Genomic DNA, 57,671 nt, shown 5'->3' with positions numbered 1-57,671 from the left:
CGGACCAGCGGCCGGATGGTGAAGCCTCGGGCCAGGGCCGAGCGCAGGACCCCTTCGGCCTCCAGACGCAGCAGTGCCTCGCGGATCGGGGTGCGGGAGACGTCGAGGGCGCGGCTGAGGCTGGCCTCGGTGAGCGCGGCGCCCGGCGGGTACTCCCCGGAGGAGATGAGCTCGACGAGCCTGGCGTGGACGGCGTCGCGCAGGGGTTCGGCGCGGGCGATGGGTTCCTGGAGACCGGGTGGGCGCGAGGTCCGCGTCGGTTCGGGCTTGCGCACAGGCACCGAAGAATCGTATACGATGTGCGGGTGTCGAGTCGTCTTCAGGTCGAGTCCGTCGAGCGGGCCGCCGCGCTGATCGACCCGGTCTTCCGCAACACGCCGCAGTTCACCGACTCGTCGCTGTCGCGGCGGATCGGACGCGAGCTGATCGTGAAGCTGGAGACGTGCAACCCGATCCGGTCGTTCAAGGGCCGGGGCGCGGACTACTTCCTGCGCGCGGTGGACCCGGACCGGGAGGTGGTGTGCGCCTCGGCCGGCAACTTCGGCCAGGCCATCGCCTACGCGGCCCGCGCGCGGGCCATCGGCGTGACGGTGTTCTGCGCGCACAACGCCAACCCGGTCAAGGTCGCCCGGATGCGGGAGCTCGGCGCGACCGTGCGGTCGGCCGGGGCGGACTTCGACGCGGCGAAGTCGGCCGCCCGCGCCCACGCCGCCGAGCACGCCGGGCGACTGTTCGTGGAGGACGGTGCCGAGCCGAGGATCGCCGAGGGCGCCGGCACCATCGCCGTGGAGCTCGCGGCGGCCGGGCCGGCGGTGGTGCTGGTGCCGGTCGGCAACGGCGCCCTGGTCAACGGCATCGGCTGCTGGACCCGCGCCCACGCGCCCTCGACCAGGATCGTCGGCGTGTGCGCGACCGGCGCACCGGCGATGGCCCGCAGTTGGCGCGACGGCACCCCGGTCGCCACCGCGACGGCCGAGACCATCGCCGACGGTGTCGCGGTGCGGGTGCCCGTACCGGAGGCGGTGGAGGCCATGCGCGACTACGTCGACGACGTGGTGCTCGTCGGCGAGGACGATCTCCGTGCGGCGCTGCGGATCGCCCGGGACACGCTGGGTCTGATCCTGGAACCCGCCGGGGCACTGGGGATCGCGGCGGCGATGCGCTATGACGGTGACCGTGGCCTCGCGACCGCGACGATCGTGACCGGCAGCAACTTCTCCGAGGAGCTGCTCGCGGAGCTGGTGTCCGCGTGAACGCGTCGAGGCCGCGCCGGTCACGTCGTTGGGCGTGACCGGCGCACCGTGAGGGAAGTCAGTTGTAGGACACGGAGAAGTTGTTCGTCACGAAGTCCATCCCCCCGCTGGACGAGGTGATCTCGTACCCGAACTGCACGTAGCCCACGGTGACGTCACCGAACCAGCCCCGCCCCCGGATCCAGTCGAGCACCGCCTTGACGTCGACCGTCCCCGACGAGGCGTTCCCCTGCCGCAGGAACGAGAACACCTCGAAGGACCCGTTCATCCCCCGGTACACGTCCCACCCGTGCCCACCGACGGAGACACTGGTCTGGTAGGAGCCGATGGGCCCGACCGGCCCGGTCCGGTTGACCCACAACATGATCTCGTAGGCGTTGTTGTTGGCCCAGATGTCGTAGGTGCTCGCATAGGCGCCGCCGCCGGGAACCCGCGTACTGAAGCTGCTGGACAGTGAGTTCAGCGAACTGAGCTGCCGGTTCACGTAGCGGGTGGCGTTGGGGTAGGACTTGACCCCGCCGGTGTTGGGGTGGTTGGCGTGGCGAGACCCCGCCTATCCCCAACCAGGATGCAACCGACCGCGAACACCGCCAGCATCCGGATGTCCCAACTCGTCAAGCACATCAGCGGCCCGCAACCACACCCCCCGGGCCTCGTCAACCTCCCCCACAGCCCCCAGGGAATCCCCAAGATGGGTCAGCGTGGTGGCCTCGAAATATCTCTCGCCCGACTCCCGCCACAGTTCCAAGGCCTTTCCGAAGCACCGAACGGCTTCCCCGTACTCCCCCAGATGATGATGCGCGAACCCGACACTGTCCCAGGCATGGGCCTGCCAGTACACATTTCCGGAAGCCTGCTGCAGCCCCAGTGCGCGCCGACAGTTGACCAACGCGCTCGCATGGTCCCCCAACTGGATCTGGTACCACCCGATGTTGTTCAGCGCGTTCGCCTGCCCTGACACAAGCCCAGCCACCGAGAACCTCTCGAACGCCCCCTGGGCGAACCCCAACGCCTCCGCGTACTCGCCCTGCTGCTCGGCCAGAATCCCCAGGTTCAGCACCGTCCGGGCGGCCCCCACCTGGTCTCCCAGCTCGTCGTACAACGCCAGCGCCACCCGCAGGTGCTCCCCCGCCTCCGGATACTGCTTGCGCCGCAGGCACGCCACCGCCCAGTTCCGGCGCGCCCGCGCCTGGGCGTCCCGGTGCCCCAACCGCACCCCGGCCGCCACCGCGATCTCCTGAACCCGCCCCTGTTCGGCCCACGCCCCGATCCGGTCGAGGTAGGTCGTCATCGACCAGGCGAGCTGCCAGGCGTGCGTGTCGAACCCGCCGGCCGCCAGTTCGATCCCGTCGAGCAGCACCTGGTGTTCGGCGCTGAGCCACGCCCAGGCCTGCTCCCGCCCCCCGAACGACGGCACCGACACCCCCTCGGCGATGGGCGGCAGGGTGATGGCGTCCCGGTGGGGGTAGAGGACCAGGTCCGCGTGGTGCACGGCCTGCAGGTAATGGTCGAGCATCCGGCCAAGGGCGGCGTCGCGGTCGACGGATTCCTCCCCCAACTCCGCGGCATAGGCCCGGAGCAGGTCGTGCATGACGAACCGCCCGGGGGACGGTTCGGACACGAGATTCGCGTGGGACAGCACCGCCAACTGTCGTTGTGTTTCGGCCAGGGTCTGACCGGACAGGCTGGCGGCGGCGTGCACACCGAAACCGCCGCCGGGATGTAGTCCGAGAAGACGAAAGAGTCGCGCCGGTCCGGCGTCCAGTTTTCGACATGACCAGGAGAACACGAATCGCAGATCCATCGCCGGGTCGGCTCCGGCGAAACCGTCCAGCCGGGCGTTGTCGAGTTCCTCGGCCAGATGTTCCAGCGGAAAGGCCGGAAAGGTCTGGGCTCTGGCGGCCACGACGGCCAGTGCCAGGGGAAGACCGGCTGAGGCGCTGACGATCCGTGCTACCGCGTCCGGTTCCTGGGCGACCCGACGGGTTCCCAGCCGCAGTGACAGCAGGTCCCACGCCTCCGGCCCGGACAGCAGGTCCAGGGCGATCGGACGGGCCCCTTCGACCGCCACCAACCCCGTGAGGCGCTGGCGGCTGGTGACGAGAACGAGACAACCGGGCGAGCCGGGCAGCAACGGCCGAACCTGGTCGGCGTCCCGCGCGTTGTCCAACAGAACCAGGATCCGGCGGCCGATCAACAGGCTGCGGTAGAGACCAGTCTGGGCCGCGAGTCCGGTGGGGATGCGCTCGACCGGAACACCGAGTGTCTCCAGGAACCCGCGCAGCGCGTCGACGGGATCGACCTGGGCGGGCACCGAGTCGAAACCCCGAAGGTTCACGTAGAGCTGCCCGTCCGGGAACTGGTCGGCGACCCGGTGGGCCCAGTGAACGGCGAAGGTCGTCTTCCCCACGCCGGCGGTGCCGCTCACGGCGGCGATGACGATCCCGGTGGCGGTCCCCGTGGTGATCAGGTCGGTGAGCCCGGCCAGCTGCTCCAGCCGGCCGGCGAAATGTGGTGTGGGCGCGGGAAGTTGGTGCGGCACGACCCCCGTGTCCGGGTCCTGGTGGCGGGTGCTTGCCTGCCGGCGGCGAACCTCGTTCTGGGCGGCGACGGTGAGTCGGTCGGTGGTGCGTTGGGCGTCGATGGACGACAGCAGCTCCCAGTGGGCGGTGTCCCACCGGGCCAGGTCGGCCAGGTCGTCGGGGACCGGGTGGCCGGTGTGTTCGGCGTGGGCAAGGCACGCGCGGACGAACGCGACGACGAAGTCCCACTCGGGCAACGACTTCGCGTTGAGTTTGTCGCTGACGGTGGATCGGGCCAGCGGCTGGCCGATCGTCGCCGAGGTCGAGGTGATCTGGTTGAGCGACGGCGCCCCCGCGCACCCGCGCAACCGGTGGAGTTCGCCGACGAACGCGTCCAGCGCCCGCCGGGAGTCCTGCGTCATGCGGTACCCCCTGCTGTCCGGGTTCCGGAAGGCGCCGGACAGCCATGTGGCATTCCTAGCATGGCCGCATGATTTCCAGGAACAGCACGGCTTCCAGCCGGCGTGACCTGCTTCGGGGGATGGTCGCGTGCGGTGTGGCAACGGCACTGCCGGTCGGGTTGGCCTCGACGGCCTCAGCGGCGGTGTCCTCGGAGAAAATGACTTCGGAGAAGGGGGCGGCGGCCGCGGTGCCGTCACTGGCCGGTTTTCATCTCGGTGGTGACGGTCGGCTGTACGCGGCGGGGCCGAGCACGCTCGGCCGGGCCGGTGCGGCGGTGATCGGGGCGCCGGGCGGTGGGGTGGCCACGGTACGCCGCTCCGACGGGCTCGTCGCGGTGTTCACGGTCGGCACCCACGGTGGTCTGGTCGCGGGGTTCACCAGCGCCGCCGGGTCGGGCCTGAGTTTCGTGTGGCACCCGCAGGGTGGGGTGGCGCCGCCGGGTGGCCGGATCGCGGCGGTGGAGGGGCTGACCGGCACGCACGTGTTCCTCACGGGCGTGAACGGCGCGGTCTACCACGCCATGTACTCGCGGTCGGGTGCGTTGGGGTTGCCGCTGGCGCCGGTGACGCCGACGGGTTCGGTGCCGCAGACGACGTCGCTGGCCGCGTTCGCGGTGGGTGACCGGTTCGGGGTGGTGTTCGTCGGCGGGGACCGGGCGGTGCGGGTCGCGGTGGGCCGGATCGGGTCGGGGCCGGCGGGGCCGATCCCGATCTGGACGACGACCGCGGCGACCCAGCCGAATGTGGCGCCGCTGGGGTCGCCGGTGGCGGCCGCGTCGGGGACCGGGGGTGCGGCGACGTTCTTCACCGGTGTCGACGGGCGGGTGTGGCGGATCCCGGTGGCCGGGGTGACGCCGCAGCAGCCGGTGGCGTTGTCCGGGCCGGGGACGGTGCCGGTGGGGGCGCAGCTGGCGGCGACGATGGCACCGACCGGTGAGTTCGTGGTGACCTACGCGGGCGCGGACGGGGCGATCCGGGCGGCGACCGACGCGTTCACCCCGCTGCCGGATCCGTGGGTGATCGCCCCGCCGGGCGCGCACGCCCCTGGCGGCCCGCTGGGGTTGACCTACGGCGGCGACGACTACCTCTACCTCGGCTGGTGTGGGCTCGACCGCTGGTTCTGGTTGATCTGGTGGTGGTTGCACCGCAGGTTCCCGCCGCCGCCTCCCCCACCTCCGGACCCGTATCACGACCTGTTCGGAATCCCGTCGGTGTTGCCCATGCGCACGAACTTCGCGGTGGGCGTGACGCTGACCCAACCCCAGTAAAGGAGACAGATCATGCGTTTTCGTGTTCTCGTTCCGCTGGTTGTCGCCGTCGCCGGACTGACCGTCGCGGGTGCGCCGGCGCAGGCCGAGGAGGGCTCCGCGCCGGGTGGCGCCGTGGAGGGCAAGGTCAGTCACTGCATCGGGAACGTGACGACCCCGAAGGCCGAGGTGCGGTGTTTCGACAGCTTCACCGAGGCGATCTCGACGGCGACCGGCGGGCGGGTCGCCGACGCCCCCGCCGACGCGGGGAAGGCGGCCACGAACAAGGCTTTCGAGGCCGAGCTGAGATCGTTGTCGAAGGCGGCCGCCGAGCCGGGTGTCCAGGTGCAGAACGTCCTGGAGATCGACTACGACTACCACTTCTTCGGCACCGACACGTTCACCTGGTGGGTGGAGAACGACAGCTGCTGGGGCAACCCGATCGGCGCGGTCAAGTGGCAGGTGTGGAACCTGGACGACTACGGCTGGAACGACCGGATCAACGCCTACGGCAACCACAACTTCTGCTACTCGGCGCATTTCGAGCACGCCGGCTTCCAGGGATTGGCGATGGGCTGGGACACCGGTAGCGGTGGAATGGGCTCGCTGGACGGAGAGGCCAGCTCGATCCAGTGGTCCTGATTCGTTGACGTCGGCCTGCGGTGGCCTTGTGCGGTGGCCTTCGGGCCGCCGCACAAGGCTTTTCTGATCGAAGCGGCGATGCCGTCGGGTGTGGCCGGTTACTGTCTTTCGGCATGCGGTTCGTCACGACTGTGGGGATCATTCCCGGCCTGATCGCGTACGCGTTCGTCGACGACGCCGTCACGGCGGCGATCCTGATCTGGGTGAGCGCGGCGGCCACACTCAGTGGCGCGTTCGCCGACCAGAACGAGATCATGCCGCGGCTGCGCAGCTCGTCCTGGTACTACCAGGACGAGAACGGCATGGACACCGAACTGCGGCCCGACGCGGTGTCGCTGTTCCGGGGGGCGTGGGTGGTCGCGGCGGTGCTGCTCGGCATCCTCGGCTATGTCGAGGTGGCGTGAACGCCCGTCGGGCGGGAGGTGCGGGCACCCCCAGCGCCCGCAACCCCACCGCCGAGCTGCCCTGGGGCAAGGATGGTGGTGGGGCGTGGTTGGGACGTGGTCAAAACGTCGCTGTCGCGCTGTGTCGTTGATCAGTTCCGTTGGGTCAGTGCCCGGTGGAGGGCGTGGGGGGTGAGTGGGGTGGCGGTGATCCGGTCGGCGATCTCCGGGAGGGCGGCGGCGACGGCGTTGCCGATGGCGGCCGGGGAGCTGATGGTGCCGGATTCGCCGACTCCTTTGGTGCCGCCGGGGGTCAGTGACGGTGTCCGCTGGTGGACGATGGTGATGTCGGGGGCTTCGCGGGCGGTGGGCAGGTCGTAGCCGGCGGCGGGTTGGCCTTCGGGGGTGTAGACGACCTGTTCGTAGAGGGCCATGCCGATGCCCTGGACGACCGCGCCGCGGATCTGGCCCTCGACGATCGCCGGGTTGACCAGGACACCGGCGTCGTTGACGACCCAGTAGCCCTCGATCTCGACGTCGCCGGTGTCGGGGTCGACGGCGACCGCGGCGGCGTGGGCGGCCGAGGAGTACAGGTAGGCGGGCGGGTCGTAGGTGGCCTGTTCCTCCAGGCCGGGGGTGGTGCCCTCGGGCAGGTCCCAGCCGCGCCAGGCGGCGGCGGCGAGGTCGGCGAGGCTGACCTCGGCGCCGGGCACGCCGTGCACGCGCACGACGCCGTCGGTGATCTCCAGGTCGGCGGTGGCGACCTCGAGGCGGTGGGCGGCGATGGTGAGCAGTTTGTCGCGCAGGGCGGTCGCGGCGTGGATGAGGGCGCCGCCGCCGACGGGCAGGGAGCGGCTGGCGATGGAGCCGATGGGTGAGTAGGGGGTGCTGGCGGTGTCGCCGAGGACGACCCGCACCTGGTCGAGGGGGACGCCGAGTTCGTCGGCGGCCAGTTGCGCGAGGGTGGTCTCCAGGCCCTGTCCCATCCCGGCGAGTCCGGTGTGGACGATGACGGAGGCGTCGGGTTCCATGCGGACGACGGCTTTCTCGAAGCCTCCGGTGCCCAGCCCTTCGGCTTTCATGGCCATGGAGGGGCCCATGCCGGTCATCTCGACGTGGCAGGCGTACCCGGTGCCGCGCCGCCGGCCGTCGACCCGGCTGTCGCTCTGGCTGGTGACCTGGCTGGTGACCTGGTCGCGCAGGGTGCGCAGGCCGGTGGCGTAGTCGCCGGTGTCGTACTCGGGTCCCATGGCCGTGCGGTAGGGCAGGTCGTGGGGGTCGAGCATGTTGCGCAGCCGCAGGTCGACGGGGTCGATGCCGAGGCGGCGGGCGGCCTCGTCGATGAGCCGTTCGCGGGTCCAGGTGATTTCCGGTTGGCCGTAGCCGCGGTAGGAGCCGGTGGGGGCGGTGGTGGTGACGACCGCGCGGACCCGCGCGCCGACGGCGTCGAACCGGTAGGGGCCGGTGGCCATCATCGCCGACACGGCCAGCGGCCCGGCGCCGACGTTGGAGGGGTGGGCGCCGAGGTCGCCGATGATGTCGCAGTACAGGGCGACGAACCGGCCGTCGCGGTCGAGGGTGAGGCGGCCGTGGTGGGCTGCGTCGCGGGCGTGCAGGGTGGCGGCCAGGTGGTCGCCGGGGGCCTCGTCCCAGCGGACCGGGCGCCGCAGCCGCAGCGCGGCGAGGCAGACCAGGACGTCGTCGGGGTAAGCGTGTTCCTTGGCGCCGAACCCGCCGCCGACGTCGCAGCCCACGACCCGCACCGCGCTCACGGCCAGTCCCAGCGCCGCCGCCAGTTGGTCTCGGACGGCGTGCGGTGCCTGGGAGGCGGTCCGCACGGTGAGGGTCTGGCCGTCGTAGTCGGCCACGACGCCGCGCGGTTCGATAGGCCGGGGTGCGACCCGCGCGAGCCGAAACGTCAGGTCGACGACGTGTTCGGCGTCGGCGGTGGCCGCGTCGGCGTCCCCCAGGGGGAAGTCGATCCCCACGTTGGTGCCCCAGTCGGGGTACAGCAGCGGGGCGTCGGTGTCCATCGCCGCTTCCACCCCGACCACCGGCCGCAACGGCTCGATGTTCACCCCGACCAGCGCCCCGGCGTCGTTCGCGGCGGCGGCGGTCTCGGCGACCACCACGGCCACCGGCTGCCCGACGTAACGCACGGTGTCGTCCAACGCCCGATAGTGGGTCGGCCGGTCGGGTCCGAGTCCGGAGCACGGCAGTTCGACCGTGCGCGCGTGCTCGACGGTGATGATGTCCAGCACCGCGTCCAGGGCCCGCGCGTCGTCGAGGTCGTAGCCGACGATCCGCCCGTGCGCGACGGTGCTGCGCACCACCACGGCGTGCGCGGCGTCGGCGACGCGGGTTCCCCCGACGAACCGCCCCCGCCCGGCGATCAGCCGCGCGTCCTCCCGCCGCGGGGCCGGCGCCCCGACGTACCTGCGTTTCCCGGTCGACATGTTCTCGGTCGGCATCAGCGTTTCCACCCCACGTCCGTCGGGATCGTCCACCTCCAGTAGACGCCGACAGACCCCTCGTTGGCGACTTCACGTCCGTGGGGTGTCCGTGCGGTGTCGCTGGTCGGTGGGTGAGAGGCCGTAGGCGGCGCGGAAGGCGCGGGTGAACACCGAATGCCGGGAGAAGCCCCACCGTTGGGCGATGGCATGCACGGGCAGGGTGTGGTCGGTGAGGTCGTGGCGGGCGCGTTCGAGGCGTTGGCGGCGGACCCAGGCCATGACCGACAGGCCGTCGAGGTCGAACAGGTGGTGCAGGTGGCGCAGCGAGATGTGGTGGGCGGCGGCGATGGTGGCGGGGTCGAGGTCGGGGTCGCGCAGGTGCTGTTCGATGAAGGCCCGCACGCGCAGGGTCAGGACGCGGCGGGTGTCGGCGGGTGGGGGCTGGTCGGTGTCGAGGGTGTGGGCGATCAGCGCCGACACCAGGTCGGTGGCCACCGCGCCCAGGCGGGGGCCTTCGGCGGCGCGGCAGGTGCCGGACTCGCGGGCCAGGCGGGTGAGGTAGCCGGCGAGCAGCGCGCCGATGCCGGTGCGCCCGGACAGGGGGTGTCCGATGAGCTGGTCGGCCTTGTCCCGGGGCAGCAGGGCGGCGGGGAGGTCGAGGGACAGTTTCGCGAACGCGCGTTGGCCGCCGTCGACGTGGACGGTGTGCGGGTGTGAGGAGCTGCGCAGGACGAGGTCGTAGCGTCGGTAGGTGAACTCGCCGTCGCCGCTGGACAGGTGTGCGGTGCCGTGCAGGACGAGGGTGAGGTTGTAGCTGTCGGGGTCGGATTCCCGGATGAGGGCCGGTGTTCTGCGCAGAACACCGGTCTGGAACAGTCCGTGGATGACGGCGATGTCACCGAGGCGCAGTTTGGTGATCCGGGCGCGGTAGTCGGGGTCGTGGACGCTGGCGACGGCGACCGGGGCGACGGTTGTTCTGTTCCATTCCCGCCAGCTGTCGAACCTGTCCTCGGTCGGTAACTCCTCGGATCGGAAAACTGGTTCCATCATGGGGGCTCCCGCGATATCCGGTGGTCGCGGGGCAGCCTCCCAGAACGCGGTTACCGAACGGCTAATCCACGGCTAATCGTGGCGAGGCGGCCGTGTTCGCCTCGCCACGACCAGGCCGTGGCGGCTAGTCGACCCCGGAGCAGTCGACCGGGCCGTCCACGTTGTAGTTGCGCACCTGCACGACGGTGCGCGGGCCGATCTGCGAGCCGTCCAGCGTCTGGTAGACGCCGAGGCTGAAGCAGTGTTTCTCGGCCATGTTCCAGGGTTGGCCGTCGCTGGCGTCCTTCGAGTTGCAGCTGTTGCCGCTGCCGTTGCCGTCGGACAGGTAGTACTCGTGGACGTCGGGGTCCTTGGTCTGGTTCCAGACCGACACCCGCACCCCGAGGTCGTTGGCGTACACGTCGCACACGGTCATGCGGTCACCGTCGGGGTAGAAATCCGCGTAGCCGACACCGCAGCCGGCTGGCACGCACACCCGTATTCCGGCGGCGTTGGGCGTCACCGACACCAGTGCGGACCGCGCGGCGGTTTCCGCCGGTGCACTGGTTTCCGCCTGGGCGGGGGACATCATGGACAGGGAGAAAGCGGACGCCAGTAACGTGAGTATCAGCGCGATTCTTTTCATGTTTTCCTCTCATGCCGTGCCGTACCGCGAGTCTGCCGGGATGTTCACGGTGCCGCCTTGACACCGGACGCACGTTTCCTTGACATTCCGTCCGCCGCGCCGACACCTGCCCTGACCTGGGGCCATAGCTCATGAGCGGGGAAAACTCAACCTGTTCCCGGGCCGCGGCAGGACGCATGATGATCGGATCTGTCGCCGTCACGTAGGAGGGCTCTGTATGTCGGCCATGTCTCGACGCACCGTCATGTCCACCGGTGCCGCACTGGCTGGTGGGGTGATGACCGGCGGGTTGGCGGCCGGCACCGCCCAGGCCGCGCCGCCGCCCGGCGGGCGGGCCAGGGCGCGTGAGCTGGGGGTGGCGCCCGGTGACCTGCCCACCGGTGACCACAACGCCATCACCGACGTGGCGGGGGTGCGGGTCGGGCAGGTGACGCTGGTCGAGGGCGACCGGGTGCGGACCGGGGTCACCGCGATCGTGCCCCACCCGGACAACGTGTTCCAGGACAAGGTCGCCGGCGGGGTGTTCATCGGCAACGCCTTCGGCAAGCTGGCCGGGTCGACGCAGGTCAGCGAGCTGGGCACGATCGAGGCGCCGATCGTGCTGACCAACACGCTCAGCGTGGCACGCGGGGTGGACGGGACGGTCGCGTGGACGTTGGCGCAGGCCGGCAACGGGTCGGTGCAGTCGGTCAACGCCGTGGTCGGGGAGACCAACGACGGCGCGCTCAACGACATCCGCGGCCGGCACGTCACCGAGGACCACGTGATCGCCGCGATCGAGGCGGCGCGGGGCGGCGTGGTGGCGGAGGGTTCGGTCGGCGCGGGCACCGGCACGACCTGTTTCGGCTGGAAGGGCGGCATCGGGACCTCGTCGCGGGTGGTCGGCGACTTCACCGTCGGGGTGCTCGTGCAGACGAACTACGGCGGCTCGTTACGGGTCGACGGGGTGCCGGTCGGTGAGGAGCTGTCGCCGCCGTCGATGGCCGACACCTCCGGTGACGGGTCGTGCATGCTCGTCGTCGCCACCGACGCGCCGCTGACCTCCCGCAACCTGGAGCGCCTTGCCGCGCGGGCGGTGTTCGCGATGGCCCGGACCGGGTCGTCCTACAGCAACGGCAGCGGCGACTTCGCGATCGCGTTCTCCACGTCCCCACACGTGCGGGAGGCGCCGGGGTCGGCGGTCCAGGACGCCAAGTACGTGCCCAACGCCGGAATGTCGGGGTTGTTCCTCGGTGCGCTGGACGCGACCGAGGAGGCCATCTACAACTCGATGTTCATGGCCACCACCGTCACCGGCAACGGCGGCACCACCCGGCACGCGATCCCGCTGGACCGGGTCCGCAAGCTCCTGCGCAAGTACGGCCGAGGCTGAGCCGGCTCAGCCGCCTCGGCCGGTGGTGTGGACGGCGACACCGTCGTCGGTGAGGAACACGGCGTACTGGTCGTTCATGCCGATCATCCGGCCGGGGAGGTCGTCGGACACGCGGGTGCCGTTGCGGCGAGTTGGGCGGCGAAGTGATCGTGGGCCGGGGTCAGGGTGTTCGCGGCGTCGCGCAGCACGTCGGCGTCGGCGGTGATGCTGACAACCAGTGTGGCCCGGTTGACAGACCGTTACCGGCGGCGGTTGTCCAGGGCGAAGGCGCCGGGTCCGATGACGGCGATGAGCAGGAACGTCCAGCAGAACAGCGCCGCCAGCTCGCCGTTGTTGCTGATGGGGAACAGCGCCTGCGGCTGGTGCACGGTGAAGTAGGCGAAGGCCATCGCGCCGGAGCACAGCAGGGCGGCGGGGCGGGTGAACAGGCCGAGTGCGATGGCGGTGCCGGCGACGAGTTCGATGATGTGGGCCCACCAGTTCGGCCAGGCGCCGACCGGGGTGGCGACCGTGCCGAACAGGCCGAAGACGCCTCCCAACCCGTGGCAGACGAACAGGAACGCGACGACGACGCGGGTGGCGCCGATGACCCGGTCCTGGAATCCGGGTGCGCCCGTGGCGGCGGCGATGGTGGCCCTGGCACGGTCGGTGATGGCCATCGGTGCTCTCCGTGGAGTAGTCGGTCGTGTACGGGGAGTTCCACCCTACGTGGTCCAGACCACTGGTCAATAGGTCTAGACCATATCGTTCGGGGAGGGGTGTTCCCGATATGGCACCCCGGGGCGGGTGTTCAATGGGGGCATGACCGATCCGCTGGCGCGACGACGCCGGGAGACGGTGGAGTTGGTGGCGGCGCTGACGCGGCGACTCGACAGCATCCTGGAGTCCGCCGCCTACACGACCAACGACGACGAGCACGACCCGGAAGGCGTGACCGTCGCCTTCGAGCGCGCCCAGGTCGCGGGACTGCTGGAGCAGGCACGAACCGAACTACGCGAACTGGACGCCGCCGAGCGGCGGCTGGCGGCCGGCACCTACGGACTGTGCGCACGCTGCGGCGACCCCATCGGCCAGGGACGCCTCGAAGCGCTGCCGGCGGCCACGACCTGCATTCGGTGCGCTCGCTGAGACCTTCACTGAGACGTTCGCCGGGACGTTACCCGCCGGGCCGGTGGTGTTCGACCGGCAAAGGTCGTATGTTTCCTCCGCTCTGATGGGCTCGTGACCCTTGCCGATCATGGAGGAAGCCATGCGCATGTCCCGTGTTGCCCGGGCGCTGACCATCGGGTTCGCGGTGTCCGCCGCCCTCACCGTCGCCCCGCCGGGCGCCACGGCCGAACGGGGACAGAACCCGAACACCGGACGCTGCTGCGACGTGGTGGTGACCGACCAGGCCCGCGACCAGATCACCGTGCTCGACACCCGCGGCGACTGGAACGACCCGCGCGCGGTCCGCTGGTCCTGGCGGCCGACCGCCGACCAGGGATTCGCCGACCTGCTCGACAACTGGGGCCTGCCCGACGAGGCGAAACTGCGCACCTACCGCCACCGGCGCTACCTGCTGACCACCGACTCCTACGGGCTGGCCGCGATGGTCCCCTACCCGTCGGGCACCGGCTCCTACTGGGCCGGCGACGTCGGCCGCTCGGCCAACCCCCACAGCATCGAGGTCCTGCCCGACGGCAACGTGGCCGTCGCGGCCAGCACCGGCGGCTGGGTGCGGGTCTACACCGCCTCACAGGGCCCCCGGTCCACCGACCACACCGAGTTCGCGTTCCCCGGGGCCCACGCGGTGTACTGGGACACCGGCCGCGCACTGCTGTGGACGGTCGGCGACCACGAGGTCGTCGGGCTGACCGTCGGGGGCACGGCGGCGGCGCCGACACTCACCCCCAGCGTGCGGCACGCGCTGCCCACCCCGTGGGGCCACGACCTGCAGCCGGTCGCCGGCCGTGACCGACTGTGGGTGAGCACCGGCAGCCGCGTCTACCAACTCGACCCGCGCACCGGCGTGTTCCACGACGACTACCGCGGCGCCGAGTCCATCGACGTCACAGGCATCAAATCGGTGACCACCAACCCCACCACGGGCCAGACACTGACCACCGCGCCGGAACCGGGAACGGGCTGCACCTGGTGCACGGCCACGGTCCGCCTGCACCTGCCCACCGACTCCCACACCCTGCCCGACGCGCAGATCTACAAGGCCCGCTGGTGGGTCGACCCCCGCTAGCGGCTCAGGCGACGGCGGTTCCCTCCACCTCGACGAGCAGGTCGGGAACCGCCAGCCGGGACACGCCCAGCATCGTCGTCGGCGGGGTCGCGCCGGCGGCACCCAGCCGGCCCGCCAGCACCCCGTAGTGCTCCAGCAGACCGTCGACGTCGGTGGCGTAGACGGTCAGGCGCACCAGGTTGGCCAGCGTCATACCGGCCTCGGCGAGAACCGACTCCAGGTTGTCCAGGCTCAACGCCAACTGCGCGGCCAGGTCACCGGCGTGGCGAGGCGTGCCGTCACCGGCCATCGCGCTCTGGCCGGCGCAGAACAGGGTTCGGGTGTGGCCGGCGACGACCTCACCCTGGTGGTAGCCCAGGGCCGCCGACCAGGCCCAGGGGTTGACCGGCGTGCGCTCGACCGTGCGTTGCATGTGTGCTCCGTTTCCGATGGGGCGCCCGTCGGCGCCGTCAGGAACCCACCTTTCCGGCAATACACGACATCCACTGTCAGGTATTCTGCGGCGGTGCGTGCCGACCGGTTGGTGTCGTTGGTGCTGCTGCTGCGCCAACGCGGACAACTCAGCGCCGCCGCACTCGCCCGCGAACTGGAGGTGTCCACGCGCACGGTGCTGCGCGACATCGAGGCACTGTCGGCCGCCGGGGTCCCCGTCTACGCCGAACGCGGCCGCCGAGGCGGTTTCGCGTTGCTGCCCGGTTTCCGCACCGAACTCACCGGGCTCAACCACGACGAGGCGCTGGCCCTGCTGGTCGCCGGCCTGGGCCGCGCCGAGCAGGTGCTCGGCCTCGGATCCGCGCTCGCCTCCGCCCTGCGCAAGGTCCTCGACGCGCTGCCCGACGACCACCGGGCGCTGGCCAGTGACGGCGCACGACGCCTGCTGGTCGACCCGGACACCGACCTGCTGTCCCACCCGCTGGTCACCGAGGACGTCCCGGACACCACGCTGGTCGCGGTGCGCCGCGCGGTGCTGACCGGGCGGCGGCTGCGCCTCCACTACGCGGCCACCGGCCAACCACCCCGCTGGCGCACGGTCGACCCGATCGGCCTGGTGACCGTGCGCGACCGCGCCTACCTGCTGGCCATCCGCGACGGCCAGGACCGCACCTACCGACTCTCCCGCATCGCGGAGGTCACCGAACTCGCCGAGCCCGCGCGGCGACCCGACCACGTCGACCTGGACCGGCTGTGGCGGGAGCGGTGCGCGCGGTTCCTCGCCGGCAGCGACCAACTCACGGTGGTGGCGCGGGTGAGCCCGTGGCGGCGGGAGGCGTTGGTGGACACGGCACTGGCCGTGCGCGCCGAGAAACCCGCCCCGGACACTGCCCCGGACACTGAGGACTGGACGCGGGTGGAGGTCACCTTCCAGGACGCGCGGCACGCCGAGTGGGCGCTGTGGCAGGCCGGCACGGGCGCGGAGGTCCTGGCGCCGGAATCGTTGCGCACCACGCTGCGTGAGCGGGCCGAGGCGTTCGCCGCCCGCTACTCGACGCCGTCCTGACGCCGTCCTGACACCGACGCCGCCGCAGGTGGGACCGACAGTGGGTGCGGCCCCCGGAACAGCCACCCGGTCGGCGTAATTGACGTAATGCGAGACCAATCCTGCGGAATTCACTCTTTCCGGTGATCGCGAAATTCGTCGTAGGCGCCCCGGTCGACGTCTGGCATAGTACAAGCGCATTTACCGACACAACGGTGTGCGAAATCCGGAGAAACAATAGCGAAAGGCCGGAAATACCATGCGCGCGGAAGCGACCAACCGGGTCCACCTCGTCTTCACCCTGTTCGACGCCGACGGCTCCGGCCAACTCGGCGCCAACGACTTCGACCTCATGGCCCACCGCGTCATCGACGCCGCCGACACCTCCAGCGACGCCGCCAAGGAAGCCATGCTCGCCGCGTTCCGCCGCTACTGGACCACCCTCGCCGCCGAACTCGACACCAACGGCGACAACATGATCACCCTCGAAGAATTCTCGGCGTGCGTACTCTCCCCCGAACGCTTCGACGACACCATCGAGGACTTCGCACTCTCCCTCGCCGCCCTCGGCGACCCCGACGGCGACGGCCTCATCGAACGCCCCGTGTTCATCGCCCTCATGCTCGCCATCGGATTCGACCGCGCCAACATCGAAGCACTGTTCGACGCGTTCGAACCCAACGACGACGACGAGATCACCGTCACCACCTGGGTCCAGGGAATCAAGGACTACTACCGCCCCGACAAGGCCGGCATCGCCGGCGACCACCTCGTCGGACAACCCGGGGCCTGACCAGATGGCCAACACCGTCACAGTGGGGCTCGCGATCGGCCACGGCACCGGACCCGAACTGGCCGCCGTGTTCGACCGCGTCCTCACCCACCTCGGCGACACCCACGGCGTCACCTTCCACATCGTGCGCTCGCCCAGGACCTACCACACCTACCGGTCCTTACGCCACGCCGGCCTCGACCAGATCCGCGCCACCACCCGCGACGACGCCGACCACTACGAACAGTACTGCCGCGAACTGGCCGACCGCAGCGTCACAGCGGTGTTCCGCACCGCCATCAACGCCCAATCCCTCTACCTGGTCCGCCAACGACTCCGCGCGGTCAAAACCGACCTGCTCACCACCCACGACACCACCCTGCTGCTGATCCGCGACGAGGCCCAGGGCTTCTACACCGGCCACAACAGCCACGCCCCCGGCGAAATCACCCGCACCATGCGCTTCAGCCGCGACACCACCGAACAGGTCATCGGCTACGCCCTCGCCCGCGCCCACCGGGAATGGCCCGACACCGGACCCCACCAGATCCTCATGGCCTACAAGTTCCACCTGCTCGACGGCGCCCTCGACGACTGGGTCACCGACCTCACCCGCCGCACCGGCACCCCGATCCGCCTGTGCCAACCCGACACCGTCAACCGCGACCTGATCGAACACGGCCTGCCCGGCCGCACCCTACTCATCGCCGGCAACGAATGGGCCGACATCATGCACGTCGTGCTCCTCGACCGCTTCGGCGGCCAACGCCAGGAAAACCACCACACCGAAAACACCTACCTACACCCCGACGTCCTCGGCCTCATCGAATACCAAACCGTCCACGGCTCGGCCGACGACCTCACCGGCCACAACACCGTCAACCCCACCGCCACCGTGCGCGCCGCCGCCGCCATCGCCCAACACCACGGCGGCTGCGCCGGAGCCATCGACACCGTCGAACAAGCCCTCCACACCGCCCACAGCGACACCACCACCGCCACCACCACCGACCTCGTCGACACCCTCCTCGACCACCTCCACCCCCACACCACGTCGGCGGCCGGACGGTGACCGTCCAACCAGGAACCGTGCTGATCGTCGTCGACCTGCAGAACGACTTCTGCACCGCGACCCGCCACCAACACAACCCCGACACCCTGCACGCCGTCACCACCAACACCGCCCGCGCCATCGACACCGCCCGCACCCACGGCACCGAAGTCGTGTTCGTCCGATTCATCGGCGACCTCGAACACCAACCACCGAGCTGGCGACACCGCGACGCCACCCGAGGCCGCCCACCCAAGTGCCGCGAAGGAACCTGGGGCGCCCAGTTCCACACCGTCACCCCCGCCCCCGGCGAACGCGTCTTCACCAAGAAAGCCTGCTTCGACGCGTTCCTCCACACCGACCTGCACCACCACCTCACCCGCCGAGCCGCCCACCACCTCGTGTTCGCCGGCCTCTACACCGACGTCTGCGTCGACACCACCGCCCGCACCGCCTTCCAAAAGGGCTACCACATCACCATCCTCACCGACTGCACCACCGCCCTCCACCTCGCCGACGACGACATCCTGCGATTCCAACGCGCCCTCTACGGCGCCCGCACCACCACCCACGACCACCCCCACACCTGGACCCGGTTCACCCCCGACAACACGGAGCCACCATCACCGACACCCCACACGGCGTCGGCCTGACAGCCCTCCTCGTCGCCGCCGCCCGCGCCATCGAAACCCACCGCACCGACAGCCTCGCCCAGGACCACCACGCCGAACACTTCGTCCGCGCCGCCCACCCCTGCCGCACCTGGCCCCTCCACCCCCACGACATCCCCGGCGGCGACACCAACCCCCTGTGGGGACGCCTCGCCCGCTACTTCGGACTACGCACCCGCGTCCTGGACGACCACCTCCTCCACACCACCCACCACGGCGCCCGCCAGATCGTGCTCCTCGGCGCCGGCCTCGACACCCGCGCCTACCGCCTCCCCTGGCCACCCGACTGCCACGTCTACGAAATCGACCGCCCCGAAGTCCTCACCTTCAAACACCACGTCCTCGACCGCCTCCACCTCACCCCCCACACCACCCGCACCCCCATCAGCGCCGACCTGCGCACCGACTGGGCACCCGCCCTCACCGCCGCCGGATTCGACCCCACCACCCCCTGCGCCTGGCTCGCCGAAGGACTACTGCTCTACCTACCCAGCGCCCCCGAACGCCACCTCATCGACACCGTCGACCGACTCTCCGCCCCCGGCAGCACCCTCGCCTACGAAATCAAAACCGGCTGGGAACGCCCCGAAGTCCGCGCCAGCCCCGTCTACAGCGCCACCCTGCGCCAGACCGGCGTGGACCTGCTCGCCCTGTTCGACCGCGAACCCCGCCCCGACTCCGCCGCCGACCTCACCACCCGAGGCTGGACCACCACCACCCACACCCCCTACGACTTCACCCGCCACCACGGCCGGGGCCCCCTGCCCGAACCCCACGACGCCCTGGCCGCCAACCGCTGGATCTTCGCCACCAAACCCGCTCCCACCAGCGGCTAGCACAGTGGACAGTGCCATCATTCTGCGGCAACCCGCCGATCACGAGCCCAGGACACGGTAGCCACAGCCGTACTGAGGCGAAGCAGAAGGAATGACACAGTGAAGATCGTTTTCTTGGTGCTCGGGTTCCTGTTCCTGGGCGCAGCCTTCGCCTACAACTACGCCACCGAACCCGAGGCCCGGCTCGCCGGCGGCGTCGAGTGGCGCTGCGAACCACCGACCGAAACAGACAAGAACACCGAGTGCTACACCACCGGCAACGACGACACCTTCCTGCGACTGGACATCATCGAGGTCACCACCTCGGTCCTGCTCGGACTCACCGGCGTCGCCTGCATGGTCGCCGCGGCCGCCGTCGGCAACCGCCGCCCCACCGCGCCGGCCGCACCCACGGCACCCACCCAGCCCTACCCGCCCCAGCAGCAGTACCCCCAGCGACCCACCGCACCCGGACCCCACTGAGCACCCGCCGCCGTGGGTCCGCCCAACCCCACCCACGGCGGCGCCGGAACGCACCCCAACAACCCCCACCGAACATCGGGTGACCGCCGATCGCGCGATGGTGCACCGTCACCGGCCGTGCCTATGCTCGCCACGACGCTGTCATCCAAGGGGGAGGAACCGTCATGTCGCGCACCCTCGCGCACCTTCGACGCCTGATCGCCGTGCTGGCCATCGGTGTGCTCGGCACACTGTCCACCGGCGCCACCGCCCAGGCCGACACCCAACAACTGCGCTGGCAGGCCATCCTGAGCTTCCAAGACGGCGACGCCATCAACGTCTACGGCACCTACAACTCCGGCTGTGTCGCGCCGTGGAAGAACGGGCCGATGACGTCGTTGTTCTTCGTGGGCAACGAGTACGCCGACACGATCGAACTGTTCGACGACCGCGAGTGCACCAGCAAGATCTTCCAGGCCGGTTCCGGCGAGTGGAACGTCGGCAACAAACTCGTCATGGCCTACCAGGTCTACTGATCCGCGACGAGGTCTGGCTCCGGCCCGGAGCCTGACCTCTCCCGTCCTGGCTTCTTTGTCTGTGGTGTCAACCGGATCAGCTCGAGATCGAGCGATAATATCGGACATCTATATAGTTGTTAGTTAATAAAAATAGTGATCAGGGGAGTAGGTCCCATTCGACGATCAACGCCCGGGTGCCGTCGGTACGGACCGGGAGCTCACGTCCCGGGTGGACGGTCGCGGCGTGGTTGAACGGGACCCGGACGTAGCGGCGCACCGGCCGGCCGTCGATCACCAGGTCCAGGCGGGCCACCGCCTCCGCGCCGATCTGGCTGGACGTGCCACGCACCGCGAGGACCGTCGCGGTGCGCAGCGGTTCCCCCGCCGCGCGACGCAGCGCCGCCAGACTGCCGAACATCTGGCGCTGCACCACCGTCCACACCAGGCCCTGCGCCCCGAGGATCAGGCCCGCGCCCGCGACCACCGGAGTCGCCACGCCCCTGACCGGCGCGTCCAGCACCGCCAGACACGCCAGCGCCGCCGCCGCGAGCACCACCGCCATCAGCAGGAACACCTGGCCGATCCGGCCGAACGTCACCGTCACCGCGCTCAACTCCCGTCGCCGTCGCGGCCAGCGTCGCACCGGGCCAGGACCGGCGGGCAGCGGAAGGTTACGCCGTCAGACGACCTTCATCGTGGCTTCATCCCCGGTGGCCATGCTGCGCTCAGTCAGTGATCAGCGGTGCGCGGGAAGGGGAAACCGATGTCGGACGCGCGGATCGACGGCCGCCGCTGGGAACGGACGGTGCTGCGCACACCGTGGCTGACCGAGCACCACGACCTCGGCGCGGTCCTGGCCGCCGCGCTCGCCGACGTCGACACGCCCGGCCAGGAACACCGCGTGCTGGCCGTCGCGGAGAAGGCGGCGATCGTCACCAGCGGCCGGACGATCCCGGCGGACCGGGCCCGCTGGCTGGCCAGGGTCCTCGCCAACGCGGTACGCCCGGTCGGCGACTCCGAAGGCCTCTCGGTCCCGGCGAAGATGCAGTACGTCCTGGACGAGACCGGCTACCTGCGGGTGCTCTGGGCCGCCGCGGCGTCCGCGCTGACCCGCCCGCTGGGCGTGCCCGGCGTCTTCTACCGGATCGCCGGCACGGTGGCCCGCGACCTCGACGGCGCCCGCGGCGCCTACCCGGAAACCCTGCTGCCGCCGCTGTCCGAGGGCGAGGCGCAGCTACTGGCCCACCACCTCGCGGTGCGGCTGGGCCTGCCGGTCGCGGTCGTCGACGTCAACGACCGGGGTGGATCCGTGCGAGGCCGCTCACCCGGCTGCCCACCGGCCGCGACGCTGCTCGCCGTGCTGGCCGACAACCCGCTCGGGCACCGCCGCCAGTCCACCCCGGCCGTCCTGCTGCGCTCACCGGCGCACGGTGCCGAGCAGTAGCCGCAACGGTCCCGGCGCGGTCACCCGCACCACCGCCACATAGCTGACCAGCACGACCGCACCGACGACCGCGACCGCCACGACGTCCGGCACTCCCCCGGTCAGCCAGCGAGCCACCAGACCCGCGACCGCCGCCACCGACCCCGCCGCCGCGACACCGAGCAGTGGGCGGGTCAACGCGGGCAACGCGCCATGTCGGCGATGCAGGCCGACGACGGCCACGACCGCGCCGGCCACACCGGCGGCCACCGTCGCCCCGGCGATGCCGGCGACACCGAACCGGGGCGCCAGCAGCACATCACCGCCGACGTTGACCACGACCGCCACCAGCGCCGACCGCACGGCGATCCCGCCGTCGCCCACCGCGTACGCGGTGCGGGCACACACCTCCCGCACCGCCAGGGCCGGCAACCCGCAGGCCAGCACGGCGGTCACCGACGCGGTCATCGCCACCGCCCGGTCGTCGAACGCGCCACGGGCGAACACCAGCCGCACCACCGGCTGCGCGGTCAACACGACCACGACCACCACCGGCACCAGCACGGCGACCAGCGCCCCCGCGCCCCGCTCGACCAACCCACGCAGTTCGGCCAGCCGCCCGGGACGCGCCGCCAGCGCCAGCTTCGGGTACAGCGCCGCGAGGACCGTCGCGACCAACACCAGGTCCACCGTCGACACCAGCCGCGCCGCGAAGTTCACCGACGCGATCGCCCCGTCGGACACCGTCGACGCCACCGCCCGGTCCACCAGCGTGTTGACGGTCGACGCCGCGCTGCCCACCAGCAACGCCGGCACCAGCCGCACCACCTCGGCCAGGCCGGGATCACGCCACCGCAGCGACGGCAGCGGAAGCCGCCACCCGAACGCCGGCAGCTGGATCAGCAGCCGCACCGCCGAGCCCACCACGAAACCCCACGCCAGCGCGTGCGCCCCGAACACCGGGCCGGCCAACGCCGCCGAGGCGATCATCACCACGTTGAACCCGACCCCCTGCGACGCCGCCGGGGCGAAACGGCCCACCGCCTGACCGGCGCCGGCCAGCAGGTTCGTCGCGCTGACCAGCACGGTGGCGACCAGCACGACCCTGGTCAGGTCGACGGCCAGCGCCGTGGTCGCCGGGCCGAACCCGGGGGCCAGCACCGCCACCACCGCCGGCGCCCCCAGCCACATCGCGACCCCGCCCGCCGCCAGCACCACACACGACAGGCCCAGCGCCGCGCGGACCGTGACCAGCCCCTCGGCCCCGGCCCGCGCCACCACCGGCACCACCGCCTTGGCCAGCGCACCGGACACCAGCCCCAGCACCAGGTTCATCAGCCCCTGCGCCACCAGGAACGCGTCCATCGCCGGGCCGGCCCCGAACACGGCGGCGACCACCACGTCGCGTCCCAGTCCCAGCGCGGCGCCGGCCGCGGTCAACGCGGCGGTCAGCAACGCCGCCCCTCGCACACTCATCGGCCACGGACCCTAGCCAGACCCACCGGCCAGGCACCGAAGGTGAAGCGATCCTCATCCGGCTCTCATGCCGGCGTGTACGAGCACACCGCGTGCTCCTCGACGACCGCGTCGCCCTCCTCGTTGAGCCGCGACCGGGCGTCGACCCTGTCCACCCGCTTGCCGTCGACCAGGATCTCGCAGGCCAGGTCGGCGCCGGTGGTGTTCTTCCCCTCCTGGTAGGTGAACCTCGCGAACAGCCACAGCGTGCTCGACGAGTCGTAGGGCAGTTCCCGCGTCCACGGCAGCGGCACGGACTCGATCGGCAAGGCCTCGTCGTCGGCGGTGATCGCGATGTCGGCGCTGTCCCAGTCCTCACCGGTCACCCGTAACGTCACCTCACGCGGACCGGCCGGCTCGGCCGGGGTGTCCTGCGCCGAACACCCCGCGCACAGCAGGGCCGCGACGATCACTCCACGGAGTGCACGCATTCCGCCCCCTCCCCCGACAGCCGCGAATGCGCCTTCACCACACTTTTCCCGTCGACCAGGATCTCGCACGCGGCGATGGAGACGGACGCGACCAGGGCCACCCTGGTCCCCCGCTCCACCTCCCGTTCCTCCGACCACGGCGGCGTCACCTCCCGGGGCGCCGGCGGGACCGCCGTGGTGCCCAGCATGCTCCAGCTCACCGTCACCGTCCGGGTGTAGCTGGACACCTTCAACGTCACCGTCACCGGCCCCGTGTCGTCTTCGGCGGGCGCGTCGGCCGACGAACAGCCAACACACCCCACCAGCACCGCCACGGCCCCCAGTCCCGCGAGAAGCCTGCTCATACCAGCGCATCGTACGGACCGTGATCACCTCGGGGTCCTCGCCAGGTGCATTCCGGCTGACCGCCCGGTGCCACCTCCGGAGCCGTTCGCGGCACCGGGGGAAGACTGGGCGGGTGAAGGCGTTGCGGACGGCCGCGACCTCGACGGTCGGGCCCTACGGGGTGGTGGCCGAGTTGGGGCAGGGCGGCATGGGCCGGGTGCTGCTGGGCAGCGCACCGGACGGCCGGCTGGTCGCGGTGAAGCTGGTGCACGAGCCACTGGCCGACGACGACGGGTTCCGGGCGCGGTTCCGGCGCGAGGTGGCGGCGTCGAAAGCGGTGTCCGGCGCCTACACCGCCGCCGTCGTGGACGCCGACCCGGACGCGCCGACACCGTGGCTGGCGTCGGTGTTCGTCCCGGGACCGTCGCTGCACGAGGCACTCACCACGGTCGGTGCGCTGCCCGAGCCGGCGGTGCTGCGCCTGGCCGCCGGGCTCGCGTCGGCGTTGACCCACATCCACCGCGCGGGGCTGGTGCACCGCGACCTCAAACCCTCCAACGTGTTGCTCACCGACGACGGGCCCCGGGTGATCGACTTCGGGATCGTGCGGGCGGTCAGCGAGAGCGACGAGCTGACCCGCACGGGGTGGCTGGTGGGTTCACCGGCGTTCATGTCGCCCGAGCAGGCCGACGGCGGTGCGGTCGGACCGGCGGGCGACGTGTTCGCGCTGGGGTCGGTGGTGGTCGCGGCCGCGACCGGAGCCAGCCCGTTCGTGGGAGCCACGACCCTGCACACGCTGACCAACATCGTGCGCCACGACCCGCGACTGGCCGGTGTGCCCGACGCGGTGCGGCGGATCGTCGAACCCTGCCTGGCCAAGGACCCCGCCGACCGGCCGACGCCGGCCGCGGTGCTGGCGTCGATCGGGCAGATCGCGCCGGCCGTGCGGCCGTGGCCGCAGGACGTGCACCAGCTGATCGTGCGCCGCCAGGCCGAGGTCGGCGAGTTCCTCGAACCGGGACGCGACGCCACCGTGCTGGTCACCGGCCCTCCCCCGCGTTCGACCAGGGTCGAGGCCCGGGCGCGGCGCCCCCGGCGGTGGATCGCGGCCGCCGCGCTGGTCGTCGTGCTCGCGCTCGCCGGGGCCCTGGTCTGGTCGGTGTGGCCCTCGGAGCGGCCCGCACGGCCGGCACCGTCCCAGCAGGCACCGGTGATCGAGCGGATCGGCACCGACATGACCGGCACGTCCCCGGTGACGTCCCTGATGGTCAGCCCGGACGGCGCCGTGATCACCGCCCGGTTCGAGGACCGGACCGTGCAGTCGTGGGACTCGGCGACCCAGGACCAGATCGGACAGATCCTCGGCTCGTTCAGCGGCGACGGGGTCCGCCACGCCGTGTTCGCCCCCGACAACCGCACCCTGGTCACCGCCCGCGTGGAAGGCGAGGACGAGGACCAGCGGATCGTCGTGGAGCACTGGGACCTGACCACCGGCCGGCAACCGGTCGGACCGTTCAGCCCCGACCTCACCGGCGAGGACCGCTTCTACGGCAACGTCTGGCCGATGCTGAGCCCCGACGGCCGCGTCCTGGCCGTGAGCAGCGACTACGACCGGCAGATCCGGCTCTGGGACGTCAACGCCCGCCGATCGCTCGGTGGTGTCGAGGAGAGATCGGCCTGGGGATTCAGCCCCGACTCCCGCACGTTGATCACCAGCGGCCTGGCCGGTTGGGACGTGGCGACCCGGCGGAAGATCGCCGAAGGCATCTCCCTGCCGGACGACGAACAGCTCCGGAGCTACGTCTACACCGACGACGGCGCCACCCAGCTGACGGTCAGCCCCGACCGGTCCACCGACGCCGAGGACGCCGTGGTGCGCTGGTGGGACACGGCCAGCCGCAACCAGCTGCGGCAACCGCTCACCATCGCCACCAGCGCCGAGCGGATCGCGCTCAGCCCGGACGGCCGGCGCCTCGCCACGGTCGACGCGATGACCGGCGCGACGGTGTGGGACCTGGACACCGGGAACCGGATCGGCGAGAAGATTCCCGGTGTCACCGCCGTCGCCTTCACCCCCAACGGCATTCTGGTCACCGGGAACAACGACAACGCGATCCAGCTGTGGCGGCTCCCGGCCGGCTGAGGACCGTGTCGCCGTACGGTCTTTTCCCTGTCATCATGGGAAAGATGAGCTCGGCACGAGAAATCCCCGACCTCCTGTCCGCCGAATTCGCCGCCGACCCGTACCCGGTCTACCGCCCCTGCGCGAGGAACACCCGCTGCTGTGGCACGAAGCCACCCGAAGTTACGTGATCTCCCGGTACGAGGACGTGTCCCGCGCCTTCCGCGATCCGGTTTTCACCACGGAGAACTACGACTGGCAGATCGCCCCCGTGCACGGCCGGACAATTCTCCAGCTGAGCGGCCGGGAACACGCCGTCCGCCGCGCCCTCGTGGCCCCCGCGTTCCGCGGACACGAGCTGGAGACCAGGTTCCGCCCGGTGATCGAACGCAACGCGCGGGAACTGATCGACCGGTTCCGCGAGCGCGGAACGGCCGACCTGGTCACCGAGTTCGCCCGCCGGTTCCCGATCAACGTCATCGTGGACATGCTGGGTCTCGACCGGGACAACCACGACCGCTTCCAGAAGTGGTACACGGCGATGATCGCCTACCTCGGCAACCTCAGCCAGGACGAGGACGTCGCTGCCGCCGGCCTGCGGACCCGCGACGAACTCGCCGCCCACGTGATCCCCATCATCCGCCACCGCCGGGAGAACCTGGGCGAGGACCTGCTCTCCGCCCTGTGCCGCGCCGAGATCGACGGCACCCGCATGTCCGACGAGGAGATCAAGGCGTTCGTCAGCCTGCTGCTGGCCGCCGGGGGCGAAACCACCGACAAGGCTGTCGCCAGCCTGTTCCGCAACCTGCTGGACAACCCCGACCAGCTGGCGGCCGTGCGCGCCGACCGGACCCTGATCGACCGCGCGTTCGCCGAGACCCTGCGCCACAGCCCACCCGTCCACATGATCATGCGCCAGGTCGCCGAGGACGTCCCGGTCACCGGCGGCACCATCCCCGCCGGCAGCACCGTCATCTGCCTCATCGGTGCCGCCAACCGCGACCCCCACCAGTTCACCGACCCCGACACCTTCACCCTGTTCCGCGACGACCTCCCGACCGGCACCGCGTTCTCCGCCGCCGCCAACCACGTCGCCTTCGCCCTGGGCCGCCATTTCTGCGTCGGCGCCCTGCTCGCCAGAACCGAGATCGAGGTCGCGACGAACCAGCTCCTCGACGCCCTGCCCGACCTTCGGCTCGCCGAGGAATCCCCGGTCGACGAGGGCGTCTTCACCCGGGGCCCGGCGTCACTTCGGATCTCGTTCACCCCGGCCTGAGATATCCGTGATCCCTTCCTGGCTTTCTTTTGGGGTGCGCTGGACAGGACCACGTCAAGGCGATAATATCGGACAACTATATAGCTTATAGTTGATACAAGGAGGTTGGCGGGCATGGAGGGAGTCGATGAGGTGGGCCGACTGCTGTTCGGCCGTCCGTGTCGGCTGCGGGTGGCGTTGTGGATCCATGCCCGGGGCGGGCGGCGGTTCTACCAGTCGGAGCCGCCACCGGAGGTCATTCCGCAAAGTGCCGCCGGGACCGAGCTGCGGCGGTTCGTGCACCTCGGAATGTTGACCGAGCACCGCGAGAGCGGCAGCCGGCGGGTGTACTACGAGATCACGACCAGTCCGTTGTGGACGATCGTGATCGCGGCCGCGCGGGTGGTCCCGACCTGAGTCCTACCAGCGGTTGCGAGCTTCCTCCGCCCAGCCGGTCAGGCCGTCCAGCGACGTCGGGGTGTCGTTGTCGGTGAGGGCCCAGCCGGTGAAGTGGCCGAAGCACTGGTGGGTCTCGTTCGCGACGACGCCCAGGTTGGTCCTGGCCACCTTCTCGTGGAACGGGTGGAACTCGGCGTCCACCCGGTCACCGGTGATCCGCCACGGACGCGACCAGTCCGAGCGGTCGTAGGTCCACCGCAGGTCCTCGCCGACCTTGTGCAGGCGCCCGTCGACGAACAGGGCGTTCTCGGTGACGCCGGTGCCGTCGGTCCACTTGCCGCCCAGCTGGATCGCCCGCCCGGCGCCGGCACCGGCCGCCCAGTTCCAGGTGATCGCGTACGGCCACCGGCCACGGCCGTGGTCCAGGACGGCGAACGACTCCGGGCCGCCCAGCTCGTGCACCGAACCGTTCAGCGTCAGCGTGCCACGCACCGGCCGGCCGACGTCCTTGACCGTGTACTGGAACCGGCGCTCACTCCACGGCACCACCACGCCCAGCGACTCGTGGCCCGCCGGCAGCGGGACCTCCAGGTCCAGCCGGACCGGGCCGGACGCGGCATGCAGGGTCGTACCGTCGGGGCGTTGGGAGATCCGCACGGCCTGGGTCGCCGACCGTGCCGACACCTCGCCCTCACCGCTGCGCGGCGGGAACGCCGTCGCGCGGGCCAGCGGCACCACCGCGTCGACCGACGTCTCCCGGCCGGTGGCGCGCTCCAGGACGTAGAGGCCGTGCACCCCGGCGTAGTCCAACGAGGACACCACCAGGCCGACGATGTGCCCCGGTATGACGATCCCCCAGTACTCCCACCGCTTGGTCCGGCCCCAGCCGCGCAGGTTCGCGGTGTGCAGCGGCCGGCGCGTCCAGCCAACGGCCGCCGGGTTGAGCCGCCCGTCCGGCAGGCACAGGTCGACCGGAGCCGTCAGCTCCCTCTCGTGGGTCACCGGCGCAGAATAGGTCAACCGTGGCCGGCCTGGGAGGCGGCGGCGTGCGCGTCGAGCTGGTCGAGGGTCAGGTGGCGGCGCGGCGGACGGTCCAGGACGACCCGCCGGGCCAGGTTCCGGTGCTCGTCCACGTGCAGCAGTTCGCCGGGGCGCAGCTCGTGCCAGCCGGGGTCCCGGTCCATCCGCTCGGAGGCCACCACGACCGCCGGGTGGTCCGACAGCGCCCCGGACCGCACGTGGATGCGGCCCAGCCGACTGGTGTGCTCCAGGTTCCGGTCGCCGTCCGGACCACCGGCGGCACGCTGCAGGACGAACAGGTCGTGCGTGCCGGGGTAGCGCAGTGCCCACAGCTCCGACGGCGTGGTCACGATCAGGTTCATCGCGTACACCGGCAGGGTGTCGGCGACCCATCGCACCGCCGTGGTGATGCCGGCGGTGACGTCCCCGCCGTGCAGGTCCACGTTCTTGGTGATCAACGCGAAGAGCCGCTCCGAGTCGGTGTCGCCCGTCACCAGATCGCGGTAGTCGCCGAGCGCGGCCTCCAGCTTCGGCAGGTCCTCGATCACCCCGTTGTGGGCGAACAGCCGACCGTGCTGCTCGAACGGGTGAGTGTTGCGCGTGTCGAGGCCACCGGTGGACGCGTAGCGGATGTGCGCCACGAACGTCGCCGACTCGCGCTCCTTGGCCTCCGTGGCGAACCGCTCGTCCGCGTAGGCCGCCAGCGGCTGCTTGTCCACCTCGGGTGTGCCGTCCTCGTCGAACACCCCCAGCCCCGTCCCGTCCGGTTCGCGCCGGCTCTGCTCGGCCAGGCTGTTGGGCGCCTCCAGCAACCAGAACGTCGCCAGCACCCGCCTCGGTGACGCCGACATCCCGAACAGTCGACACATCAGCCCCGCTCCTTCCACCGTGCGGACCCCGCTCCCCCGGATTCCCGCCCGGAGCCGAGGTAACCGCCGGTGAGGTCACACCAACCGGTGATCCGCCCGACGTTCCGGGGCCGGCTCACGACTTGTGACCGTTCCGGTCAACCGGGTCGACGTGCCACGATCGGGTGATGGGCGGGCCGTCGCGGGTCCGCCCTACATCTGAAAACGGAGGGCGCACGTGTTTCCCACCCTGCAACTCACTCGCCCCGTCCGCGGCCTGATCATCCTGATCGCCGCGGTACTACTCGTCGGCGTGGCCGCCGTCGTCGGGGCGCCGACGGCCGGCGCGTTCCCGCCGGACGTCCCACCCAAGGCCCAGGTGCAGTCCGAGCTCAACGCGCTGCGCGTGGCCGGCGAGGGCTCGATGACCGGCTACTCCCGAGAGAAGTTCCCGCACTGGCACACCGTTTCCGGCAGCTGCAACACCCGGGAGACGGTCCTCAAGCGGGACGGCACGAACGTCAGCGTCGGCTCGGACTGCTACCCGACGTCGGGCAGTTGGTACAGCTACTTCGACGGCGTGACCAGGACGACCGCCTCGCAGATCAGCATCGACCACGTCGTGGCGCTGGCCGAGGCGTGGCGCTCCGGCGCCAGCGGCTGGACCACGGCCCGGCGCGAGGCGTTCGCCAACGACGTCACCGGCCCGCAGCTGATCGCGGTGACCACCGAGGTGAACAGCTCCAAGGGCGACCGTGACCCGTCGGCGTGGAAGCCGCCGAGGACCAGTTCGCACTGCGGCTACTCGAAGTTCTGGATCCACACCAAGTACCGGTGGGGACTGACGCTGCAGTCGGCGGAGAAGTCCGCCCTGCAGACCATGCTCAACACCTGCTCGTACTGATCCTCGGTCCGGGGCGGTGTCCCGCCGCCCCGGACCCGCCCCCCTGCGAGGTAGCAGTGAAGCGGTTACTCGTCCTGCCCGTGGTCGTCGCGTTGGCCGGTGGTCTGGCCGCCGCGCCGGCCGCCGCCCAGACCGTTCCCCCCGCCGCGGTGATCAACCGCGACTTCCCCGACCCCGAGATCCTCCAGGTCGACGGAACCTTCCACGCCTACTCCACCAGCTCCTCCCCCGGCCGCGTCCCGTACGCCACCGCGCCCGCCGCCACCGGCCCCTGGACGGTCAGGGGCGACGCGCTCCCGCAGAAGCCGTCGTGGGCGGGCAGCGGTGGTTTCTGGGCGCCGGACGTGTCCCGGCGCGCCGACGGCCGGTACCTCATGTACTTCACCGGTCCGAGCGCCGCCGCCGGGCGGATGTGCCTCGGGGCCGCGCTCGCCGACAGTCCCGCCGGGCCGTTCGTGCCGACCTCCGGCCAGCCGCTGGTGTGCAACGCCGGTGAGGGCGGCGACATCGACCCGTCGAGCTTCGTCGACACCAACGGCGCGCGGTACCTGCTGTACAAGAACGACGGCAACGCGATCGGACAGCCCACGATCATCTGGCTCCAGCCGACCGCCGCCGACGGCATCACGTTCACCGGCGCCCGCCGGGAGCTGCTGCGCAACAACCGCCCGGAGGACCAGGGCGTGATCGAGGCGCCGGTGCTGGTCCGCCGGGCCTCGCAGTACGTGCTGTTCTACTCGGCCGGGGTGTACACCACCGGCAACTACCACACCAGCTACGCCGTCTCCGGGGCGCTGAACGGGCCCTACACCCGCGCCTACCGGCCACTGATCACCACCACGACCCTCGACGGCGCCGTCAACGGACCCGGCGGCGCGGACGTCGTCGGCAACCGGATCTTCTTCCACGGCCACCTGGCCGCCGGCGGCCGGGGCATGTACACCGCCGCGCTCGGCTGGGCCAACGACTACCCCGTGGTCCGCGGCAGCCGGGTACGCTACGAGGTCGAACGCGGCACCCTCAACCACGCCTACGTCCGCTCCGGTGCGGCCGGGGCGTCCCAGGGCGCGGTCGCCGCCGGCATCGACTTCGCCGACAGCTGGGCCGACACGTCGGTGTTCGCCCCGGTCGCCGGCACCTACACCGTGCACATCGGCTACGCCGCCGGCTACGGCGAGGCCCAGCACACCCTCACCGTCAACGGCGGCGCCGCCCAGGTCGTCACCTACCCCGACCGGGGCTGGGACAACTGGACCCAGGTCGCCGCGCACGTCACCCTCAACGCCGGCTTCAACACCGTCCGCCTGCAGTTCCGCGGCCGCTGGGCGGAACTGGACTACCTGGAGGTGGCCTAGCGGTAGGACGTCGCTCGTGGCGCCGTTGCCACCGTGTGGGCCGGGGCGAGGTTCCACACCATACGCCGGGCCCGGGTCTCCCGCTCGGTGTTCTACGAGCCGTGGATGCGGATGCGGTGAAGGGGCCCTTCGTTGAGAAGGGCCCCTTCACCGCATTTCGAGACCTACGAGACCGGGGCTGTGAACTGGGTTGAGTACAGGCGGTGGTAGGCGCCGCGGCGGGACAGGAGCGCCTGGTGGGTGCCCTGTTCGACGATACGGCCGTTCTCCATGACCAGGATCAGGTCCGCGTCACGGATGGTGGACAGGCGGTGGGCGATCAGGAAGCTCGTCCTCGATGCCCGCAGTGCCTCGGTCGCCTTGCGTACCAGGGCTTCCGTTCTGGTGTCGACCGAGCTGGTGGCCTCGTCGAGGATCAGCAGGGCCGGGTTCGCCAGGAACGCTCGCGCGATGGTCAGCAGCTGCTTCTCGCCCGCGCTGATGGCGGTGTTGTCCTCGGTCAGCACCGTGTCGTAGCCGTGGGGCAACGTGCGTACGAAGCGGTCGACGCACGTCGCGCGGGCGGCGGCCTCGATCTCGGCGTAGGTGGCGTTCGGACGGCCGTAGGCGATGTTGTCGCGGATCGTGCTGCCGAACAACCAGGTGTCCTGCAGGACCATGCCGGTCTGGGCTCGCAGGTCCGCGCGGCGCATGGTGGTGATGTCGACGCCGTCCAGCGTGATCCGGCCGGACTCCGGCTCGTAGAACCGCATGATGAGGTTCACCAGCGTGGTCTTGCCCGCGCCGGTCGGACCCACGATCGCCACCGTCTGGCCCGGCTCGGCCACCAGCGACAGGTTCTCGATCAGGGGCTGGTCGGGGTCGTAGGAGAACGACACGCGTTCGAACTCGACCCTCCCCCGACGGACAGGGGCCGGTGGCACGACGTTCGCCGGGTCCGGTTCCTGCTCCTCGGCGTCCAGCAGCTCGAAGACGCGTTCCGCGGACGCGACACCGGACTGGATGACACCGGCCATCCCGGCCATCTGGGTCAACGGCTGGGTGAACTGCCGGGAGTACTGGATGAACGCCTGCACGTCGCCGAGGCTCATCGTGCCGGAGGCGATCCGCAGGCCGCCGAGGACGGCGAGGACGACGTAGCCGAGGTTCGACACCGCCTGGATCGCGGGCATGATCAGGCCGGAGAGGACCTGCGCGCCGAGCGTCGCCTTGTACACCTCCTCGTTGCGCAGCCGGAACTCGTCGACCGCCTCGGCCTGCCTGCCGTACACGCGGACGATCTGGTGCCCGCTCAACGACTCCTCGACGTGCGCGTTGAGCAGACCGGTGTGTCGCCACTGCGCGGAGTGCCGCTTCTGCGCCTTACCGCCGAACACCGCCGCGGCCACGCCGGACAGTGGCAGCGCCAGGACCGCGATCAGGGTGAGCAGCGGGGAGATCATCAGCATCATCACCAGGACACCGACGACGGTCAGTATCGAGGTGAGCAGCTGGCTGATCGTCTGCTGCAACGCGGTGGACACGTTGTCGATGTCGTTGGTGACGCGGGAGAGCAGGTCGCCGCGTGGCTGGTTGTCGGTGTGGCGCAACGGCAACCGGTGCAGCTTGTCCTCGACGTCGGAACGCATGCGGTACATCACCGGCTGCACCACGCGGTTGACCAGGCGTCCCTGCACGACGCCGAACAGCGCGGAGGCCAGGTACATGCCCAACGCCCAGGCGAGCACGGTCCCGAGCGCGCCGAACTCGACGCCGCCACCGGGCACGCCCTCGAACCGCTCGATCACACCGTTGAAGATGACGTCGGTCGCCTCGCCGAGCAGCAGCGGGACGGTCACCGAGAGAGCGACGCTGATCACGCCGAGTGCCAGGATGACCCACACCGTTCCCCGGTGCGGCGTCAGCAGGCCGACCAGGCGTCCCACCGTGGGACCGAACTGTTTGATCTTGGCGGCCGGGTCCGGCATGCCGGGCATGACCGGCTCCTGCTGGGGTTCCTCGTCGGCGGGCTTGCTCGTTACCGCGGTCATGCCGGCTCCGGGGTCAGCTGGGACTGGACGATCTCGCGATAGGTGGGACAGGTCGCGATGAGTTGGTCGTGGGTGCCGCGGCCGACGATCATGCCGCCCTCCAGGACGACGATCTGGTCGGCGTGCCGGATGCTCGACACCCGCTGCGCGACCACGATCACGGCGGCGCCCGCCGTCCACGGCCGCATGGCCGCACGCAGGGCGGCGTCGGTGCCGAGGTCGAGCGCGGAGAACGAGTCGTCGAACAGGTACACGTCCGGGCGGCGGACGAGGGCACGGGCGATGGTCAGCCGCTGCCGCTGTCCACCGGAGAGGTTGGCGCCGCCCTGCTCGATGAGGGCGGCCAGCCCACCGGGCATCGCCTCGACGAAGCCTCGTGCCTGGGCCACCTCCAGCGCCGCCCACAGCTCGGCGTCGGTCGCGTCGGGCCTGCCGTAGCGCAGGTTGGCCGCGACCGTGCTGTTGAACAGGTACGCCTGCTGCGGCACCAGACCGATGCGCCGCCACAGCGTGTCCTGGTCCTGCCCTCGGACGTCGACACCGCCCACGATCACCGCGCCGCCGGTGACGTCGAGCAGGCGGGGCACCAGCGAGAGCAGCGTGGTCTTGCCCGACCCTGTGCTGCCGACGATCGCCGTGGTGGTGCCGGGCGGCACCAGGAAGGACAGCCCGCGCAGCACCGGTCGCTCCGCACCGGGGTGGCGTAGTTCGACGTCGCGGAACTCGACGTAGGCCGGGCCGTGGGCGCGCAGGGGGTTCACCGGCGACCGCACGGATGATTCGGTGCCGAGGACCTCGGCGATCCGTTCGGCGCAGACCGCGGCGCGCGGGATCGCGGAGGAGACGAAGGTCGCCATCATGACCGCGATGAGGATCTGCAACAGGTAGCTCAGGAACGCGGTGAGCGCGCCGATCCGCATCTCGCCCTCGTCCACCCGGATGGCGCCGAACCACAGCACGGCGATGCTGGAGAGGTTGAGCACCAGCATGACGATCGGGAAGACGAGCGCCTGGAGCCTGCCGACCCGCAGTGCGGTGTCGGTGAGGGCACTGTTCGCGTGGGCGAACCGCCTGGTCTCCTCGGGCTCGCGGACGAACGCGCGGACCACGCGCATCCCGGACAGCTGCTCGCGCAGCACCCGGTTGACCTCGTCGAGCCGCTCCTGCATGTGCCGGAACTTGGGAACCAGGCGGATCATGACCACGCCCACCGCGACCGCGAGCACCGGCACGCAGACGGCGAGCAGCCACGACAGCCCCACGTCCTCCTGCAGGGCCATCACGACCCCCGCGACGCACGTGACCGGCGCCGCGACGAACATCGTGGCGAGCATGACCACCAGCTGCTGTACCTGCTGCACGTCGTTGGTGGTGCGGGTGATCAGCGAGGGCGCGCCGAAGTGGCCGATCTCGCGCGCCGAGAACGTACCGGACCTGGTGTACACCGCCTCCCGCAGGTCGCGGCCCAGCCCCAGGGCGGCCCGGGCGCCGAAGTACACCCCGCCCGCCGTGGCGAGCACCTGGACGACGGTGACGAGCAACATCCACCCGCCGGTGCTGACGATGTAGCCGGTGTCGCCCAGCGTCACGCCGAAGTCGATGATGTCGGCGTTGAGGCTCGGCAGGTACAGCGACGCGAGCACTCCGACCGTCTGACAGGCGACGAGCGCCGCCAGTTGGCCGCGGTAGGGACGTAGATAGGTGAACAGTAATTGCCTCAGCAACACACACCCCGAGTAATCGGCACCGCAGGTACGTACGCCACTCTCGGTGCACGGTGGTATTCCGGTGATTGTTTCCGACTTGTTCCGCGCTGGTTCCCGTCCGGATACACGGACGTCAGCGGGGTTACTTGATGAACTCGGGGGCAACCCTGGGTGGCCAGCAGCTGGCGTCGAGGATACCGAGCGAGTATGCCCGGGAAACCAGCGCCGGGCGATTGCCTGCCTTGAATTTCTTGAGCATGGTGCCGACGTGGTACTCGACGCCCTGGCGGCTCAGGAAGAGCTTGGAGGCGAGGTTGACCGTCGACATGCCCATCGCGACGCCCTTGAGGATGCGGGCGTCGAGCTCTGTCAGCTGCGTCCGCGACCCGGCGCGGACCGCCGGACCGGCACCGGCGTCCGCTTCCTCCTCCAGTTGGAGCATGACGACCACGCGCAGGTCGGAGTGGCTCTCCGCCTTGGTGGACACCGCGGTCAGCTGCGCGGGATTCGCCTGCTCACCGAAGCGGACGGCGTTCACCCGCTCCACCACGCGCTCCGTCCAGCCCGCGGCGAGCCGCATCAGCTGGCGACGCAGGTCGGACTGCGTGCGCAGCTGGAGGAAGTCGAACAGCTCCCTGCCCTTCAGTGACTGGCCCGACCCGGCCAGCTCGGAGAGGAAGGGCTCGTTGGCCTCCTGCACCCGTAGGTCGGCGTTCAGGCTCGCCATGCAGATACCGGACCGGTCGAACAGTGACCGGTACGCGTCCACGTACTCATGTGACCGAACAGCCCCGGACCCGCCAGACAAGTCGGCAACAACTGAATCCACGTACAACTAGATCGACCCCTTTACCGCCCTTTAGGGAAACCAACCTCAACAACCGAGCCGACCACATTCAAAAAATGTGTTCCCCACGACATCTGTTGCTGTGAGCGAGACTCTAGGAAGTGGCGCGGAAGCGTGTCAACGAAACCGGGACGGTCGCGGCAAACCCTGGGGTGCCCGGCTGGCAGGTTCGGTCCCGAACCCCCCGTGTTCGGTGCGGGTGCCCCGGCCCGCCGGGGTCCGTACCAAGGAAACCCCCAGATTATGGGACCGTACCGTACCGAACCTCCGAACCCGGGGTACGGAACCAGTGCTTCGGTCCGAAAGGGACGACAGGGGCATGGTTCCACCAACAACTATGCACCTCTGTGCTCTGGAACGCACGTGTCAACACACCGCGACGGAGCACAAGTACTCTCAGTCGCGGGGAGACGGACCCCCGAGCTTGCGCATCGCGGCAGGCAGGTCGGCGCGGCCGGCGAGGCCCAGCTTGCGGTAGACGTTCGTCAGGTGCACCTCGACGGTGCGGGAGGTCACGAACAGCTCCTCGGCGATCTCCCGGTTCGAGGCGCCGCCGACCGCCAGCTCGCTGACCCGCAACTCGCTACGCGTCAGTACGTCGGTGCGGGCGCCGGTGACCTGACGCATCCGGCCGCCGGCGGACACCAGCAGGGCGCGGGACTCGACCGCGGCGGCGGTCGCGCCACACAGGGTGGCGAGTTCGGCGGCCGTGCGCAGATGCTCCCGGGCGGGCTTCAGGTCCTCGCGCCGCAGCAGCTCGCGGCCGAGCAGGTACGCGACACGCTGCCGGTCGAGCAGCGCGGCGGAGGACTCCATGGCCGCGGCCGCGTCGCTGAGCAGGTCGATCCGCTCGGTGCCGTCGCACACCATGGCCCGGGCGGTCCGCGACAGGGCACGCGCCCGTGGCACGTCCCAGCGTGAGACCAGGTCCTCGCCGCACTCGACCAGCGGCATCGCGACCTGCGCGCGGCCGCGCTCGGCGAGCAGCAGCGTGGCTTCCGCCCACCACGGCAGGAAAAGGGGGTTGGTGACGCCGTCCTGTTCGAGGCCGCGTCCGCACTGCTGCAGCCGCTTGACGGCCGCGCCCCGGTCGCCGGTCGCGGCCAGCACCTTCGCCTCGACGAGCGTGCGGCTGTGCAGCTCGAACGGCGAGTCCGCCAGCTCGGGTCCGGTGACCGACTCCAGCACCGTCCGCGCCTCGTCGAGTTCACCCAGTGGGATCAACGCCTGCGCGAGCACCAGCAACGATGGCACCATCGAGGTGACCGGCCAGTTCTCCCCCTGGGCGAGCTCGATCGACAACCGGGCGTCGGCGACCGCGCCCGCGAGGTCACCGGCGCTGAGACGGACCTGTGCGCGCTGGCCGAGCAACCGGCACAGCGACCACAACGCGCCGTCGGCCGTGTTGCTGGCGACGACCACGTCCAGCGCGGCGAGCGCCTGCGGGCACTGGTCGGCGAGGGTGAACACGAACGACGCGGCCATCGTGGCCGGGGTGTCGTAGACCTCTGGTTCAAGGGGCAGCGCGGCACGGGCGAAGGCGACGGCCCGTTCCGGCTCGCTGCCCGCGATGGTCCGTTCGAGCGCGAACATCGACATCAGGTAGCGGTCGGCGGGGGTGTCCTCCCCCGGTTCCGGCACGGTGGCCAGCCGCTCGCGCACCGTGGCCAATGTGGACCGGTGGTTCGCACCGACGAACATCACGGTCGCCTCCAGCCGCTTGCACAGCTCGCTGTCGTAGGCGGCCGGCGCCCCGGCGAGGGGCTCCGATGCTTCGGCGGCGGGCGCGTCGGCCTCGCCCGCGATGGCCTCGTACAGCTCGTCGGTGGCCGACAGCAGCAGGTCGACGCCGGCGGCGGCGTCCTGGACGGCGACCAGGCAGTGGCCGAACTCGATGGCGAGTTCGGCGCGGGCCCGGAAGTCGGTGGTGAGATCGAGCGCCGCCCGCAGGTGGTCGACGGCCTCCTTGGGGTTGAACTTGACGAGGATGCCCGCGACCTGCTCGCGCAGCCCGACGTCGCCGGGGCTCTGGTTGATCAGCGGACTCAGGTGCCGCAACGCCACCTTGGGCGCGCCTCGGCTGCTGGCGTCCCGTGCCGCCTCGCGCAGCACGTTCTGCATCCACGGTTCCGGCGCGACACCGAGGGGCAGCAGTTGGCTCGCGACGACCTCGGCGGGCACGCCCGCGTCGTTGAGCAGGCGCGCGGCCCGGTCCCGCATCCAGCTGACCTCGTCGTCCGGTGCCGCCCGCAGCAGTGCGGCGCGGACGAGCTCGTGCCGGAAGTCGCTGCCGTTCTCGTCGAGGAAGTGGTGGTCTCGCAGGAACTCCAGGCTCTCCCGTACACCGCGCACCGGCACCCCGGACAGGGCGCAGACCAGGTCGATGTCGGTGCTCGCGAGCACGGCCACCGCGCGCACGACGTGGTGGACGTGCTGCGGCTGGCCGGCGAAGCTCGTCGCCACGAACTCCTCGATCACGCCCATGGCGACGTGGTGCAGCTTGCCGACGGCCTCGTCGTCCGGGGTGAGTCCCGCCTCGACCACGGCGGCCACCAGGTGGCCGAGCGAGCTGCGGTGACCACCGGTGATGAGCCTGCACACCTCGACGAACTCGGGCCCTGGTTCGGACCCGGTGCCGATCGCGACCATGGCACGGATGCCGTCGAGGTCGACCGGGCCGAGGGCGACCATCGTGCCGTAGTCCGCGCCGAGGTGGTCGCCCGCGACCCCGAGCACGGCCTCCGGCGCGGGGGTGCGGACGGTGGCGAGCACGATGAGCGGCTCGTTCCTGGCCCGGCGCAGGAGATAGTCGAGCAACCTCAGCGACTGCTCGTCGCACCACTGCAGGTCGTCGATGGCGAGCACGAACGGACCGGTCGCCATGACGTTGCCCGCCAGTTTGGACAGCCCGGACAGGACCGTGTACTCGGTGGTCGGCATGCGCGCGGTGACCGGCTCCGAGTTGGCGTCGCCCTGTGTTCCTCGCCCCACGCGACTGAACCGGCGTCCGGTGCGGTCGGCGACCGCCCACAGCGCCGGCCGGATGGTGTTGCCCCCGCTGTCGAGCAGCGGCGAGTTCTGGGCGCCGGGCCCGGTGAGGCCGAGCGCCTTGACGACGGCGCGGGCGAGCCAGAACGGCTGCTTGGCCGAGTCCTCGACGCACCGCACCCGCACGACGGTCGGCGCGCCCTCGCCGTCCTCGCGCAGGGTGGACAACGCCGAGTTCAGCACCGTGCTCTTGCCGGTGCCCAGGCCGCCACGGACCAGGATCAGGGCGCGGCCACGGGACGCGACCGCCTCCTCGACGCGCTCCCGTACCAGGCGGGTGGCGGACGTGTCCGCCACGGCCTCCGCCATTGATTCCGCGAACACAGCGACCTCCGCCCTGGCCACTCGTTGCTGATCGTCCGTGATCGACGAAAACTAACATGGGTGGTCCGTCGTCGGATCGCTGACGCCGAACCCGATCCCACCCGGACGATCAGCGTCCATTCGCCACACCAGGACGCGCCACGCCGCCGGCACGCACCGTCATCGCGGAGTAATCGTTTCCCCACCGTTGTCCGGAGATCCACCGAAACGGGGCGCGGCATTCAGGAGCTGACCACGAACGCGCCCTTCAACTCCGCACGCCCCGTGACGTCGAACTTCGCGTACACGTTGGTGAGATGCTTCTCCACCGCGCGCCTGGTCACCCCGAGCTCGTCGGCGATGGCCTGGTTGGTCAGCCCGTCCACGACCATCGCCATCACGCGTTCCTCGGTGACGGTGAGTGGCCGCCCCGGTTCCACCTGGCCGGCCGAACCACCGGACCCGTTCACCGGCTGTTCGACCAGACGTCTCGCCGTCGTCCGGTCGGTGAGGTCACGACCGCGGCGCAGGTGCTGCTCGGCCTCGGCGTCCCCGTCGGCCGCCAGCCTTCCGCCGAGCGAGAGGTGCGCGGTGGCCCGGATCAACGTGTTCTCCGAATCCTGGGTCACGTCCACCGCCGTACGCAGCAGGCGGATCCCCTCCTCGCCGGGGGTCAACGCGCCCCGCACGACGAGCGCGTGGCCGATGGCGGCGGGGCTCCCCCACGCCACGGCGAGCTCGTACTCCGCCTCGGCCAGCTCCACCGCGTCGTCGGTGTCGCCGAACCGGTGCAGTTCCCGTGCCGCGCAGCTGCGCCACGGCACGAGCGCGGGGTTGCGCCAGCCCGCGCGGTCCAGCTGCCGACCGGCGTCCAGCAACAGTTCGACCGCGTGCCGGTCGTTCTCGCCGCGCACCCGGGACGCGGCCACCATCCGCAGCATCGCCGAGATCGCCGGGTGATCGGTGCGGTGCCCGCTCAGTTCGAGGGTCCGCGCCGCCAACGGGTTCACGGCGAACGAACCGGGACCCACCGTCAGCTCCAGGGAGGTGAGCACACGCAGCATGCCGGCGGCCGAGACCGCGTCGAACCAGCCGTCCACCGCGGCCAGGCCCGTGGCGGCCACCGACAGTTCCTCTCCGCGACCCATACCGGCCAACACCAGGGTGCGGCAGGCCTCGACCACCGCCTGCGCGACCCGGTCGTGTTGGCGCACGGCGCTGGCCAACGCGTCCTCGAGCCACGTTCCTGCCTGCTCGGCCCTGTCGGCCAGCGACAGCGCGCACACCAGCAGCGGCCCGGTGCCGTGCTGCCCCGCCGTCGCCGGCTCCCGATCCATGACCTGCTGGCAGCGCCGGGCGACCTCGTTGGCCGACATCGCGCCCGCGACGGCCGTGAGCTCCAACGAGACCGCGAGGAGCTCACGGCCGCCCTGGGTCTCCAGCAGACGGTCGTGGTCGCCCTCGCGCAACCGCCGCACGGCGGCCTCGATCCGGGGGCCGCCGGAACAGTCGCCCATCATGGCCCTGGCTTCCAGCCGCAGAGCCAGTTCCCGCTCCGACCCGGTCAACTCCGATGGCGCGCCGAGTTGGTCGGCCACCCGGCGCAGCGCGCTCAGCACCGTCGGTGGGCTCATGGCGAACGAGGCGGGGGCGAGCCTCGCGAAGGCCGCGGCCTGGCCAGCGGCGCCGACCGACAGCGACACCGCCTCGAGCACGTGGCGGGTGGCCGCGGGCGCGTCGACCACCCGCTCCACCGCCGCCAACTCCAGCAACAGGTCGGCCCGGTCGACGCTCTCCGGCGCGGTGTCGAGCAACGCACGCCGCAGGTGGCGGGCGGCCGCCTCGACGTCGCCGCGACGCGCGGCCGACTCCGCCGCTTCCCGCAGCACGTCGACCGCCCACATCGCCTGCGGCGATGGCACCGCGAGCAGGTGCGCGGCGACCTCCTCCGCCGGCCTGCCCGCGGAGTGCAGCAGCGAGGCCGCGTTGACGTGCAGTCGTTCGGCCTGTGCGGGCGAGGTGAGCCGGTCGACCGCCTCGCGGACAACCGGGTGGGCGAACACCGGCATCGCCTTGGGCAGCAGGAAACCTTGCGCGGTAAGGGATCGCACGATCTCGGCGTAGCCGAGGGCGTCGAGGCCGGTGAGTCGCGAGAGCGTGTCCTGGTCGGCCGCCTGGCCCAGGCAGGACAGTGCGCGCAGCAGGACCATGGCCGGCTCCGGCTGGGCCCGCAGCCGTGCGGCCATCCGGTCCCGCAACAGCGCGGGCCGGCACGCGTGCACCCAGTCGACGGCCGAGTCGACCGGTTCCCCCTGCTCGGCGACCAGTTCGTCGAGTACGGCCCGCAGCACCATCGGGTTGCCGCGCGACACCTCGCCGCACGCCTGGACGAACCCGTCCGAGCCCGACTCGCCGAACCGCTGGCGGACGATCGCGCGCACCCCGGTGGCCGACAGCGGCCCCAGGCGCAGGAGCCTGCTCGCGCACGAGAGCAGCGCGCGCACCCCCTGGTTGTCGCCGTCCGGGCTGCCTTCGCGGACGGTCACCACCATCACCACGCCGGTGCCGGTGAGCCGGTTGGCCAGATAACCGAGGCAGCGCAACGACTCGGCGTCGGCCCACTGCACGTCGTCGACGAGCAGCAGCACCGGACGCGCCTCGCCGTGCACGGTCAGCACGTGACGCACGCCGTGCATCACCTGCTGCATGGCCGGATCGCGGGTGTCGATCGGCACGCCGAGGCAGTTCTCGGCGCTGAACAACGGTTTGGCGAACTCGGTGAGGCCGGCGTCGACCCTGGCGCGCGCGTCCTCGTCGAGTTCGGCGAGCACCGGCTCGCACAGCTGGCGGACGACACCGAGGGGGAACAACCGTTCCAGTGTGGAGCCGGTGGCGCCGAGCACCGCGGTGCCGGCTTCCGCCCGTGCGGCCACCGCGCCGAGCAACGCGGTCTTGCCGACCCCGATGGGTCCGCTGACCACGACGAGCGCACCGCCCCCGTTGTCGGCGGTGCGCACGAGGTCGTCGAGCAGGGTCAGCTCGATCTCGCGATCGGCGAGCACGGCGTTCACCGTGTCGTCCCGGCGACGGCGAAGCCCGGCAGCTCCGCGCGTCGGGACACCCCGAGCTTGCGGTACGCCCGCGACAGGTGCAGCTCGACCGTGCGGCGGCTGACCGACAGCGCGCTGGCGATCTCCGGGTTGGACAGGCCGGCCACGGCGTACTCGACGACCCGGCTCTCGGCCGCGGTCAGGTTCGCGAGCACGCCGGACGCGGCGGCACGGCGAGCCGAGGGTTCGGCGGTGGCACGCAGGTCCCGCTCGACCCGCACGCGCAGCGGGGCGGCGCCGGTCTCCTCGGCGATTCCGCAGGCCTCGGTCAGCAGCTCGACGCCGGCCTCGGCCACGCCGTCGTCGAGCAGGGATCGGCCGAGCGCGGCGAGCGCCTCCGCGTGCCGCAGGCGCATCGGGGTCGCGCGCAGGACCCGTTCGGCGTCGGCGAGCAGGCCGGGGGCGGCCGGGTCACCGAGCACGCCGAGCATGACTCCGGCCGTGAGGTCGGCCGACCCGATCGCGCACGGGGAGCCCCACGCGGCCGCCATCCGCCGTTCGTCGGCCACGAGTTCGCGGATCTCGGCCTCCTCACCGCCGTTGGCGTGCATCGCGGCGGCGAGCAACGCCCGCCACGGGATCAGCAGCGGGTTGTGCCAGCGCCGGGCGACGAGCCGCCGGCCGCACTCACGCAGGTCGCGTTCCGCCTCGGCCGGGTCGTCGGCGGCCAGCGAGAACGCGCCGCGGGCGAAGAGCAGGTAGGCGTGGGCGAACCCGCGCTCCGCGTCGCGGATCAGACCGTCGGCGGGCGCGGCCGCGGCGCCACCCTCGTCGGCCAGGATCCGCGCCGCGGCGTCGAGGTCACCCCGGCGCACCTCGACCACCACCCGGTGCGCGGCCACGACCGGACGCATCAGCGGATGCCACGACGACCGGGGCAGCTCGGCGTGTGCCTCGGTGAGGTGTTCCTCCGCGTCGTCGAGCAGTCCCTGGTGCACCGCCTGGATACCGAGGCCGAGCCTGGCGCAGGCGGCGGTCGCGCGTGCCCCGCGTCGCCGGGCGTCGCCGAGCAGCGTGTTGAGCCCGACGTCGGTGGCGTCGAACTCGTCGGCGAGCAGCAGCGCGGTGGCCGCGGCGAGCCGAGGCAGGCCGAGGGGTTGCTCGTCGAAGGCCGGCACGAGTGCCCTGGCCGCGAGCATGGTGGCGCGGCCGCGGTCGGTGCCCCTGACCGCGAGCAGGCGGGAGTTGACGCCGGCGGCCACCGGGTCGTCGCTGTACTCGGGCCCTCGGACGGGCAGGGGGGTCTCGGCGACCGGCGGGTGCATCATGCCGCGGGCCAGGGTGTGCAGCGCGACGAGCGAGTGCCGTTCGGCCATCGCCCCGGCGGAGTCGTCCTGGCCGAGCACGGCCAGCCGGGTGGTGATCGCGCGCCGCGCCACGGTGGCGGCGCCCCTGGTGATCAGCAGGTCGACCGCGCGGAGCCTGCGCATCCGGGTCTCCGGATGGTCACCTGGCGCGGCCACCACGAGTGCGAGCGCGCGGTCCGAGGCCACCGGCTGGTCCGCGACGAGCGCGGCGCCGCGCTCGAGCAGCAGCTCGGCACGCTGGTCGACGGTGAGGTGACCACCGAGCGCGCACTCGACGAGCGCGGCGGCGTCCTCGGTGTCGCCCGCGTCCAGCGCGGTCGCGGCGGCACGACGCAGCGCGCCGACCGACCACGCGCCGGGCGGGTGGTGGGTGCCGAGCAGGATCCGGGACACGACGCGGTCCGGCGCGGCGCTCCGGTGGGCGAGTGCGGCGACAGCGGCGTGCAGCACACGGCGGGCGGGTACGGGCATGCCGGCCAACGCCCGTTCGCGGACGACGGGATCGGCCGGGCGCACGGGCCGGGACCCGGTCACCAGGCCGCTGGCACGCAGTTCCGTGAGCACGTCGCCTGGCAGGTCTCCGGAGCCCGCCATCGCACGCAGCGGGGCGTAGTCGAGGTCGCCGTCGGCGACCGCGAGCACCCGGAGCACCTCGACCGCGGCCCGCGACAGCGAGTCGAGCACGGCGACGACCTGGCGGCGGCGGTGCTCGGTGACCAGGCTGGTGAACGCGGGACCTGGCCTGCCGACCGGGTGCCCGACATGGGAGAAGTCGGTGAGCGCGCCGGTGAGGACGCGGGGGTTCCCACCGGACGCCGCGAGCGCGCCGGAGGTGAACTCGTCGTCCGAGGCTCGGCCGCAGATGCGCCTGCATGCCTCGCGCACCTGGTCGTCGGACAGCGGCCCGAGGCGGAGCGTCATGTCCTCGGCCGGTGGGATGTCATCGTTGTCCGGCAGGCCGGGCGGCACGGACGGCCACGCGCCGGAGGTGGTCACGACCAGTGCCAGCGGCGCGTGACGCACCCTGCGCAGCACCATGCGCAGCAGCGTGTCCGATGCCGGGTCGGCGAATCGAACGTCGTCGACGAGCAGGGCCAGCGGGTTGCGCCGGGCGGCGGCGGCGAACGCGGAACACAGCTTCGCCAGCCGGTCGAGCCCCGGCGGCTCGTGCCAGTGGTCGGGCAGCCAGCCGGGGGGAGCCTGGCCGGGCAGCGCGTCGAACAACCTGCTCGCGACGCCGAGACCGATGCCCCATTCGCCGGGCATGGCGCGGGCGTGCGCCACGGTCATGCCGAGTTGCCGGGCGGTGTGCTCGACCACGGCGAGCATGGTGGTGCGCCCGGTGCCGGGGGCACCGGACACGACCAGCGCTCGGGAGCCGCCGTCGTGGACGGTGCGCAAGACCGCGTCGGCTTCCGCACGTGTCGCCGCGTCCAGCACCGTGAGGCGCTCCGGCAGCCGACCGGTAGGCATCACCTGATCAGCCGTATGATTGGTCCGATCGGGGCAGCCGGGCGCTACTGTCGCCACACCACCGCCGCTCGGATTCATGCGCGCTCCCGCGTTGCTCAAAGCCTGGTAAACGGTAGGAATCGGACGAGGCCGTGCGCGGACGGCCGTGCCGCTCGCGGCACGCAACCGACCATGCCGATGACGACGAGTCATCAACCTCGGAAAAATCGACGCCTGACCACCTCCGATGCGGACGGAGTTAACCACATCGGGGTCACGGCGACGGTCACTTGGCAAGACTCCCGACCACGAACGGGTATCGTGTGACCACTCCGCGACAGCACACCGACCCGTTTCGTCGGATCGTCGCCATCTTGCGCGCACTTGACTTTGCCTTTACCAAGGCCCTCCACTCGCTCACTCACGGTAGTTGCCTCAGCCGCCGTCATATGGCTATTATTCTGATATCACTTTTACGTCGGCTCGGGGACCCACCCCAGCCTCCTCCTCCACCACTGGGGAAAACATCACTGTGGCGGCGGTACTCAGTAACAGTCACAGCATCGGGGAGTCCCACATGGCAGTTATCGAAGTGACCGACCTCAGGAAGAGGTACGGCGACATCGACGTGGTCGACGGCGTCACGCTGTCGGTCGAGGAAGGTGAGATCTTCGGCATTCTCGGCCCCAACGGCGCGGGCAAGACGACGACTGTCGAGTGCGTGGCCGGGCTGCGCAAACCGAGCGGCGGGCGGATCAACGTGCTCGGCCTCGACCCGCAGAAGGACGTCCGTGCCCTGCGCAAGCACCTCGGCATGCAGCTGCAGCACAGCGAACTGCCTGAGAAGATGCGGGTCCACGAGGCGATGACGATGTTCGCCTCCTTCTACCCCCACCCCGCCGACGGCGACAGGCTGCTGCATCAGCTCGGCCTCGCGGACAAGCGCAAGACGCCGTTCGCGAAGCTGTCCGGCGGCCAGCAGCAACGGCTGTCGATCGCGCTGGCGCTGATCGGGCAACCCAAGGTCGCCATCCTCGACGAGCTGACCACCGGCCTTGACCCCGCCGCCCGCCGCAACACCTGGCAGATGGTCGAGGAGGTCCGCGCCAGAGGCGTGACGATCGTGCTCGTCACCCACTTCATGGAGGAGGCGGAACGCCTCTGCGACCGGCTCGCCCTCATCGACCGGGGCAAGCTGATCGCGCTCGACACCCCGGCCGGCCTGGTCGAGAAGGTGAGCGACTCCCAGCGCCTGCGGTTCCGACCGTCCAAGGAGTTCGACGACCGGATCCTCACCGACCTCGACGACGTCACCGATGTCAGCAGGCAAGGCCCACAACTGGTCGTCACCGGCAGGGGCAACCTGCTGCAGTCGGTCAGCGCACGGCTCGCCAGCCAGGACATCGTCGCCGGCGACCTACGCGTGGAGCAGGCAAGTCTCGAAGACGCGTTCGTCGCACTCACCGGCCGCCAGATCACGTTGGGGGAGCACGTTGAAAGCGCTTCGTAGCATGACCTTCGTCGAGGTCAAGCAGTTCCTGCGGGAACCGATCAACACGGGGGTCGCAGTCGGACTGCCCACCGCGTTGCTGATCATCTTCGGCAACATCGACGGAATGAACGTCCCGGATCCGTTATGGGGCGGTCTGCGGTTCATCGACTACTTCACCCCGTCGATGGTCGTGATCATCGTGGCGGTGCTCGCGCTGCAGTCGATGCCCTCCTACATCGCCAACTACCGCGAGAAGGGCGTGCTGAAGCGACTGTCCACCACGCCGGTCTCACCGGCCATGCTCATCACCGCGCAGCTGCTCACCCAGCTCGCCGCCGCGGTGTCCGCGCTGGTGCTGCTGATGCTGGTCGGCACGCTGTTCATCGGTGTCCCCCTGCCCGCGCATCCGCTCGACTTCATCCTCTCGTTCCTGCTCGGCCTGTCCGCGCTGATGACCCTCGGTCTGCTGCTGGCCGCGGTCGTGCCCAACGGCCGTTCGGCGACAGCCGCGAGTTTCGTGATCTTCATCCCGACGCTGTTCTTCGCCGGCGTGTACGCGCCGAGGGCGTTCCTGCCGGACTTCGTCGTGACCTTCGGCGGCTACTTCCCACCGAGCGTGCAGGCGTTGCAGGACTCGTGGACCGGGGACGGCGCCAACCCGTGGCACCTGCTGACCATGGCGGCGATCGTCGTGATCTTCGGTCCGATCACCGCGAAGATCTTCCGTTGGGAATGAGGGATCGTCGGAAGTGAGGGAGTTTCCGCGACGATGACGACCACCCTGGACGACGCCGCGTGGGTGCGGCGGTTCCACCCGGCGCCGCACCCACGCGCCCGCCTGGTCTGCTTCCCGCACGCGGGCGGATCGGCGAGCTACTTCTTCCCGGTCTCGCGCGCGCTGGCGCCGTCGATCGAGGTCATCTGCCTGCAGTACCCGGGAAGGCAGGACCGCAGAGCCGAGCCGTGCCTCGACTCGGTGACGGCGCTGGCTGACGGGACCGTGGAGGCGCTGGCCGAGTGGACCGATCTTCCGTTGGTGCTGTTCGGCCACAGTCTCGGCGCGTCGGTCGCGTTCGAGACCGCGCGACGGCTGCAGGCGGCGGGCACGCAGGTGCACGGACTGTTCGCCTCCGGCCGCCGAGGACCGACCGCCGAGCGGGACGAACGGGTGCACGAGCGCACGGACGAGGGCCTGCTCGCGGAGTTGCGGCGGCTGTCGGGCACCGACGGCTCGCTGCTGGGTGACCCCGACATGGTGGCGATGATCCTGCCCGCGTTGCGGGCCGACTACCGGGCGGCGGAGACCTACCGCCACTCCCCCGGTGAGACGCTGCGCTGCCCGGTCACGGCGCTGGTCGGCGACGACGACCCGAAGGTCACCGTCGAGGAGGCCCGTGACTGGGCAGCGCACACCAGCGGCCCGTTCGACCTGAAGGTCCTGCCAGGCGGGCACTTCTTCCTGCAGGACCACCAGCCGCTGATCCTCGACCTGATCACCGCCAGGGTCGACGCGGTCGCCTGATGAGGTGTCATGGCACCGCGCCGGGTGCGGTGACGAGCGGAAGGTCGGCGCGGCGGTTGATGTTCAGCTTGCGGTAGGTGCGGGTCAGGTGCTGTTCGACGGTGCTGACCGTGACGTGCAGCATCCGGCTGATCTCCCGGTTGGTGTGGCCGAGCGCGGCCAGGTTCGCTACTCTGCGCTCGGCCGCGCTCAGCACCGAGGACTCGTCGGGCCGGGCCGCGTCCTCACCCGGGTCGGGCACCGAGCACCGCTGCGCCAGCTGCCGTGCGCGGCGGGCCGCGACCGTGGCCTGGTCCGGTCTGCCCAGCGTCTGGTAGGTACGGCTCAGGTCGGCGAACGCGAGCGCCAGCTCGTACCACTCCCCCCGCTCACGCATCAGGTCCACGGCCTCGGTCAGCAGCGGCAGCCGCGCCGACGGCTCGGCCACCGAGGCGAGCACCCGCAGCGGCACTCCCCTGGTTCGCCTGCCGCCGGGCAGGCGGAGCTGTTCGGCCACCAGTTCGGCTGCTTCGGCCCGCCGGTCCAGCCGCGCGTACACCCGTGCGGCCTGTTGCCGCCACGGCAGGAGCACCGGCAGGTCGACGTCCCACTTCGCGGCGCGCTCGCCGACGGCGAGGAAGTCGCCGAGCGCTGCCCGCAACCGTCCGGCGCTCAGGTGCAGCTCGCCCCGGGCAGTGAGGAACCGCAGCCCGAACGTGGTCCGCAGCACCGGCGGCGACAGGCCCTCGCGCGCCAGTCGTTCCGCCTCGTCGAACCGGCCAAGGCGGGTGGTGGCGGTCAGCAGGTGCGCCAGCGGTGACCCGATCGCCACGCCCCAGCTCGCGGGCGGCATCAGGTCCAGTGCCGCGCGGGCGAGCCGCCTGGTCGCCGGGAAGTCGCCCCGCCACAGCGCCACGCTCGCGGCGGCGTCGGACAGCACCGCCTGCCAGACCGTGGTCGCGCCGGTCGCCACCGCCTCGGCCAGCAGCTCGTCGCACCAGTACCCGGCGCGGTCGCCTCGGTCGGCGTGGTTGAGCGCCAGCACCGAGGACAGGACGTCCTCGAGCGGAGTCTCACCGATCCGGCAGCTCTGCAGCACCCGTTCCGCGACGCCGATGGCCTCGGCGTCCGGCTCGTCGCCGACCACCGCCGCGAGGGCGCCCGGGCCGTGGGTGTCGGACAGCAGTGCGGGTGCGGCGTAGGACAGCCAGTCGCGGGTGGCCTGGCTCGGCCCGACCGGAAGCCCAGCGAGGACGGTAGCCGCCTCGTCGGTGTTTCCCTGCCACACCAGGGCTCGCAGCAGCACGCCCGCCTCGGCGTCGTCGAGCAGGCCGGCGTCGAACGCGTGGCGCAGCGCGGGGAGGTGCCGGGCCGCGCCAGCGGGCTCGACGAGCCGCTGCACGGCGACGAGCTGGGCGGTGACCGCGGCGCTGTCCCGGTCGTCGGCGCGTCCCGCGCCGGCCAGTTCGAGGCACTCGACCGCGTGGCGCGGGTCGTTGCGCGCCAGCGCCTCGAGCGCGGCCGCGCGCAGCACCGGGAACGCCCATGCCTGGTCGGTGCCTTCCGTGGCGGTGGGCGTGCCGGTGAGGAACCTGGCCACCTCGGCGGCGCCCGCACCGTCGGCGTGCAGCAGCCTGGCCGCGGCGGCACGCAGCGCGGACAGTGGTTGCTGGGGCAGGTCTCCCACCACGGCGGCGCCCGCCGCCGGGTGGCGGAACCGGCCGTCGGTGAGCAGGCCGGCGTCGGTCATCGACCACAGTGCCGAGCTGACGTCCTCGGCGGTGAGGCCGAGCAGTCGGGCGAGCCGGTCGGGGGTGGCGAGTTCGTCGAGCACGGCCAGTCCCTGGGCCAGGCGCGACGCCTGCCCGTCTCCACGGCGCACGCAGCGCAGCACGGCACGCCCGTAGGCGGCGCCGGGCACCAGCTCGGCGTTGGGTGACGCGCGGGCGGTGAGGTGGTCCTCGGCCAGGCCGTGCACGAGCAGTGGGTTGCCACCGCTGAGGGCGTGGCAGGACTCGGCCAGCCGCGCGCCGGCGAGTGGCCCCAGCCCGCGAGCGAGCAGTTCGGCGACGCCGGCCCTGCTGAGCGGGTCGAGGCGCAGGTGCCGGAATCCGGGCGCCCGGCCGATCTCGTCGTGCAGTACCGGGTGTTCCGGGCGGTGGTTGGCGACCTCGGCGAGCAGCAGCAACAGCCGCACGGACCGGATGCGCCGTTGCAGGTACAGCAGGGTGGCCAGGGACGCCGGGTCGGCGAACTGCAGGTCGTCGAGGACGAGCACCAGCGGCCGGTCCCTGGCCGCGGTCAGCAGGACCGCGCACGTCTCCTGGATGAGCCGCGCGTCCGACTGCCGGATGGTGGCCCCGGCGCGGGATCCGGGCACCTCGGCGAGCGCGAGCTCCCACGCTCTGGCGGCCATCGGCGCTGGCAGCTCCGTGCTGTGGAACAGCTGTTCCATCAGGGCCATGTCCAGTTCCCGCTCGGCCCAGCCCGCGGTCGCGGTGAGGACGCGGGCACCCGCGTCGTGCGACAGCTCGGCGCACCGGGTCAGGAACTCGGTCTTGCCGGACCCGACGGCGCCGGACACGAGCAGGATCCGGCCCCGGCCCGCGACGGCGTCGGCGAGGAACTCGCGGAACACCGCGAGCTGACCGTCGCGTTCGACCGGTTCCATGGCCCTGTGCCCGTCTACCGGCTCACGACGGGTCCAGCTCGCCGTCGAGGAACGCGAACATCTCGTCGTCGGACACGTTGTCGAGGTCGGGCCCCTCCGCCGGTTCGCCGCCGTCACGGCCGGCCGCCCAGCGCGCGCGAAGCACCTCCAGCCGTCCGGCCACGTGCTGGTGCAGCGACGCGTCGGCCTCGACCGCGCCGAACGCCTTCTCCAGCGCGGCCAGGGTGGCGAGCAGCGCGGCACCGGGTTCGGTGTCGCCGCCCAGCTCCGTACCGAGCCGGGCCACCAGTTCCTCGGGGGTGGGGTGGTCGAACACCATGGTCGCCGGCAGGCGCAACCCGGTGACGGCGCCGAGCCGGTTGCGCAGTTCGACGGCGGTGAGCGAGTCGAACCCGAGGTCCCGGAACTGGCGGTCCGGTTCGATCTCGGCGGTGTCGGTGTGGCCGAGCACGGAGGCGACCTCGGTTCGCACGAGGTCGAGCAGGAGCTCGGTGCGTCCGGACTGGTCGAGCCCGGCGAGCTTCGCGGCCAGCGCCGCCGGGTCGGGGGTGCCGCCCGCGCTCGCCCGGCGGGTCGGGGTGCGGACGAGACCGCGCAGCAGCGGCGGCACGGTTCCCCGCCCGCGGAAGGCGGCGAGGTCGAGCTGGACGGGCAGCGCGTTGACCGCGCCGGTGGACAGGGCCGCGTCGAACAGGGCGAGTCCGTCGGCGGGGGTGATGGGCGGCAGGCCCGAGGCGGCGAGGCGGCGGGCCTCGGCTTCGGTGAGACCGCCGGTCATGCCGGCGGCCTGGTCCCAGGGACCCCACGCGAGGGAGACCCCTGGGAGGCCGGTGGTCGACCGGTGCGTCATGAGCGCGTCGAGGGCGGCGTTGGCGGCGGCGTAGTTGCCCTGGCCTGGTCCGCCGAACGTGCCGGCGGCGGAGGAGAACACGACGAACGCGGTGAGGTCGTGTCCCGCGGTCAGCTCGTGCAGGTGCCAGGCGGCGTCCAGTTTCGGTGCGAGCACGGTGTCCATCCGCTCGGGGGACAGCGCGCCGAGCACCCCGTCGTCGAGCACGCCCGCCGTGTGCACGACCGCGGTGAGCGGGTGGGCTGCCGGGATGTCGGCGAGCACCTTCTCCAGGGCGGCCCGGTCGGTGACGTCGCACGCGACGACGGTCGCGGTGGCGCCGAGGTCGGCGATGTCCTCGACGAGGTCACCGGCCGCGGCCGGGCCACGGCGGGACAGCAGCAGCAGGTGCCGCACGCCGTGGCCGCGCGCGAGGTGGGTGGCCACCAGAGCACCGAGCCCGCCGGTGCCGCCGGTGATCATCACGGTGCCGTCGGGGTCCCAGGTCGACGGGTCGTGCTCGCCGGTGAGCCTGGCCAGGCGTGGTGCGGTGGCGCCGGACGCGGTGACCGACAGCTGCGGTTCGTCGGTGGCCAGGGCGCGCGCGACCAGTTCGGGGGTGGCGCCGAGGCCGAGGTCGAGGAGCCCGAACCGGCCGGGGTGCTCGGACTGCGCGGAGCGGACGAGCCCCCACACGGTCGCCGCCGCGACGTCCTCGCCGTCGACGACTCCGCGGGTGACGAACACGAGCCTGCCCGGTCGGTCGGCGGCGAGCCAGCGTTGCGCGAGGTGGAGCGCGCGGGCGGCGACGCGGTGCGCGGCGGGGATGACGTCCGGAACACCGCTGAGGAACACCGCGACGACCGGTTCGTCGGCGACCGCGTCGATGTCGGCGAGCGTGCCGTTGCCACCGAAGGGATCGGGCCCGACGAAGGGGACGGTCGCGGGATCGGCCGGGGTGCCGACGGGGGTCCATTCGAGACCGAACAGTGCCTCGCGGCGGGGGTCGGCGGGTGGGCGAGCCAGGTCGACCGGACGGACGGAGAGTGTGTCCACGGTCAGCACGGGCGCGCCGGTCTCGTCGGTGACGTCGATCGCGAGGCCGTTGTCGTGGCGGGTGAGCCGCAGGTGTGCGGCGGTCGCGCCGGTGGCGTGCAGGGTGACGCCCTGCCATTCGAAGGGCAGTTCGGCCTGGCCGCCCTGCTCGCCGGTGACCATGACGGCGTGCAGGCCCGCGTCGAGCAGGGCCGGGTGCAGACCGAACCGGGCGGCGTCGGTGACCGTGTCGGCGAGGGCGACCTCGGCGTACACGTCGCCGCCGTGGCGCCAGGCGGCGCGCAGGGCCTGGAAGTGCGGTCCGTAGGCGAATCCGGCGTCGGCGAGCCCGTCGTAGCAGCCGTCGATGGGGACTGGCTGTGCGTCGGCCGGTCGTTCGGCGGGGCGTGCGGTGCCGGCGGTCGGGGACAGCAGGCCTGTGGCGTTGGCGGTCCAGGGCAGGTCCCCCGCGTCACCGGGGCGGCTGTGGATGGTGACGGCGCGGGACCCCGTGGGGTCGGGGGCGCCAACGCGGACCTGGACGTGCACGCCGCCGCGGTCGGGGACGGTGAGTGGCTCGGCGAGGGTGAGGCGCTCGACGCGGCCGCACCCGGCGTCGTCGCCCGCACGGATGGCGAGTTCGAGCAGCGCGGCGCCGGGGACGAGGACCTGGCCGCCGATGACGTGGTCGGCCAGCCACGGGTGGGAGCCGAGGGAGATTCTGGCCGTGCTCAGGTACTCGTCGCTGTCGGCGAGCGCGACCACGGCGCCGAGCAGCGGGTGACCGTCGGTCGGTTCGCCGTTCTGGTGGGAACGGTGGGGCCAGAACCATTCGTGGTGGAAGGCGTAGGTGGGCAGCTCGACGAGTCGACCGCCGGCCAACAACGGAGTCCAGTCCACCGTGGAACCGGTGACGTGCAGTCGCGCGACGGCGGTGAAGAACGCCGTCTTCTCGTCGCGGTCCTTGCGCAGCGAGGGAATCCCGTCAATCAACGCCGAGAGCGTCCCGTCCGGACCGATCTCCAGGAACGTGTCCGCCTCCGCCGCAGCGACATCGTCGGCGAACCGCACAGTCTCCCGGACGTGCCGCACCCAGTACTCCAGGTTCGACACGTCCTTCACCAACGGAATCACCGGCTCGTGGAACGAGATCCCGGCGATCGCCTCGCGGAAGTCATCCAGCATCGGATCCATCAACGGTGAATGGAACGCGTGCGACACCTCGAGACGCTTGTAGTCACGGTCACCCACCGCCGCCATGACCTCAGCCTCGACACCAGCCAAGACAACATTGTCCGGACCGTTGATCGCTGCGACCGACACACCCTCGGTCAACGTCACGTCCGCCGTACGGACCGCGACCATCACCCCACCCTCAGGCAACGCCTCCATCAACCGAGCACGAGCCCCCACCAGCGAGCACGCGTCTTCGAGCGAGAACACTCCAGCCACATACGCGGCGGCGATCTCACCGATCGAATGACCCACCAGCACATCCGGCCGGACACCCAACCACTCCACCAACCGGAAGAGGGCCACCTCCAATGCGAACAACGCGGGCTGCGCCCAACCCGTGCGAGTCAGCGCCCCGGCATCGCCCCACATGACCTCCCGCAGGCCCGGGAAACGATCCACTACCTCGTCGAACGCTGCCGCGAACACCGGGAAACGGTCATACAGTTCTCGACCCATGCCCAGCCGCTGGGCACCCTGACCGGCGAACACGAAACCCAGCCGGCCTGGCCGCGCGGCACCACGGGCGATCTCCACACCATCCAGCAGCACGGCGCGGTGAGTGAACAGAGAGCGTCGCGCCAACGAGAACCCGATGTCCAGTGGTGCGGCGTCCACTTCGGACAGAAAGGCCAGCTGGTCGTCGAGTACGGCTGCGGACTTGGCCGAGACCGCCAGCGGGACCGACGAATCGGCCACGGGGGCCAGCGCCGGAGCCGGGGTGCTCGGGGCTTCCAGGATGATGTGCGCGTTGGTGCCGCTCAGGCCGAACGACGACACGGCGACCCGCCGTGCTCGGTCCATGGCGGGCCAGTCGGTCGCGGAGGTCGCCAGCTCGATCGCCCCCGCCGACCAGTCAACGTGCGACGACGGAGTGTCGGCGTGCAGCGTCGGCGGCACGACACCATGCCGCATCGCCATGATCACCTTCACGATGCCCGCCACACCGGCCGCCGCCTGCGTGTGACCCAGGTTCGACTTCACCGAACCCAACAACAGCGGCGACTCCCGATCCTGGCCATAAGTCGCCAACAACGCCTGCGCCTCGATCGGATCACCGAGCGTGGTTCCGGTGCCGTGCGCCTCCACCACGTCGACGTCCCGAGCCGACAGACCAGCGTTGGCCAACGCCTGACGGATCACCCGCTGCTGCGACGGACCATTCGGCGCCGTCAACCCGTTCGACGCACCATCCGAATTCACCGCCGAACCCTTCACCACCGCCAACACCGGGTAGCCCAGACGCTCCGCGTCCGACTGACGTGCCAGCACGACGATGCCGACACCTTCGGACCAGCCGACACCGTCGGCGGAGTCCCCGAACGCCTTGCACCGCCCATCGGGTGCGAGGCCACCCTGCCGGGCGAACTCGACGAAGGACGTCGGCGTCGACATGACCGTCACGCCACCGGCGAGCGCGAGCGTGCACTCCCCCGACCGCAGCGCCTGCGCGGCCAGGTGCATCGCCACCAACGACGACGAACACGCGGTGTCCACGGTCATCGCCGGACCCTCGAAACCGAACGTGTACGCGACCCGACCGGACACCACGCTCGGCGAGGATCCGTTGCTACGGAAGCCCGTGAACTCCTCACCCTGTAACAGCATCCCGTAGTCGTTGTACATCACGCCCGCGAACACACCGGTCCTGCTGCCACGCAACGAGACCGGGTCGACACCCGCCCGTTCCAGCGCCTCCCACGACACCTCCAGCAGCAACCGCTGCTGGGCGTCGGTGGCCAGCGCCTCACGCGGGCTCATCCCGAAGAACCCGGGATCGAACAGGCCCGCGTCGGCCAGGAATCCGCCGGCCAGTTCAGGTGCGTCGGGGCCGAGGAGGGCGTCGGTGTCCCAGGCGCGGTTGCCGGGCACAGGGGTGATCGCGTCGCCGCCGCCGGTGACGAACTCCCACAACTGTTCCGGTGTGGTGATCCCGCCCGGGTAGCGGCAGGCCATGCCGACCACGACGATCGGGTCGCCGTCCACGGCCGAGGTGACGGTGTCGGTGACGTTGCCGGTGGTGTCGAACAGCTCGTCGAGCAGGTGGGTGACGAGCAGGTCGCCGGTGGGGTGGTCGAACACCAGGGTGGCCGGAAGCCGCAGGCCGGTGACGGTGCCGAGCCGGTTGCGGAACTCGACCGCGATGAGCGAGTCGAACCCGAGGTCGCGGAACGGTTGGTCCGGTTGGACGCGGTCGCCGCCCGGGAGCCCGAGCACGGCGGCGGCCTCGGTGCGGACCAGGTCCAGCAGCGCCGTACGGCGTTCGGTGTCGCGCAGGCCCGCGAGCCGGTTGCGCAACGCGACGCCGGTGCCGGTGACGGTGCGACGTCGCGTGGTGGTGCGGACGAGGCCACGGAGCAGTGGCGGCACGTGCCCGTGCCGGCGGATGGCGGCGAGGTCGAGCCGGGTGGTGACGAAGGTCGGGGCGTCGGTGGCGGTGTCGAGCAACCGCAGGCCCAGCGCCGGGGACAGGGGCGGCGTACCGGACCGCGTGAGACGTTCGGCCATGCCCTCGGTGTCCCACGGTCCCCAGGCCAGCGACACCGCCGGCAGGCCGAGGGCATTGCGGTGTTCGGCCAGTGCGTCGAGGAACGCGTTGGCCGCCGCGTAGTTCGCCTGACCAGCGTTACCGAACGTACCGGCAGCCGAGGAGAACAGGACGAAGTTCGTCGCCTCAGGCGTCAACTCGTGCAGATACCACGCGGCATCAGCCTTCGGCGCCAACACCGTGCCAAGCCGCTCAGGGGTGAGCGCCTCCACGACACCGTCGTCCAGCACACCCGCCGCGTGGATCACCCCGGTCACGGTCTCGCCGTCGAGCACCGCCGCGAGCGCCGCCCGGTCCGACACATCACACGCCACCGACCGCACACGGCCAAGGTCGGACAGTTCCGAAGGAAGAACACCACGACGCGACAACAACAACACATCGCTGACGCCATGCTCCTCGACAAGGTGACGAGTCACCAACGCACCAAGACCACCGGTTCCACCGGTGACGACAACCGTTCCCGGATCCCAGGTGACCGTGCCGCCGGTGGCACGGGCCAGGCGAGCGGCACTGGCCTCGGCGCCGACGACGAGCTGCGGTTCGTCGGTCGTGAACGCGCGGGCCGCCAGGCTCGGAGTCCAGCCGTCGCTCAGGTCGACCAACCCAAACCGATCGGGGTGCTCCGACTGCGCCGCCCGGACCAAACCCCACACCGCCGCAGCGGACACGTCGACACCGGCCACCGCGCCAGCGGTCACGAACACCAACCGGGCGTTGACGAACCGCTCGCTCGCCAGCCAGTCCTGGACAAGCCCCAGCACCCGAGCCGTGAGCCGATGCGCCGACTCGACCACATCGGCGCCACCGGTCACACACGTGACCACGACCTGCTCGTCGCCCACAGCGGCGAGATCGGGGTAGGTGGTACCGCCCAGGCCCAGGGTGTCGTCACCGATCACCGCGTACGGGACTGGTTCGGTGGCGAGTTCAACGGGAGTCCAGTCGAGGCGGAA

General features: G+C 71.3%; 45 protein-coding genes and 1 pseudogene (1 of these 46 running past the window's edge). 24 read left to right on the top strand and 22 right to left on the bottom strand.

Annotation, left to right across the window (positions count from 1 at the left end; translation table 11 throughout):
- Positions 1-281, bottom strand: the 5' end (the start) of a protein-coding gene (locus BLA60_RS29970) for a GntR family transcriptional regulator (RefSeq protein ID WP_211288896.1). 433 nt of this gene lie to the left of the window's left edge; 281 of the gene's 714 nt are visible here — the first part of the coding sequence; the start codon lies at positions 279-281; its stop codon lies off the left edge, out of view.
- A 24-nt stretch (positions 282-305) separates the two neighbouring features.
- On the opposite strand from BLA60_RS29970, the gene BLA60_RS29965 reads away from it, so the two are divergent.
- On the top strand, positions 306-1,253 hold the full coding sequence (locus tag BLA60_RS29965; protein WP_075136470.1) for a threonine ammonia-lyase: 948 nt from the start codon (positions 306-308) through the stop codon (positions 1,251-1,253).
- A gap of 58 nt (positions 1,254-1,311) precedes the next feature.
- Here the strand turns inward: BLA60_RS29965 and BLA60_RS29960 are convergent.
- Both BLA60_RS29960 and BLA60_RS29955 read right to left on the bottom strand, forming a co-directional pair.
- A pseudogene (locus BLA60_RS29960) lies at positions 1,312-1,782 on the bottom strand (GH12 family glycosyl hydrolase domain-containing protein); the annotation flags it as partial.
- Positions 1,783-1,806: 24 nt separating this feature from the next.
- Positions 1,807-4,197, bottom strand: coding sequence for an ATP-binding protein (locus BLA60_RS29955; protein WP_075136383.1), 2,391 nt, complete (start codon positions 4,195-4,197; stop codon positions 1,807-1,809).
- A 197-nt stretch (positions 4,198-4,394) separates the two neighbouring features.
- On the opposite strand from BLA60_RS29955, the gene BLA60_RS29950 reads away from it, so the two are divergent.
- From BLA60_RS29950 to BLA60_RS29940, 3 genes are all read left to right on the top strand, one after another.
- Positions 4,395-5,504, top strand: a complete 1,110-nt coding sequence (locus tag BLA60_RS29950) for a hypothetical protein (protein ID WP_075136382.1) — start codon at positions 4,395-4,397, stop codon at positions 5,502-5,504.
- 12 nt (positions 5,505-5,516) lie between these two features.
- The gene (locus BLA60_RS29945; protein WP_075136381.1) at positions 5,517-6,125 is read left to right on the top strand and encodes a hypothetical protein; all 609 of its coding nucleotides are present in this window, start codon (positions 5,517-5,519) and stop codon (positions 6,123-6,125) included.
- A 113-nt stretch (positions 6,126-6,238) separates the two neighbouring features.
- On the top strand, positions 6,239-6,529 hold the full coding sequence (locus tag BLA60_RS29940) for a hypothetical protein (RefSeq protein WP_075136380.1): 291 nt from the start codon (positions 6,239-6,241) through the stop codon (positions 6,527-6,529).
- A 131-nt stretch (positions 6,530-6,660) separates the two neighbouring features.
- Here BLA60_RS29940 and BLA60_RS29935 read toward each other — a convergent pair whose 3' ends face one another.
- From BLA60_RS29935 to BLA60_RS29925, 3 genes are all read right to left on the bottom strand, one after another.
- Positions 6,661-8,979, bottom strand: coding sequence for a xanthine dehydrogenase family protein molybdopterin-binding subunit (locus tag BLA60_RS29935; protein ID WP_211288895.1), 2,319 nt, complete (start codon positions 8,977-8,979; stop codon positions 6,661-6,663).
- Positions 8,980-9,051: 72 nt separating this feature from the next.
- Positions 9,052-10,011: a helix-turn-helix domain-containing protein gene (locus BLA60_RS29930; protein ID WP_075136379.1), complete on the bottom strand. Its 960-nt coding sequence runs from the start codon at positions 10,009-10,011 to the stop codon at positions 9,052-9,054.
- Positions 10,012-10,135: 124 nt separating this feature from the next.
- On the bottom strand, positions 10,136-10,513 hold the full coding sequence (locus BLA60_RS29925; protein WP_154814716.1) for a hypothetical protein: 378 nt from the start codon (positions 10,511-10,513) through the stop codon (positions 10,136-10,138).
- On the opposite strand from BLA60_RS29925, the gene BLA60_RS43745 reads away from it, so the two are divergent.
- Positions 10,503-10,697, top strand: a complete 195-nt coding sequence (locus BLA60_RS43745) for a hypothetical protein (RefSeq protein WP_154814715.1) — start codon at positions 10,503-10,505, stop codon at positions 10,695-10,697. The genes BLA60_RS29925 and BLA60_RS43745 overlap by 11 nt on opposite strands.
- Before the next feature lie 165 nt (positions 10,698-10,862).
- Positions 10,863-12,008, top strand: coding sequence for a DmpA family aminopeptidase (locus BLA60_RS29920; protein ID WP_245812221.1), 1,146 nt, complete (start codon positions 10,863-10,865; stop codon positions 12,006-12,008).
- A 239-nt stretch (positions 12,009-12,247) separates the two neighbouring features.
- Here BLA60_RS29920 and BLA60_RS29915 read toward each other — a convergent pair whose 3' ends face one another.
- Positions 12,248-12,667, bottom strand: a complete 420-nt coding sequence (locus tag BLA60_RS29915; RefSeq protein ID WP_075136376.1) for a DoxX family protein — start codon at positions 12,665-12,667, stop codon at positions 12,248-12,250.
- Between the two features lie 142 nt (positions 12,668-12,809).
- Here BLA60_RS29915 and BLA60_RS29910 point away from each other — a divergent pair, with 142 nt between their 5' ends.
- Positions 12,810-13,136, top strand: a complete 327-nt coding sequence (locus BLA60_RS29910) for a TraR/DksA family transcriptional regulator (protein WP_075136375.1) — start codon at positions 12,810-12,812, stop codon at positions 13,134-13,136.
- Positions 13,137-13,257: 121 nt separating this feature from the next.
- Positions 13,258-14,241: a DUF6528 family protein gene (locus BLA60_RS29905; RefSeq protein WP_084735389.1), complete on the top strand. Its 984-nt coding sequence runs from the start codon at positions 13,258-13,260 to the stop codon at positions 14,239-14,241.
- 4 nt (positions 14,242-14,245) lie between these two features.
- Here the strand turns inward: BLA60_RS29905 and BLA60_RS29900 are convergent, their stop codons facing one another.
- On the bottom strand, positions 14,246-14,653 hold the full coding sequence (locus tag BLA60_RS29900; RefSeq protein ID WP_075136373.1) for a RidA family protein: 408 nt from the start codon (positions 14,651-14,653) through the stop codon (positions 14,246-14,248).
- A gap of 93 nt (positions 14,654-14,746) precedes the next feature.
- Here BLA60_RS29900 and BLA60_RS29895 point away from each other — a divergent pair, with 93 nt between their 5' ends.
- From BLA60_RS29895 to BLA60_RS29865, 7 genes are all read left to right on the top strand, one after another.
- Complete coding sequence (locus BLA60_RS29895; protein ID WP_075136372.1) at positions 14,747-15,739, top strand: helix-turn-helix transcriptional regulator; 993 nt, start codon at positions 14,747-14,749, stop codon at positions 15,737-15,739.
- Positions 15,740-15,977: 238 nt separating this feature from the next.
- The gene (locus tag BLA60_RS29890; RefSeq protein WP_075136371.1) at positions 15,978-16,511 is read left to right on the top strand and encodes an EF-hand domain-containing protein; all 534 of its coding nucleotides are present in this window, start codon (positions 15,978-15,980) and stop codon (positions 16,509-16,511) included.
- A 4-nt stretch (positions 16,512-16,515) separates the two neighbouring features.
- Positions 16,516-17,562, top strand: a complete 1,047-nt coding sequence (locus BLA60_RS29885) for an isocitrate/isopropylmalate family dehydrogenase (RefSeq protein ID WP_075136370.1) — start codon at positions 16,516-16,518, stop codon at positions 17,560-17,562.
- Between the two features lie 17 nt (positions 17,563-17,579).
- Complete coding sequence (locus tag BLA60_RS29880; protein WP_245812238.1) at positions 17,580-18,194, top strand: cysteine hydrolase family protein; 615 nt, start codon at positions 17,580-17,582, stop codon at positions 18,192-18,194.
- Positions 18,128-19,048: an SAM-dependent methyltransferase gene (locus BLA60_RS29875; protein WP_245812236.1), complete on the top strand. Its 921-nt coding sequence runs from the start codon at positions 18,128-18,130 to the stop codon at positions 19,046-19,048. Before BLA60_RS29880 ends, BLA60_RS29875 begins: the two co-directional genes overlap by 67 nt.
- Before the next feature lie 99 nt (positions 19,049-19,147).
- Positions 19,148-19,510 (top strand): hypothetical protein, encoded by a 363-nt coding sequence (locus BLA60_RS29870; RefSeq protein ID WP_075136368.1) that lies wholly within the window; start codon positions 19,148-19,150, stop codon positions 19,508-19,510.
- A gap of 164 nt (positions 19,511-19,674) precedes the next feature.
- A complete protein-coding gene (locus tag BLA60_RS29865; RefSeq protein ID WP_075136367.1) occupies positions 19,675-20,025 on the top strand; it encodes a hypothetical protein in 351 nt (116 codons plus the stop codon).
- 139 nt (positions 20,026-20,164) lie between these two features.
- Here BLA60_RS29865 and BLA60_RS29860 read toward each other — a convergent pair whose 3' ends face one another.
- Positions 20,165-20,611 (bottom strand): hypothetical protein, encoded by a 447-nt coding sequence (locus BLA60_RS29860; RefSeq protein WP_075136366.1) that lies wholly within the window; start codon positions 20,609-20,611, stop codon positions 20,165-20,167.
- Positions 20,612-20,770: 159 nt separating this feature from the next.
- On the opposite strand from BLA60_RS29860, the gene BLA60_RS29855 reads away from it, so the two are divergent.
- The gene (locus BLA60_RS29855; protein ID WP_075136365.1) at positions 20,771-21,451 is read left to right on the top strand and encodes a hypothetical protein; all 681 of its coding nucleotides are present in this window, start codon (positions 20,771-20,773) and stop codon (positions 21,449-21,451) included.
- Here BLA60_RS29855 and BLA60_RS29850 read toward each other — a convergent pair.
- The 3 genes from BLA60_RS29850 to BLA60_RS45785 all read right to left on the bottom strand — a co-directional run bounded on the left by BLA60_RS29850 (position 21,425) and on the right by BLA60_RS45785 (position 23,720).
- Entirely contained in the window at positions 21,425-22,906 is a 1,482-nt protein-coding gene (locus tag BLA60_RS29850) for a lipid II flippase MurJ (protein WP_075136364.1), read from the bottom strand. The two genes, BLA60_RS29855 and BLA60_RS29850, sit on opposite strands and share 27 nt — an antisense overlap.
- Before the next feature lie 65 nt (positions 22,907-22,971).
- Positions 22,972-23,376 (bottom strand): hypothetical protein, encoded by a 405-nt coding sequence (locus BLA60_RS29845; protein WP_170108420.1) that lies wholly within the window; start codon positions 23,374-23,376, stop codon positions 22,972-22,974.
- The gene (locus tag BLA60_RS45785) at positions 23,355-23,720 is read right to left on the bottom strand and encodes a hypothetical protein (protein ID WP_075136362.1); all 366 of its coding nucleotides are present in this window, start codon (positions 23,718-23,720) and stop codon (positions 23,355-23,357) included. Before BLA60_RS45785 ends, BLA60_RS29845 begins: the two co-directional genes overlap by 22 nt.
- A gap of 113 nt (positions 23,721-23,833) precedes the next feature.
- On the opposite strand from BLA60_RS45785, the gene BLA60_RS29835 reads away from it, so the two are divergent.
- The 3 genes from BLA60_RS29835 (at position 23,834) to BLA60_RS29825 (ending at position 27,494) form a co-directional block, all read left to right on the top strand.
- The gene (locus BLA60_RS29835; protein ID WP_075136361.1) at positions 23,834-25,843 is read left to right on the top strand and encodes a WD40 repeat domain-containing serine/threonine protein kinase; all 2,010 of its coding nucleotides are present in this window, start codon (positions 23,834-23,836) and stop codon (positions 25,841-25,843) included.
- A 166-nt stretch (positions 25,844-26,009) separates the two neighbouring features.
- Positions 26,010-27,098, top strand: a complete 1,089-nt coding sequence (locus BLA60_RS29830) for a cytochrome P450 (protein ID WP_245812220.1) — start codon at positions 26,010-26,012, stop codon at positions 27,096-27,098.
- A 114-nt stretch (positions 27,099-27,212) separates the two neighbouring features.
- The gene (locus BLA60_RS29825; RefSeq protein WP_075136360.1) at positions 27,213-27,494 is read left to right on the top strand and encodes a hypothetical protein; all 282 of its coding nucleotides are present in this window, start codon (positions 27,213-27,215) and stop codon (positions 27,492-27,494) included.
- A gap of 3 nt (positions 27,495-27,497) precedes the next feature.
- Here the strand turns inward: BLA60_RS29825 and BLA60_RS29820 are convergent, their stop codons facing one another.
- Positions 27,498-28,478 (bottom strand): DUF2804 domain-containing protein, encoded by a 981-nt coding sequence (locus BLA60_RS29820; RefSeq protein ID WP_075136359.1) that lies wholly within the window; start codon positions 28,476-28,478, stop codon positions 27,498-27,500.
- A 14-nt stretch (positions 28,479-28,492) separates the two neighbouring features.
- Positions 28,493-29,365 carry a class II glutamine amidotransferase gene (locus BLA60_RS29815; RefSeq protein WP_075136358.1) on the bottom strand — a complete coding sequence of 291 codons (873 nt, stop codon included), beginning with the start codon at positions 29,363-29,365 and terminating at the stop codon, positions 28,493-28,495.
- A 265-nt stretch (positions 29,366-29,630) separates the two neighbouring features.
- Between BLA60_RS29815 and BLA60_RS29810 the strand changes: the two genes are divergently transcribed.
- Together BLA60_RS29810 and BLA60_RS29805 are read left to right on the top strand one after the other, a co-directional pair.
- Complete coding sequence (locus tag BLA60_RS29810; protein ID WP_425427104.1) at positions 29,631-30,248, top strand: GmrSD restriction endonuclease domain-containing protein; 618 nt, start codon at positions 29,631-29,633, stop codon at positions 30,246-30,248.
- A gap of 56 nt (positions 30,249-30,304) precedes the next feature.
- A complete protein-coding gene (locus BLA60_RS29805) occupies positions 30,305-31,603 on the top strand; it encodes a family 43 glycosylhydrolase (protein WP_075136357.1) in 1,299 nt (432 codons plus the stop codon).
- A gap of 164 nt (positions 31,604-31,767) precedes the next feature.
- Here BLA60_RS29805 and BLA60_RS29800 read toward each other — a convergent pair whose 3' ends face one another.
- From BLA60_RS29800 to BLA60_RS29775, 6 genes are all read right to left on the bottom strand, one after another.
- The gene (locus tag BLA60_RS29800; protein ID WP_084735387.1) at positions 31,768-33,633 is read right to left on the bottom strand and encodes an ABC transporter ATP-binding protein; all 1,866 of its coding nucleotides are present in this window, start codon (positions 33,631-33,633) and stop codon (positions 31,768-31,770) included.
- On the bottom strand, positions 33,630-35,357 hold the full coding sequence (locus tag BLA60_RS29795) for an ABC transporter ATP-binding protein (protein WP_075136465.1): 1,728 nt from the start codon (positions 35,355-35,357) through the stop codon (positions 33,630-33,632). Before BLA60_RS29795 ends, BLA60_RS29800 begins: the two co-directional genes overlap by 4 nt.
- A 124-nt stretch (positions 35,358-35,481) precedes the next feature.
- Positions 35,482-36,108 (bottom strand): helix-turn-helix transcriptional regulator, encoded by a 627-nt coding sequence (locus BLA60_RS29790; protein ID WP_075136356.1) that lies wholly within the window; start codon positions 36,106-36,108, stop codon positions 35,482-35,484.
- A gap of 474 nt (positions 36,109-36,582) precedes the next feature.
- Positions 36,583-39,531, bottom strand: a complete 2,949-nt coding sequence (locus BLA60_RS29785) for a LuxR family transcriptional regulator (protein ID WP_162293029.1) — start codon at positions 39,529-39,531, stop codon at positions 36,583-36,585.
- A gap of 248 nt (positions 39,532-39,779) precedes the next feature.
- A complete protein-coding gene (locus BLA60_RS29780; RefSeq protein ID WP_162293028.1) occupies positions 39,780-42,599 on the bottom strand; it encodes an ATP-binding protein in 2,820 nt (939 codons plus the stop codon).
- 5 nt (positions 42,600-42,604) lie between these two features.
- A complete protein-coding gene (locus tag BLA60_RS29775) occupies positions 42,605-45,427 on the bottom strand; it encodes a LuxR family transcriptional regulator (RefSeq protein WP_075136353.1) in 2,823 nt (940 codons plus the stop codon).
- 556 nt (positions 45,428-45,983) lie between these two features.
- On the opposite strand from BLA60_RS29775, the gene BLA60_RS29770 reads away from it, so the two are divergent.
- The 3 genes from BLA60_RS29770 to BLA60_RS29760 are packed head-to-tail and all read left to right on the top strand — an operon-like array spanning position 45,984 to position 48,420.
- Positions 45,984-46,916 (top strand): ABC transporter ATP-binding protein, encoded by a 933-nt coding sequence (locus tag BLA60_RS29770; RefSeq protein ID WP_075136352.1) that lies wholly within the window; start codon positions 45,984-45,986, stop codon positions 46,914-46,916.
- A 1-nt stretch (position 46,917) separates the two neighbouring features.
- Positions 46,918-47,634: an ABC transporter permease gene (locus BLA60_RS29765; RefSeq protein ID WP_075136351.1), complete on the top strand. Its 717-nt coding sequence runs from the start codon at positions 46,918-46,920 to the stop codon at positions 47,632-47,634.
- 33 nt (positions 47,635-47,667) lie between these two features.
- Positions 47,668-48,420 (top strand): thioesterase II family protein, encoded by a 753-nt coding sequence (locus BLA60_RS29760; RefSeq protein WP_075136350.1) that lies wholly within the window; start codon positions 47,668-47,670, stop codon positions 48,418-48,420.
- 7 nt (positions 48,421-48,427) lie between these two features.
- Here BLA60_RS29760 and BLA60_RS29755 read toward each other — a convergent pair whose 3' ends face one another.
- Both BLA60_RS29755 and BLA60_RS29750 read right to left on the bottom strand, forming a co-directional pair.
- The gene (locus tag BLA60_RS29755; protein WP_075136349.1) at positions 48,428-51,070 is read right to left on the bottom strand and encodes an AAA family ATPase; all 2,643 of its coding nucleotides are present in this window, start codon (positions 51,068-51,070) and stop codon (positions 48,428-48,430) included.
- Positions 51,071-51,092: 22 nt separating this feature from the next.
- Complete coding sequence (locus BLA60_RS29750; RefSeq protein ID WP_211288894.1) at positions 51,093-57,617, bottom strand: type I polyketide synthase; 6,525 nt, start codon at positions 57,615-57,617, stop codon at positions 51,093-51,095.
- Positions 57,618-57,671 lie beyond the last annotated feature (54 nt).

This window comes from Actinophytocola xinjiangensis (assembly GCF_001921215.1).
Classification (GTDB): domain Bacteria; phylum Actinomycetota; class Actinomycetes; order Mycobacteriales; family Pseudonocardiaceae; genus Actinophytocola; species Actinophytocola xinjiangensis.
Note: the sequence above shows the minus strand (reverse complement) of the source record. Positions and strands in the feature narration are given on the sequence as shown.

Coding starts and splice junctions, on each gene's coding strand:
- BLA60_RS29955 (WP_075136383.1), bottom strand. CDS start 4,197: ATGACGCAGGACTCCCGGCGGGCGCTGGACGCGTTCGTCGGCGAACTC.
- BLA60_RS29950 (WP_075136382.1), top strand. CDS start 4,395: ATGACTTCGGAGAAGGGGGCGGCGGCCGCGGTGCCGTCACTGGCCGGT.
- BLA60_RS29945 (WP_075136381.1), top strand. CDS start 5,517: ATGCGTTTTCGTGTTCTCGTTCCGCTGGTTGTCGCCGTCGCCGGACTG.
- BLA60_RS29940 (WP_075136380.1), top strand. CDS start 6,239: ATGCGGTTCGTCACGACTGTGGGGATCATTCCCGGCCTGATCGCGTAC.
- BLA60_RS29935 (WP_211288895.1), bottom strand. CDS start 8,979: ATGCCGACCGAGAACATGTCGACCGGGAAACGCAGGTACGTCGGGGCG.
- BLA60_RS29930 (WP_075136379.1), bottom strand. CDS start 10,011: ATGATGGAACCAGTTTTCCGATCCGAGGAGTTACCGACCGAGGACAGG.
- BLA60_RS29920 (WP_245812221.1), top strand. CDS start 10,863: ATGTCTCGACGCACCGTCATGTCCACCGGTGCCGCACTGGCTGGTGGG.
- BLA60_RS29915 (WP_075136376.1), bottom strand. CDS start 12,667: ATGGCCATCACCGACCGTGCCAGGGCCACCATCGCCGCCGCCACGGGC.
- BLA60_RS29910 (WP_075136375.1), top strand. CDS start 12,810: ATGACCGATCCGCTGGCGCGACGACGCCGGGAGACGGTGGAGTTGGTG.
- BLA60_RS29905 (WP_084735389.1), top strand. CDS start 13,258: ATGCGCATGTCCCGTGTTGCCCGGGCGCTGACCATCGGGTTCGCGGTG.
- BLA60_RS29900 (WP_075136373.1), bottom strand. CDS start 14,653: ATGCAACGCACGGTCGAGCGCACGCCGGTCAACCCCTGGGCCTGGTCG.
- BLA60_RS29890 (WP_075136371.1), top strand. CDS start 15,978: ATGCGCGCGGAAGCGACCAACCGGGTCCACCTCGTCTTCACCCTGTTC.
- BLA60_RS29885 (WP_075136370.1), top strand. CDS start 16,516: ATGGCCAACACCGTCACAGTGGGGCTCGCGATCGGCCACGGCACCGGA.
- BLA60_RS29865 (WP_075136367.1), top strand. CDS start 19,675: ATGTCGCGCACCCTCGCGCACCTTCGACGCCTGATCGCCGTGCTGGCC.
- BLA60_RS29855 (WP_075136365.1), top strand. CDS start 20,771: ATGTCGGACGCGCGGATCGACGGCCGCCGCTGGGAACGGACGGTGCTG.
- BLA60_RS29850 (WP_075136364.1), bottom strand. CDS start 22,906: ATGAGTGTGCGAGGGGCGGCGTTGCTGACCGCCGCGTTGACCGCGGCC.
- BLA60_RS29845 (WP_170108420.1), bottom strand. CDS start 23,376: ATGCGTGCACTCCGTGGAGTGATCGTCGCGGCCCTGCTGTGCGCGGGG.
- BLA60_RS45785 (WP_075136362.1), bottom strand. CDS start 23,720: ATGAGCAGGCTTCTCGCGGGACTGGGGGCCGTGGCGGTGCTGGTGGGG.
- BLA60_RS29825 (WP_075136360.1), top strand. CDS start 27,213: ATGGAGGGAGTCGATGAGGTGGGCCGACTGCTGTTCGGCCGTCCGTGT.
- BLA60_RS29815 (WP_075136358.1), bottom strand. CDS start 29,365: ATGTGTCGACTGTTCGGGATGTCGGCGTCACCGAGGCGGGTGCTGGCG.
- BLA60_RS29800 (WP_084735387.1), bottom strand. CDS start 33,633: ATGACCGCGGTAACGAGCAAGCCCGCCGACGAGGAACCCCAGCAGGAG.
- BLA60_RS29775 (WP_075136353.1), bottom strand. CDS start 45,427: ATGCCTACCGGTCGGCTGCCGGAGCGCCTCACGGTGCTGGACGCGGCG.
- BLA60_RS29770 (WP_075136352.1), top strand. CDS start 45,984: ATGGCAGTTATCGAAGTGACCGACCTCAGGAAGAGGTACGGCGACATC.
- BLA60_RS29765 (WP_075136351.1), top strand. CDS start 46,918: ATGACCTTCGTCGAGGTCAAGCAGTTCCTGCGGGAACCGATCAACACG.
- BLA60_RS29760 (WP_075136350.1), top strand. CDS start 47,668: ATGACGACCACCCTGGACGACGCCGCGTGGGTGCGGCGGTTCCACCCG.
- BLA60_RS29755 (WP_075136349.1), bottom strand. CDS start 51,070: ATGGAACCGGTCGAACGCGACGGTCAGCTCGCGGTGTTCCGCGAGTTC.